Source organism: Amycolatopsis sp. WAC 01416, assembly GCF_003947485.1.
Lineage (GTDB): Bacteria > Actinomycetota > Actinomycetes > Mycobacteriales > Pseudonocardiaceae > Amycolatopsis.
Map to the genome: position 1 here is coordinate 739792 of NZ_QHHX01000003.1, position 57671 is coordinate 797462.

Annotated in this window: 38 protein-coding genes and 2 pseudogenes (2 of these 40 only partly in view); 21 read left to right on the forward strand and 19 right to left on the reverse strand. The window is 70.6% G+C overall.

Features of this window, described 5'->3' with window-relative positions; translation table 11 throughout:
* Nucleotides 1-43 carry the 5' end (the start) of a peptidoglycan DD-metalloendopeptidase family protein gene (locus tag DL990_RS13210; protein WP_233598663.1) on the reverse strand. It extends 830 nt beyond the left edge of the window, so the window shows 43 of its 873 coding nt (coding positions 1-43); it begins with the start codon at nt 41-43; its stop codon lies off the left edge, out of view.
* A 749-nt stretch (nt 44-792) separates the two neighbouring features.
* Between DL990_RS13210 and DL990_RS13215 the strand changes: the two genes are divergently transcribed.
* Nucleotides 793-1056: a hypothetical protein gene (locus tag DL990_RS13215; RefSeq protein WP_125798821.1), complete on the forward strand. Its 264-nt coding sequence runs from the start codon at nt 793-795 to the stop codon at nt 1054-1056.
* 139 nt (nt 1057-1195) lie between these two features.
* Here DL990_RS13215 and DL990_RS13220 read toward each other — a convergent pair whose 3' ends face one another.
* From DL990_RS13220 to DL990_RS13235, 4 genes are read right to left on the reverse strand one after another with little or no spacing between them, the layout of a single operon-like run.
* Nucleotides 1196-2389: an ABC transporter permease gene (locus DL990_RS13220; protein WP_125798822.1), complete on the reverse strand. Its 1194-nt coding sequence runs from the start codon at nt 2387-2389 to the stop codon at nt 1196-1198.
* On the reverse strand, nt 2389-3051 hold the full coding sequence (locus tag DL990_RS13225; protein WP_125798823.1) for an ABC transporter ATP-binding protein: 663 nt from the start codon (nt 3049-3051) through the stop codon (nt 2389-2391). The genes DL990_RS13220 and DL990_RS13225 overlap by 1 nt, the downstream gene beginning before the upstream one ends.
* On the reverse strand, nt 3048-4115 hold the full coding sequence (locus tag DL990_RS13230; protein ID WP_199746332.1) for a peptidoglycan-binding protein: 1068 nt from the start codon (nt 4113-4115) through the stop codon (nt 3048-3050). Before DL990_RS13230 ends, DL990_RS13225 begins: the two co-directional genes overlap by 4 nt.
* Nucleotides 4112-4621: a hypothetical protein gene (locus DL990_RS13235; RefSeq protein ID WP_125798824.1), complete on the reverse strand. Its 510-nt coding sequence runs from the start codon at nt 4619-4621 to the stop codon at nt 4112-4114. The genes DL990_RS13230 and DL990_RS13235 overlap by 4 nt, the downstream gene beginning before the upstream one ends.
* Nucleotides 4622-4709: 88 nt before the next feature.
* Between DL990_RS13235 and DL990_RS13240 the strand changes: the two genes are divergently transcribed.
* The gene (locus DL990_RS13240; RefSeq protein ID WP_125781265.1) at nt 4710-5366 is read left to right on the forward strand and encodes a response regulator transcription factor; all 657 of its coding nucleotides are present in this window, start codon (nt 4710-4712) and stop codon (nt 5364-5366) included.
* On the forward strand, nt 5363-6538 hold the full coding sequence (locus tag DL990_RS13245) for a HAMP domain-containing sensor histidine kinase (protein ID WP_125798825.1): 1176 nt from the start codon (nt 5363-5365) through the stop codon (nt 6536-6538). The genes DL990_RS13240 and DL990_RS13245 overlap by 4 nt, the downstream gene beginning before the upstream one ends.
* Nucleotides 6539-6606: 68 nt before the next feature.
* Here the strand turns inward: DL990_RS13245 and DL990_RS13250 are convergent, their stop codons facing one another.
* Nucleotides 6607-6978: a helix-turn-helix domain-containing protein gene (locus DL990_RS13250; protein WP_199746334.1), complete on the reverse strand. Its 372-nt coding sequence runs from the start codon at nt 6976-6978 to the stop codon at nt 6607-6609.
* 144 nt (nt 6979-7122) lie between these two features.
* Here DL990_RS13250 and DL990_RS13255 point away from each other — a divergent pair, with 144 nt between their 5' ends.
* A complete protein-coding gene (locus DL990_RS13255) occupies nt 7123-8037 on the forward strand; it encodes an alpha/beta fold hydrolase (RefSeq protein WP_125798826.1) in 915 nt (304 codons plus the stop codon).
* Nucleotides 8038-8206: 169 nt separating this feature from the next.
* Here DL990_RS13255 and mftD read toward each other — a convergent pair whose 3' ends face one another.
* Genes mftD through mftA form a run of 6 tightly spaced genes read right to left on the reverse strand, consistent with a single transcriptional unit; the run spans nt 8207 to nt 13084 of the window.
* Nucleotides 8207-9367 (reverse strand): pre-mycofactocin synthase MftD, encoded by a 1161-nt coding sequence (gene mftD, locus DL990_RS13260; protein ID WP_125781257.1) that lies wholly within the window; start codon nt 9365-9367, stop codon nt 8207-8209.
* Between the two features lie 2 nt (nt 9368-9369).
* Nucleotides 9370-10761 (reverse strand): mycofactocin biosynthesis glycosyltransferase MftF, encoded by a 1392-nt coding sequence (gene mftF, locus DL990_RS13265; RefSeq protein ID WP_125798827.1) that lies wholly within the window; start codon nt 10759-10761, stop codon nt 9370-9372.
* Complete coding sequence (locus DL990_RS13270; RefSeq protein WP_125798828.1) at nt 10758-11531, reverse strand: mycofactocin-coupled SDR family oxidoreductase; 774 nt, start codon at nt 11529-11531, stop codon at nt 10758-10760. The genes mftF and DL990_RS13270 overlap by 4 nt, the downstream gene beginning before the upstream one ends.
* A complete protein-coding gene (gene mftC / locus DL990_RS13275) occupies nt 11528-12721 on the reverse strand; it encodes a mycofactocin radical SAM maturase (protein ID WP_125781251.1) in 1194 nt (397 codons plus the stop codon). Before mftC ends, DL990_RS13270 begins: the two co-directional genes overlap by 4 nt.
* Nucleotides 12718-12990 (reverse strand): mycofactocin biosynthesis chaperone MftB, encoded by a 273-nt coding sequence (mftB, locus tag DL990_RS13280; RefSeq protein ID WP_370305560.1) that lies wholly within the window; start codon nt 12988-12990, stop codon nt 12718-12720. The genes mftC and mftB overlap by 4 nt, the downstream gene beginning before the upstream one ends.
* Nucleotides 12980-13084, reverse strand: coding sequence for a mycofactocin precursor MftA (mftA, locus tag DL990_RS13285; RefSeq protein WP_199746336.1), 105 nt, complete (start codon nt 13082-13084; stop codon nt 12980-12982). Before mftA ends, mftB begins: the two co-directional genes overlap by 11 nt.
* Before the next feature lie 244 nt (nt 13085-13328).
* On the opposite strand from mftA, the gene DL990_RS13290 reads away from it, so the two are divergent.
* From DL990_RS13290 to DL990_RS41240, 4 genes are read left to right on the forward strand one after another with little or no spacing between them, the layout of a single operon-like run.
* Nucleotides 13329-14915, forward strand: a complete 1587-nt coding sequence (locus DL990_RS13290) for an acyl-CoA carboxylase subunit beta (protein WP_125781246.1) — start codon at nt 13329-13331, stop codon at nt 14913-14915.
* Complete coding sequence (locus tag DL990_RS13295) at nt 14912-15091, forward strand: acyl-CoA carboxylase subunit epsilon (protein WP_125781244.1); 180 nt, start codon at nt 14912-14914, stop codon at nt 15089-15091. Before DL990_RS13290 ends, DL990_RS13295 begins: the two co-directional genes overlap by 4 nt.
* A 30-nt stretch (nt 15092-15121) precedes the next feature.
* A complete protein-coding gene (locus tag DL990_RS13300; protein ID WP_125781242.1) occupies nt 15122-15883 on the forward strand; it encodes a thioesterase II family protein in 762 nt (253 codons plus the stop codon).
* Nucleotides 15880-16032, forward strand: coding sequence for a hypothetical protein (locus DL990_RS41240; RefSeq protein ID WP_158632608.1), 153 nt, complete (start codon nt 15880-15882; stop codon nt 16030-16032). The genes DL990_RS13300 and DL990_RS41240 overlap by 4 nt, the downstream gene beginning before the upstream one ends.
* 211 nt (nt 16033-16243) lie before the next feature.
* On the opposite strand, the pseudogene DL990_RS42380 reads toward DL990_RS41240, so the two are convergent.
* Nucleotides 16244-16429 (reverse strand): annotated as a pseudogene (locus DL990_RS42380) (hypothetical protein); the annotation flags it as partial.
* Between the two features lie 28 nt (nt 16430-16457).
* Nucleotides 16458-16856: a hypothetical protein gene (locus DL990_RS13310; RefSeq protein ID WP_125798829.1), complete on the reverse strand. Its 399-nt coding sequence runs from the start codon at nt 16854-16856 to the stop codon at nt 16458-16460.
* Between the two features lie 430 nt (nt 16857-17286).
* On the opposite strand from DL990_RS13310, the gene DL990_RS42385 reads away from it, so the two are divergent.
* Nucleotides 17287-17463: a hypothetical protein gene (locus DL990_RS42385; protein ID WP_158632609.1), complete on the forward strand. Its 177-nt coding sequence runs from the start codon at nt 17287-17289 to the stop codon at nt 17461-17463.
* Nucleotides 17464-18611: 1148 nt separating this feature from the next.
* Nucleotides 18612-21332: a LuxR family transcriptional regulator gene (locus tag DL990_RS13315; RefSeq protein WP_125798830.1), complete on the forward strand. Its 2721-nt coding sequence runs from the start codon at nt 18612-18614 to the stop codon at nt 21330-21332.
* Nucleotides 21333-21350: 18 nt separating this feature from the next.
* Here the strand turns inward: DL990_RS13315 and DL990_RS13320 are convergent, their stop codons facing one another.
* Nucleotides 21351-21617: a PqqD family protein gene (locus DL990_RS13320; RefSeq protein WP_125781236.1), complete on the reverse strand. Its 267-nt coding sequence runs from the start codon at nt 21615-21617 to the stop codon at nt 21351-21353.
* 256 nt (nt 21618-21873) lie between these two features.
* Here DL990_RS13320 and DL990_RS13325 point away from each other — a divergent pair, with 256 nt between their 5' ends.
* The 7 genes and pseudogenes from DL990_RS13325 to DL990_RS13355 form a co-directional block, all read left to right on the forward strand.
* Nucleotides 21874-22713, forward strand: coding sequence for a mycofactocin-coupled SDR family oxidoreductase (locus tag DL990_RS13325; RefSeq protein ID WP_233620455.1), 840 nt, complete (start codon nt 21874-21876; stop codon nt 22711-22713).
* 121 nt (nt 22714-22834) lie between these two features.
* Nucleotides 22835-24349, forward strand: a complete 1515-nt coding sequence (locus tag DL990_RS13330) for an AMP-binding protein (RefSeq protein WP_199746338.1) — start codon at nt 22835-22837, stop codon at nt 24347-24349.
* Nucleotides 24346-25602 carry a type III PLP-dependent enzyme gene (locus tag DL990_RS13335; RefSeq protein WP_125781232.1) on the forward strand — a complete coding sequence of 419 codons (1257 nt, stop codon included), beginning with the start codon at nt 24346-24348 and terminating at the stop codon, nt 25600-25602. Before DL990_RS13330 ends, DL990_RS13335 begins: the two co-directional genes overlap by 4 nt.
* A 26-nt stretch (nt 25603-25628) precedes the next feature.
* Nucleotides 25629-26132, forward strand: coding sequence for a cobalamin B12-binding domain-containing protein (locus tag DL990_RS13340; RefSeq protein ID WP_233598661.1), 504 nt, complete (start codon nt 25629-25631; stop codon nt 26130-26132).
* Nucleotides 26129-27448 (forward strand): methylaspartate mutase, encoded by a 1320-nt coding sequence (locus DL990_RS13345; protein WP_125798832.1) that lies wholly within the window; start codon nt 26129-26131, stop codon nt 27446-27448. Before DL990_RS13340 ends, DL990_RS13345 begins: the two co-directional genes overlap by 4 nt.
* 799 nt (nt 27449-28247) lie before the next feature.
* Entirely contained in the window at nt 28248-43946 is a 15699-nt protein-coding gene (locus DL990_RS13350; RefSeq protein ID WP_125798833.1) for a type I polyketide synthase, read from the forward strand.
* Between the two features lie 49 nt (nt 43947-43995).
* A pseudogene (locus DL990_RS13355) lies at nt 43996-45414 on the forward strand (type I polyketide synthase); the annotation flags it as partial.
* Nucleotides 45415-45791: 377 nt separating this feature from the next.
* Here DL990_RS13355 and DL990_RS13360 read toward each other — a convergent pair.
* Nucleotides 45792-46217, reverse strand: coding sequence for a VOC family protein (locus DL990_RS13360; protein ID WP_199746340.1), 426 nt, complete (start codon nt 46215-46217; stop codon nt 45792-45794).
* A gap of 348 nt (nt 46218-46565) precedes the next feature.
* Complete coding sequence (locus tag DL990_RS13365) at nt 46566-47165, reverse strand: TetR/AcrR family transcriptional regulator (RefSeq protein ID WP_125798834.1); 600 nt, start codon at nt 47163-47165, stop codon at nt 46566-46568.
* Between the two features lie 393 nt (nt 47166-47558).
* On the opposite strand from DL990_RS13365, the gene DL990_RS13370 reads away from it, so the two are divergent.
* Entirely contained in the window at nt 47559-48878 is a 1320-nt protein-coding gene (locus DL990_RS13370) for a PLP-dependent aminotransferase family protein (RefSeq protein WP_125798835.1), read from the forward strand.
* A gap of 132 nt (nt 48879-49010) precedes the next feature.
* Here DL990_RS13370 and DL990_RS13375 read toward each other — a convergent pair whose 3' ends face one another.
* Entirely contained in the window at nt 49011-50627 is a 1617-nt protein-coding gene (locus tag DL990_RS13375) for an MFS transporter (protein ID WP_125798836.1), read from the reverse strand.
* A 77-nt stretch (nt 50628-50704) separates the two neighbouring features.
* On the opposite strand from DL990_RS13375, the gene DL990_RS13380 reads away from it, so the two are divergent.
* Nucleotides 50705-51532 carry an SDR family NAD(P)-dependent oxidoreductase gene (locus tag DL990_RS13380; protein WP_125783279.1) on the forward strand — a complete coding sequence of 276 codons (828 nt, stop codon included), beginning with the start codon at nt 50705-50707 and terminating at the stop codon, nt 51530-51532.
* 72 nt (nt 51533-51604) lie between these two features.
* On the opposite strand, the gene DL990_RS13385 is transcribed toward DL990_RS13380, so the two are convergent.
* Complete coding sequence (locus DL990_RS13385; RefSeq protein ID WP_125783281.1) at nt 51605-51910, reverse strand: hypothetical protein; 306 nt, start codon at nt 51908-51910, stop codon at nt 51605-51607.
* Nucleotides 51911-52151: 241 nt separating this feature from the next.
* On the opposite strand from DL990_RS13385, the gene DL990_RS13390 reads away from it, so the two are divergent.
* A complete protein-coding gene (locus DL990_RS13390; RefSeq protein ID WP_233620456.1) occupies nt 52152-53339 on the forward strand; it encodes a DUF993 family protein in 1188 nt (395 codons plus the stop codon).
* Between the two features lie 30 nt (nt 53340-53369).
* Nucleotides 53370-57671, forward strand: partial view of a type I polyketide synthase gene (locus DL990_RS13395; RefSeq protein WP_125798838.1) — the beginning only. The gene runs 5898 nt beyond the window's last position; only the first 4302 of its 10200 coding nucleotides appear in the window; its start codon is at nt 53370-53372; its stop codon lies beyond the right edge, outside the window.

The window sequence follows — 57671 nt, forward strand, 5'->3', positions numbered from 1 at the left end:
ACGCCAATGCCACGCCGAGCAGTACGACCATCAATCTTCTCAACGACGTTCCCTTTCTCCTTGAATGCGGCGAATCAGCCAATGCGCGACGGTACGGACGTGCTGGAGTCCAGGGAAGCGATAAAGGGCAAACTGCCGCTCGTTCGACGGCCGGGGCGGCAAGGGAAGTGGTGCCGGTCATCCGCGACCAAGGGCGCGTCGGCGGTAGGGCACGGTGCTCGGCGTGGTTTGCCTCGTCGAGGCGGTTTTGTGCGCGGAACAGTCGGACCGCGGGCTCGCATGCGGTCGTCTTCGGCCGTGTCGCCGCTCGCGGCCCGTGCGTCGGACAGCCTGGTAAGCACGTCGATGTCCAGGTGGGCCGCGGAAGGCCACGATTGGGACGTTGCATCCCGGGAGCGTTCGACGACGACCCGAGTGTGTCAAGGCCCCGGCAGCCGTCACGGCGGCAGTAAAGGTCGTCGCTTCAGGAACTATCTGCGCTTCTGAGTAACTGCAGCAGTGCGTGAGGCCGCAGGATCCGGAGTGGCCGGTGCTGACGGACGGGCCGAAGAATCCTGTTGAACGGAGACCTCACGGGCCATTGCGATAACTGCGAAGGGCGATGGCGAACCGTTCCTGAAGGTCGGGTCCTGCTTTGCGTCCAGGCAGTACTCCGAACTCGTATTTCCGTGCTCGACCCTCTAAGAGATGTACCACCTCGAATGCTCCTGGCGATGACGAAGTGGTCGAAGGCTTCTACGAGCGAACAGAGGACTGGTTCGCTGGGCACGGCGCCTGTCGCAGGGTAGGCAGGTGCTCTATATCCACAGTGAGTTCTTCGGCGGTACGGCATTGCAGGCTGCCGTGGGATGGGCAGACGGAGAGGTGTTCTTCGGCCCGTCCTTCACCTGCACTAATGGCATGGAAGATCCGCCATACCGACTGGTGCCGCCAGCGGAGATGGCCATCAATGCCGGCTTGCGGACGCTCGGAGTTACCGCTGCGCCGGGCCAGGACGAGTACGTGACCGTCGGTCTGGAAGCGCATCGCTGGAGCGACGATTCGATCAGCGGGTAATCGGCGTGCACGCGTTTGGGACTGCGCGCATAGCGGCATGAGCGTGCGTTTGGGCTGGGGAGCTTCCGACGAGTACGGCAGATCAACCGATGCGCCGGTGGCTGGGTCCCGTAACCCCGGCCACCGGCGCCGGAATGGCTCATGGCGTCGCGAGCGCCTCGGTCGGTGGCAGGCGGGCGGCGCGGATGGCGGGGTAGAGGCCGGCGATCGCACCGATCACCAGTGTCGCGGCGACGCCGCCGAGCGTCGCCCACGCCGGCACCACGGTCGGCCAGTTCTGGGTTGCCGCGTAGCCGCCTGTGGCCGCGACGCCGAGCAGCACCCCGCCGACACCGCCGAGCGCGGACAGCAGCAGTGACTCGGCCACGAACTGGAGCCGCACCTGGCCGCGGGTGGCGCCGAGTGAGCGGCGCAGGCCGATCTCGGCACGCCGCTCCAGCACGGAGATCACCATCGTGTTGGCCACTCCGACTCCGCCGACCAGCAGCGCCACCGCACCGAGTCCCAGCAGCAAACCCGTGAACGCGCGGTCGGCCGCCTGGCGGGCGGCCAGCGCGTCGGACGGGCGGGACACCCGAACCTCGTTGGGTGCCTGGGGGTTCGCGGTCGCGGCGAGCACGCCGCGCGTCGCTTCGACGGACACGTCGGACACTCGCGTGTAGACGGTCGTCGGGTGACCATCGAAGTCCAAATAGGACTCCGCGGCAGGCCAGCCGACCAGTGCGGCGGTGTCCAGCTTGGGCGCGAGCAGTGCCGTGTCGAGAATGCCGACCACGGTGAACCACTGGCCGCCGAGATAGACCTGGACACCCTCGCGTGCCGAGATGACGCCGAGCAGCGACGCGGCCTCCGAGCCGAGCACCACGGCCGGGTATCGAGCAGTGGCCGCGTTCAGCCACGTGCCGTCGGCCACCGTCACGCCCACCGCCTCCGGCAGGTCGAGGTGTGCGGCCTGAACCGACAGGCCCCTGGTCTCGACCTCCGGGATCCGGTCCGTGCGGTACACCTTCGTGGCCGGCACCTCGCCGAGCGCCGCCACCTCCTGTACCGGCTCGATGCGGCGGATCATGTCGACGGACTCGGTCGGCAGCGTGGAGGTGCCGCCCGCCATCGTGTTGCCGGGCGCGACGGTGAGCAGGTTCGTGCCGAGCGCGGCGAGTTGCCGGTCCAGCTCGGCGCGGCTCGACGACGACACCCCCACCACCGCGATCATCGCGGCGATCCCGATCGCGATGCCCAGCGCGGAAAGGAAAACCCGCAGTGGGCGGGTCCGCAGGCCGGCGCCTCCGACACGGAGCACGTCACGCGGGCGAAGGCGCGCTGGCGACAGCATCACACCACCGCCCCGTCACGCAGCCGGATCTGGCTGGGCAGGCTGCCGGCGATCTCCCGGTCGTGCGTGATCACCAGGACCGTGGTGCCGCTCTCGTGCAGTTCCCACAGCAGGTCCATCACGCCCGCACCGGAAGCGGAGTCCAGGTTCCCGGTCGGCTCGTCGGCCAGCAGCAGCGCCGGCTCCCCGACGACCGCTCGAGCGATCGCCACTCGCTGCCGCTCCCCACCGGACAACTCGTGCGGCCGGTGGTCGAGCCGTTCGGCGAGGCCGACGCGGATCAGCGCCGTCTCGGCCCGCCGGGCCCGTTCGCGGGCAGGCACGCCCGCGTACAGCAGGCCGTCCGCCACGTTGTCCACAGCGGACTGTCCGGGTGTGAGGTGGAACTGCTGGAACACGAATCCGATCCGGGTGGCCCGCAACGCGGACAGCTGCCGGTCGGTCAATGCCGCGATGTCGTGGCCGTCGATCCGTACCGTGCCGGCCGACGGCCGGTCGAGTGTGCCGATCAGGTGCAGCATGGTCGACTTGCCCGACCCGGACGGCCCGACGATCGCGACCAGCTCGCCGTACCCCACGGACAGCGACACCTCGCGCAGCGCGGCGACCCCGCCGGCGTAGGACTTGCCGACCCCGTCCAGTTCCACGACCGCCCCGCTCATGACGGCATCCCCACCGTCATGCCCTCGTCCAGCCCTTCGCCGGAGATCTCGACGCGGCCGGCGGAGAACAGGCCGGTCTCCACCGCGACGATCTTGGTGGTCGTCCCGTTCACGACCTCGACGCCGTACCCGCCCTCGGACCGCGCGAGCAGTGCGGCCACCGGCACGGTCAGCACGTTCTCTCGCCGCGAGGCGCTGAACGCGACCTTTACCGACGCCTCGTCGAGGCCGGTGAGCGCGTTCTGGTCGGCGACCGCGACGGTGACCTCGATGATGGTCGTCGCCTGGCTGCCGGGGGTCCCGCTGGCGGGGACGAGGACGGTCGCGGTGCCGGTGATCGAGCCCGGCGTGGTCCTGTCGTCCGGCAGGGTGACGGTCACCGGGGCGGCCTTCACCGCGAGCCGCTGGTCGGCCACGCCCAGTTCGACCGTGATCAGCCGCGCCGACCCGGTGCAGGAGAGCAGGGGCGCGTCCGGCGCGACGTCGGCGCCGACGGTCGCCTTCTGGCCGTCCACCCGCACCGGGCCGGCCGCGTAGTGGATCCGGCCCTGCTCGATCGTGCCGGTCTCCGGCAGGCCGAGGTCCTTCTGCCACTTCTTCACCGCGGTGGCTGTCTGCGCGGTGTACTTCCTGTCCGCCGTGAACCCGCGGTAGCCGAGCGCGGCGAGGTTGTTCTCGAACTGCTCCACGTCGGTGCCCTCGGTGTCCGGCACGAGCGGACGATAGACCGGCAGCGTGCCGTACAGCAGCACGACCGGCGTGTCGTCGACCCAGTAGATCGCCTGGCCACGCTCCACCGTGTGCCCGACGGCCGGCAGCGCGGTCAACGTCCCGGCGAGCTTGCCGGTCACGTCGATCGGGGCGCCGTGGCCGAGCTTGCCGTTTTCGGTCCGCGTGTCGACGAGCGTCTGCCTGGTCACCTTCGCCGTCGCCGCGGGCAGGTCGTTGCCGGTCTCGGTGGGCTTCTCACCACCCCAGAAGCCGGTCGCGGCGGTGACCGCGGCCCCGGTGGCGAGCACGGCGACGAGCACGATCACCACCCGGCCGACCCCGCGCCGGCTCATTTGCCGCCCCCCGGGATCACGAGACCACCACCGCCGCCGCCGCCCGGCAGGTGCTCGCCGCACTTCTCGTGCGCCGTCTTGAGGTCGGGGTCGTTCGGGTCGGGCGCCTTACCGCTCTCGAACCGGCTGCGCCCCTCCGCGTCCGGGTCGGGGTAGTCCGGCATGCCGTTCTCCCGCATGCATTTGGCGTACGCCTGGAACTTCTTCACATCCTCCGCGTTCATCTTCTCCGGCTCACCGCCGTTGGGCAGGTACCTCTTGCACTTCTCCTGCGTCGGCTTCACCGCGTTCGGGTCGGTGCCCGGCGGGAAGCGCAGCTCCATCTCGCCGTTCTCGTCGAACGTCGGGTCCTCGAAGTCCGGCACGCCGTTCTCCCGCATGCACTGGGCGAACTTCAGCCCCGCCTGCTTGTCCTCCGCCGTGGCCGCGCCGGAATCGGGGGCTGACGAGCAGCCGCCGAGTCCGACGAGCAGCAACGACACGAGCACACACATGAGTCGTTTCATGCGCCGAAGTACAGCGAGCGTGATGTCACTCGGCCGTCTCCGGAAACGTTGACACGGAAGTGACACGACCGTGCGTCACCATGGACCCATGCGGATCTTGGTGGTCGAGGACGAGCCACTCCTCGCGGACGCGGTGGCCGAAGGGCTGCGGGCGGAAACACACGCGGTGGACGTGGTGCACGACGGCGCCGCCGCGCTGGAGCGAACCGGCGTCAACGACTACGACGTGGTGGTGCTCGACCGGGACCTGCCGGTCATCCATGGCGACGAGGTGTGCCGGGTGCTCGTCGCCAGCGGCGGCGATACCCGGGTACTGATGCTGACCGCCGCAGCCGACGTCGACGACCGGGTCGCCGGTCTCGCCCTCGGCGCCGACGACTACCTCCCCAAGCCGTTCGCGTTCCGTGAACTGGCCGCGCGGGTGACCGCGCTGGGCCGGCGCTCCCGGCCTGCCGCGCCGCCGGTGCTCGCCCGAGCGGGCATCCGGCTCGACCCGCACCGCCGCGAGGTGTATCGCGACGGCCGCTATGTCCCGCTGTCCCGCAAGGAGTTCGCGGTCCTCACCGAACTGCTGCGCGCCGACGGCGGCGCGGTGTCCACCGAGCAGCTCCTGGAGAAGGCATGGGACGAGCACGCCGACCCCTTCACCCACACCGTGCGGATGGCGATCCTCAAGCTGCGCCGCAAGCTCGGCGACCCACCGGTCGTCGTGACCGAGCCGGGAGCGGGGTACCGCATTCCGTGAAACGCCTGACCATCCGGACCCGCCTGACGCTCGTGTACGGCGGCTTGTTCCTGCTCGCCGGCATCCTGTTGCTCGGCGCGACGTACGTGCTGATGTCCAGGCAGCTGTCCAACCGCGAATCGGCCGCCGTGCTCGATGCCCAGACCTTCACGCCAGAGGTCGACATCCTCAAGGAGGTCGCCGAGGAAACCCGGACCGACGCGCTCATGGCTCTGCTCGTCCAGGGCGGCCTCGCACTCGGCCTGGTCGCGGCAGCGGCGATCGCGATCGGCTGGCTGATCGCCGGCCGGATGCTGCAGCCGATCGACCAGATGACCCGGGCCGCGCGGCGCATCGCCGATTCTCCCGGCAGCGACCGCGGCCTGCACGAACGCATCGCCCTCGACGGGCCGCCGGACGAGGTGAAGCGGCTCGCCGACACGTTCGACCTGATGCTCGAACGGCTCGACCACTCCTTCGACGGGCAGCGCCGGTTCATCGCCAACGCCTCCCACGAGCTACGCACCCCACTGACGCTCAACCGCACCCTGCTCGAGATCGCGGTGCGGCGTCGCGATGTCTCGGTGGAAGTCCGACAGCTCGGCGAGACACTGCTGGAGATCAACAGTCGGCACGAGCGGCTGATCGACGGCCTGCTAACGCTGGCAAAATCGGACCGCGAGCTGGGCGAACTGTCCTATGTGGACCTCGCGGACGTCGTGACGCACGTGGCCGCACAGCACCCGACCGTGGCCACGTCCGCCGGCGAAGCCCCGACCATGGGCAACGCGGTCCTGCTGGAACGGCTCGTGCAGAACCTGGTGGAGAACGGCGTGCGCTACAACGTGCCGGACGGCTGGGTCCAGGTAACCAGCGGCACCCGTCCGGACGGGCTCGTCGAGCTGGTGGTCGCCAATACAGGGCCGGTGGTGCCGCCTTATGAGCTGCCCGGCCTGTTCGAGCCGTTCCGCCGGCTCACGACGGATCGGCTGGCGACCCGGATGGGTGCCGGGCTCGGGCTGTCGATCGTCCGTGCGTTGGCGCACGCCCACGGCGGCCACGTGCACGCAGAGCCCCGCGACGGCGGCGGCCTGGTCGTGACAGTGTCGCTGCCGGTGGCCGGACCCCCGCGGAAGCAGGCCAGCGGAGTCGTAACCGGCCAAGACCTCCGCGACCACCGCTCTTCGACATGACCGCGTGCGTGGTCGCCGCCCGTATCGACCGCCTCGCGGCGTGTGCGTGTGTTTCGCGGACGACAACCTCACCGTCTGTCGGCGGGGCCGGCTTGGGCGTCGCTGATCGCGTTGGTGCGGTCGATCTGGGGCATGTGGTCCTCGGCCCATGATCGGAGCGCCGCCAGTGGGACCTCGAGCGACGAGCCCAGATCGGTGAGCCGGTAATGCACGCGTGGTGGCACGGTGGGCTCCACCCGGCGGGCGACGAGGCCGTCGCGGGTCAAGCTCTGCAGGGTCACCGACAGCATCTTCTGTGAGACACCGGGCATCCGCCGCCGCAACTCGGCGAAACGCACCTCGTGTGGAGCCGCCTCCGCGAGGATCTTGACCGCCATCGACGTCCATTTCGTGCCGATGCGGTCCAGCAGACGGCGGGTCGGGCACTCGGCGTCGAACAAGTCACCGCGCCCACTTTCTGCCGAGCGCGCCGGCTGGGAGGTCACCTGGAACTCACCACCTGTGGGGAAGGTGCCGTCTTGGCGGCACAACCGAAGTTACCTATCGTTTTCTAGTAACCAATGGTAACCGCATCGGAGGCAACCGTGCCCGGCACACCACCCGCAACCACTTCTCCACGACACAAAGCCGACATCGTGCTACGGCGGATCACCACCAACGGCATCCAAGCCAACGTGGCTGTCACCGGCACCGGGCCGGCAGTCCTGCTGCTGCACGGCTTCCCACACACCTGGCGGCTCTGGACCGAGATCATCGGCCCGCTTGCCGAGCACCACCGGGTCATCGCCCCAGATCTGCGTGGGCTCGGGGCCAGCACCCGCGCGGCGGATGGCTATGACGCGGGCACGCTGACCGCCGACGCCGAAGGAATCATCGATGCCCTCGGCGAACCCACCGCGGCCGTGGTCGCCATTGACGCCGGCACCCCGGTTGCCTTCCTTCTCGCCATGCGACGGCCGGACCTGGTGCGACGACTCGTCTTGATGGAGTCCTTGCTGGGTCCATTGCCCGGCGCCGAGGACTTCCTCGCCGACGGCCCACCGTGGTGGTTCGGGTTCCACTCTGTTCCTGGTCTAGGCGAAACAGTCCTGATCGGACACGAGGAGGAGTACCTCGACTTGTTCCTCGCCGCAGGCACCCACGGTCGCGGTGTACCGCCGGAGATCCGCAACGCCTTCGCCAGCGCCTACACCGGACACGACGCCCTGCGCTGTGCCTTCTCCTACTACCGCGCCCAGCCGACCAGCGCGCGTCAAATCAGCGAAGCCGTGGCAGGTAGCCGGCTCACCATGCCCACGATGGCGATCGGCGCCCACCCGGTCGGCCGCGCACTGGAACAGCAGTTACGCCCCGTCACCGACGACCTCGTCGGGCACCTCGTCCAGGATTGCGGCCACATCATTCCGCTGGACCGGCCCCAGGAACTGCTCCGCCTCCTGGCACCTTTTCTTGCCGCCGACCAGCCCACCGGATCACGCGGTCACACACTTCCGCAGTAGCCGAGTCATCCCCACATCGGCATGAGCGGTCCTGCTCGTCTGTCGACCGATTCGCGGCATGGGCGGACGACGCATCTGCCTCGGCATCGGGAGTCACGAACTCGCGGGCGCCGGAGTCCGGCAGAGCTGGCCACCGGACTACCGAGCACCGGAATGGCTCTGCGAAGCCTCAGATGCGGAAGTGGGGGGCGACGAGGACGTCGTCCGGGGTCAGGTCGTGGATGGTGGAGTGGCCGATGGCCAGGAGGGTGGAGTCGATGCCGTTGCGGAGGATGTCCAGGACGTTCTCCACGCCCGCCTGGCCGTTGGCGGCCAGGCCCCACAGGTAGGCGCGGCCGATCATGACGGCGCGGGCGCCCAGCGCGATGGCCTTGACGACGTCGGAGCCGCGGCGGATGCCGCCGTCCAGTAGCACCTCGACCTGCTCGCCCACGGCGTCCGCGACGGCGGGGAGGGCGCGGATGGCGGCGGGGGTGCCGTCGAGGTTGTTGCCGCCGTGGTTGGACACCGAGATCGCCGTGACGCCCGCGTCGACGGCGCGGCGGGCCTCGTCCGGGCGGTAGACGCCCTTGAGCATGAACGGGCCGTCCCACTGCTCGCGCAGCCAGCGGACGTCTTCCCAAGTGGGGGGCGGGGTCTGCAGCCACTGGCCGTACGCGCCGAAGAAGGTCGGCGGGGTCTCGCCGCGGGTGACCATGTTCGGGACGGTGAGATCCGGGACGCTGCCGGACCGCAGGTACGACAGCAGCCAGCGCGGACGGGCGATGGCCTCCGGGGCGAAGCGCAGCGCCTCGCGGAGGGTGATGCGCTCGGGGATGTGCGGGCTGCCCCAGTCGCGGGCATGGGAGAACGACCAGTCCAGGGTGGCGATGACGCCCGCCGCACCCGCGTCCCTCGCCCGGTCGAGGCGCTGGGCCATCTCATCGCGGGTGCCGCACCAGTACACCTGGATGAAGGTCATCGGGTTGGCGGCGACGACGTCCTCGACGGGCTTGCTCGCGAACGAGCTCAGCCCCATCGCCACACTCCGGGTGGCGGCCGCACGCGCGACCGCGACCTCGCCGTCGGGGCAGACAGCCTGGACACCGGTGGGGGAGATGAGCACGGGCAGGTCCACCGGCTGGCCCATCACCGTGGTGCCCAACTCACGCTTGGCGGCCAGGCCGGCTGTCCGCGGAGCGAAGCCGACGTCGTCGAACGCGGACTGGTTGGCGCGCAGGGTGACGCCCTTCTCCGAGCCCGCGATCAAGGCGCTGTAGACAGACCGCGGCAGGCGTTTGCGGGCGCGGCGCTGGGCTTCGGCGACTGTCTCGAACCAGGAGTTTGCCATGATCACTCTTTCCGGTGGCGTCCGATGGCGGGGCGTAGGGGGAGCGTCGTGCGGTGGGTCACGCATCCGGCCAGGACACCGCTGCCGTACGCGAGGTCGTCGGCGAGATGGCCGGCGACATAGCGCGCGGGGTCGATGGCGGGGCGTCGTCGTGCCCACTCGGTGAACGCGGGACCGAGCGCAAGGGTCGCGACGGCCGTGCGTCGGCGCCAGCCATGGCGGAGGGCTTGAGCGGCCAGAAGGGGGAGGGCGAACTGGGTGCTGTACCGGCCGATTCCGAGCCAGGTTTTGACAGCAGCGTCCGTCATCGCCCGCGGCACGGTGTCGACCGGCTGGCCGCCTCGGCGCAGCGCCCGGGCGGTGCTCAGTACTGAGCAGGCGTACGCGGCCGCAGCGAGGCGCGGGCGACCGGCGAGCGCGGCGGCAACGGTCAGCGTCGGCCATCCGTGGAGGACCAGGGGTGGTAGGGAGCCGGGGTGGCGCAGGGTGAGTGGCGCCGCCGAAGTGCCGTAGCGATACCGCCTGGTCAGGAGGCCTACCCAGGTTTCGGGTTCGAGGTGGCGGACGCGCACCGTGGGGTCGTACCGGACGCGCCAGCCCGCCTTCTGCATGCGCCACACGAAGTCGACGTCCTCACCCGCGACGGACAGGGCGGGGTCGAATCCGTCGGCGACGGCCTCGCGCCGGACGATCATGGCTGTGGTCGGTACCCAAGCGACCCGGGTGTTGGGGGCGACCGACGCGGGGGTGTCGCCGAGGTCGAGACAGCAGGTCGCTCGGGTGTACCGGCCTGCCCAGGTGGTGCCGGCGGCCGGGACCACGCGCGGCGCGACCGCGCCGACGAGCGGGTCGGCGAAATGCGCTGCCAGCGTGTCGATCCAGCCATTCGGCGGTACGCAATCACTGTCCACAAAGGCCACCAGCTCGGTATCCGTCGCGGCGAGTCCAGTGTTGCGGGCGGCGGGCGGCCCGCCGTTCTCTTGTCGCACCACCAGTCGCACGCCGAATCGTTCGGCCAGCTCGGCCACGGCGGGTCCGTTGCGGGACGCGTCATCGACGAGGACGACCGGGTATCGGTCCCCGGTGACCTCGGCCAGGCACCGGGCGAGTTTGTCGAGGCGGTCGTGCACTGGGATCACGACGGTCACATCCGGGGCAGCGGTGAGGGGCGGAGGTTCGGGGTGGGCGACGCCCGCGTCGGTGAGTTTGCGCGCGAGCACGCCGGCCGCTTGGGAGCGGACAGGGCCGGTGCGAAGCGCGGCCCAGACGGTCAGGCCCGCCGGAGTGAGGCGGAAGACGCGCGCGGGTGACCCACCGGCCCACCGGTGCGCGTCGATGCGGCGGGCGGAGTGGTCGAGGGCGATCCGGAAACCAGCGGGAAGTGGTGTCGTCACAGGGAAAGTCCTCCGTCCACCGGCACCACCGCGCCGGTCACCCCGCCGCGGTCCCCCTCGGCGAGGAAGGCGATCACCGAGGCGACCTCGGCGGGGTCGAGCAGGCGGCCGATCGGCGCTCCGGAGGCGAACTCCTGTGGTCCGGCCAGGTCGTACAGGCGGGCGCTTTCGGCCAGCATCGCGGTGTCGGTCGAGCCCGGGCTGACGGCGTTCGCGGTGATGCCGGTGCCGCCCAGCTCTACCGCCAACGCACGGATCAGGCCGGTGACCCCGGCCTTGGCGGCGCAGTAGGCGGCCAGCGATGGCAATCCTCGGGTCGCGGCGGCGGAGGCTACGGCGACGATACGGCCGGTTCGCGGCGTCGGGCGGCGGAGGAGGGCCGGGATCGCGGCGCGTGCCAGGTTCGCGACGCCGCCCAGGTTGACATCCAGGACCGTCTGCTCCGCTTCGACCGGCACTTCCCACTGTGGTACGCCACCCGCGATCACGCCTGCGGCGGCGATGGCGACGTCAAGGCCGCCCCACCGGCTTTCCGCCGAGGCGACCGCGCCTTCCAGGCTGCCGAGGTCGCGGACGTCGGCGATGTGCCATGCGACGCGGTCGGCGGTGAGGGAGACCAACTCGGTCTCGGTGCCCATGGGGTACGGAAGGGTCGGGTCGTCCTTGGCTCGGTCGACCGCCAGCACCGCCCAGCCTCGGTCGGCCAGCGCGCGCACGGTGGCCGCGCCGATTCCCCTGGCTGCCCCGGTCACCAGCGCCACCCTGGTCATGGCGCGAACCCTGCCAGTGGGCTCTCGTCGCAGGCGCGGTCCGGCCCGCGCGTCTCGATCGCCACGGCCTGGTCTCGCCCACGCATGCCGATCGTCACTGGCACCGGGCCGCGGCGGGAGTGGTCGGGAGACGAGCGCGGCCTACTGTCCACAGTCGACAGGGCCGCCTCGGCATGGCCCTTGACGCACTCGGGGTCCGGGCCGTCCAGGGGGAGTCCGGTGAAGAACTTGGCCGCCATGCAGCCGCCCCGGCACGAGTCGTACGCCGAACACGACGTGCACGCCCCGCCGGTCTGTGGCCCGCGGAGGTCGGCGAACAGCTCGGAGGCCCGCCACACCTCGGCGAAGCCGCCCGGGGAGCGGACGTTGCCCGCACGGAAGGTGTCGTGAATGGCGAACGGGCAGGCGTACACGTCGCCCACCGGGTCGATGAGGCACACCACTCGGCCCGCGCCGCACATGTTCAGGCCGGGCAGCGCCTTGCCGAAGGCGGCCAGGTGGAAGAACGAGTCGCCGGTCAGCACGTTCTCCCCGTTGGCGAGCAGCCAGTCATAGATCCTCCGCTGCTGCTCGGCGGTCGGGTGAAGGTCATCCCACACGTCCGCGCCGCGGCCGGACGGGCGCAGACGGGTCAGGCGCAGCTGTGCGCCGAAGCGGTCGGCCAGTGCCTTGAACTCGTCCAGCTGGCCCACGTTCTGCCGGGTCGCCACGACCGAGATCTTGAACCCGGCGAACCCGGCCGCGGCCAGGTTCTCCATCGCCAGAAGAGCCGTCCGGTACGAGCCCGGTCCGCGCACCGCGTCGTTGACCGACTCGCTGGCGCCGTCCAGGGAGATCTGCACGTCGACGTACTCACTGGCCGCGAGGCGCTCAGCGGCGGCGGAGTCGATCCGGATGCCGTTGGTGGAGAACTTGACCCCGACCTGATTGCCGGTCGCGTAGTCGACCAGTTCCCAGAAGTCCGGGCGCACGGTCGGTTCCCCGCCGCCGACGTTGACATAGAACACGCCCATCCGGCGCAGCTCGTCGATGACAGCCTTGCACTCCACTGTGGACAGTTCGCGTGGGTCGCGCCTGCCCGAGCTGGACAGGCAGTGCACGCACGCGAGGTTGCAGGCGTACGTCAGCTCCCAGGTCAGGCAGATCGGCGCGGACAGGCCATGCTGGAATTGGTCGACCAGACTTGTCACGGCGTCCTTTCCCGGATCATGTCGGACGAGGCGAGTGCCGCCAGGGCGGTTCGGTAGGCGGGCAGCTCGGCCGGGGGCACCTCGGCCAGCGCGTCCCGGGCGCTCGGGCGCTCATCAAGGCGGCGCACCACTTCTAGCAGCGTGCGGTTCTTGAGGAACGACAGCCGCCGGGTACCGAAGTGGTACAGCAGCGCGCCGAAAGGCTCCTGCCGGACCGATACCTGTGGCGCCAGGCCCCAGGCCGCGTCCAAGTCGAAGTCAGTAGACACCGCACATCGCATCGATCGACACCTCTTCGACAAGAAGATCCTCGATCAGTGCCTCTTCGATGACCGCCGTGCCTGCCAGATCGCCTTGCTCCACGGGTCGTCTCCTCCCTCGTGCACCGGATGTCGATGCCGGTCACGCTATCGGCGCGCGCGGCGATAGCACCCGCATCGTGGGCGACGTAGGGGGTCCCGAGGGGCGGTTTAGGGGGCGTCACGGCCCAAGCGGCGTGGTTGCATGAGTCACCGTCGGCCTGTCCGTGACCCGTCGCGGCCGACAAGCGCCTCGCATCCGGCGCTTCGCTTCCCGGCTCGGGCGGGCCGAGTGGATTGGGTGAACAATGACAGAGACCACGACGTCGGACGCCCCGGTGCGCACCGACCTGCGGTGCCGGATCGACGAGCTCGAAGCCACCCGTGCCGCGCTGCGCGCTGGACCGTCAGAGCAGGCAACCGAGGCCCAGCACGCCAAGGGCAAGTCCACCGTGCGCGAGCGGCTGGATCTGCTGTTCGATCCGGGCACCTTCCGCGAGATCGAGGCGTTCCGCAGGCACCGGGCCACCGGGTTCGGCCTGGAGGACCGCCGCCCGCACACCGACGGCGTCGTGACCGGCTGGGGTTTGGTGCACGGCCGCACCGTGTTCGTCTACGCCCACGACTTCCGCATCTTCGGCGGCTCCCTCGGCGAGGCACACGCCGAGAAGATCCACAAGGTGATGGACATGGCCGAGGCAGCCGGCGCCCCGCTGGTCAGCCTCAGTGATGGGGCGGGCGCGCGCATCCAAGAGGGCGTGACCGCGCTCGCGGGCTACGGCGGCATCTTCCGCCGCAACGTGCGCGCCTCCGGGGTGATCCCGCAGATCAGCGTGATGCTCGGCCCGTGCGCGGGCGGCGCGACGTACTCGCCCGCGCTGACCGACTTCGTGTTCATGGTGCGCGGGACCGCGCAGATGTACATCACCGGGCCCGACGTGGTGCAGTCGGTAACCGGCGAGCAGATCACCCACGAGGCGCTCGGCGGCGCGGACGTGCACGTGTCAGTGTCGGGCGCGGCCGGCTTCGTATACGACACCGAGCAGGAGTGCCTTGATGAGGTGCGGTACCTGCTCTCCCTGCTGCCGTCGAACAACCGGGAGCTGCCGCCGGTCGCGCCCACGGACGACCCGGCGGACCGGCCGTCGTCGGCGCTGCTGGACATCGTGCCCGCCGACGGCAACCGCGCCTACGACATGCGTGAGGTGATCGCCGAGATCACTGACGACGGCGACATGTTCGAGGTGCACGCCAACTGGGCCACCAACATCGTGTGTGGCCTCGCCCGCCTCGACGGGCACGTGGTGGGCATCGTCGCCAACCAGCCGTCGTCGCTGGCGGGCGTGCTGGACATCCACGCGTCGGAGAAGGCCGCCCGGTTCGTGCAGATGTGCGACGCCTTCAGCATCCCGCTGGTCACCCTGGTCGACGTGCCCGGCTTCCTGCCCGGCCGGGAGCAGGAGCACGGCGGGATCATCCGGCACGGCGCGAAGCTGCTCTACGCCTACTGCAACGCCACTGTGCCGCGCGTGCAGGTGATCCTGCGCAAGGCTTACGGCGGCGCGTACATCGTCATGGACTCGCGCTCGATCGGCTGCGACCTCTCCATCGCGTGGCCCACCAACGAGATCGCGGTGATGGGCGCCGAGGGCGCGGCCAACGTGGTGTTCCGGCGGGAGATCGCCGCGGCCCCGGACCCCGGAACCGCCAGGCTCCAGCGGATCAAGGAGTACCAGCAGGAGCTGATGCACCCCTTCTACGCCGCGGAGCGCGGGCTCGTCGACGACGTCATCGACCCGGCGCGGACCCGCGCCGTCCTCATTGACGCCCTGGCGATGCTGCGCGCCAAGCACGCCACGACGCCCGCCCGCAAGCACGGGAACCCGCCCACGTGACCGGCCAGGAGCCGCTGTTCTCGGTTGTGTGCGGGAATCCGACCGCCGAGGAACTCGCCGCGGTGACCGTCGTTCTGCTCGCCATGACTTCCGTCGAGTCGTCCGGCGACGGTGATCGCGCCCGGCCGTCCTGGTCGGGCACCGGCTACCGCCCGCCCGGCGCGTGGGCGCACTGACCCCGTCCATCGACCGAAAGGCCATGACCAATGCGCGCCAGCGACACCACCGCGAGCCCGTGGATCCGGCGGTTCGCACCCGCCCCCGACGCAGCCGTCCGGCTGGTGTGCTTGCCGCACGCTGGTGGCTCCGCGCCGTTCTACCTGCCGGTGGCCAGGGCGCTCGCGCCCGAGGTCGATGTGCTGGCCGTGCAGTACCCGGGCAGACAGGACCGACGCGGTGAGACCTGCGTCGACGACCTCGGCGTGCTGGCCGACCTCGTCGCCGAGCAGTTGCGGCCGTGGCTGGACCGGCCGTTCGCGCTGTTCGGCCACAGCCTGGGAGCCACCCTCGGGTTCGAGGTGGCACGCAGGCTCGCCGCCGACGACATGGTCCCGCTGGCCCTGTTCGCCTCTGCCCGCCGAGCGCCGTCCTGCCACCGCGACGAGCGGGTGCACCTGGCCGACGACGACGACGTGATCGCCGAGATGCGGCTGCTGAGCGGTACCAGCCCCGAGGTGCTGGCCGACGAGGAGATCCTGCGCATGGCCCTGCCCGCCATCCGCGCGGACTACCGGGCGATCGAGACCTACCGGTATCCGGCCGGGCCCGGCCTCACCTGCCCGGTAGTCGTGCTGACCGGCGACGATGACCCGCAGGTGACCATCGCCGAAGCCGAGGCGTGGCGTGGCCACACCACCGGGCCGTTCACGATGCGAGTCTTCCCCGGGGGGCACTTCTATCTGACCGGGCACGTCGCCGCCGTGCTCGACCAGGTCTCCGAGAGCCTGCGCGCGGCGACGCCATCATGAACTCGACGACGGACCAGGAGGGCGGCCGGGCGCGGATCCGACTGGAGTTCGGTGTGCGGGTCACCATCGGCACCGGCGGCGACACCCTGGTGGCGGCGGACATGCTCGTCCCATCTGGCGCATGGACGCCGCGACCGTCGCGAGCATGATCGAGCTGCCCTACCGGCAGCTCGATCATGGGAGCGCTTCCCGGCCTGTAAATACCCTGGGACTCCGAGAAAGTGTACGTCAGTATGATACTAAAGTATGTATGAATCGCCGGCCCGCGAGGTGGTCGGCGACGCCACGCAGCACGGCTACTCGCGGGTGTGATCGTCTGTTCTGGCGCCGTGCTGGCAACCCTCTTGTTTGTGGTTGGCGTCAGGGGTTTCCAGGCAGTCGTGCCGAGTGGAGGCCGGTTCCACTGACAGGGGGTAGGCAGCTTTCGCTGTAGCTGCCAAGGATCGCTCGTGTCAAACAGGGGCTGAATATCCCGATGGAGGAGTGCCGACGCTCGGTGTTGTGCCACTCGATCCATTTGTCAACCGCAGCGATGAGTTCCGCTTTGGTGACATAGGAATGCCGGTAGTGGTGTTCATGCTCGAACGACGACCAGAATGATTCCGCAGGACTGTCGTCTCAGCAGATTCCCGTGTCGCCCATTGATCGTTTCAAGTCGTGCGCGGCGCAGGATTTCATGGTCAGCGTTGCGGCGAACTCGCCGCCGTGGTCGGAATGCAACATATCCCAGCATGCGGCGTGAGTGCTCATCCCTGATCGCACACAAGTACCTTTCGCCTTCGCCGCAGGTGAGGTGGGTGATGCCGGTCAGCCAGACCGCGTCGAGCCGCCCTTGGTCGAAGTGTCGCCGCGCCAGGTCTGGCGGGAACGATGCCGTCGGATCGCTTACGGTGGTGCGGACAGTGAACGTGCGGGGGCCGATGCCCTCGATTCCGATCCCGGCCGTGATCGCGGCGACGGTTTTCTCGTTCACCGTCTCGCCGTGTTCCCGCAGTTCACTGATCGGCGCGCCGCTGCTGCCGCGACGTCAGTTCCGTTGTCATTGCACGCTTTTTCCACGTGTAGTAGCCGGAGGTGGACACCTCCAGTAGCCGGGCCATGCGGGTGATGCCGAACAGTTCGGCTGTGGCGGTGATTCCGGCAGGGGTGGCGTCGGGGGGCAGGTGCGGCGTACTTCATCATCAGTTCGAATCGTTCCGGTTGTTCTGCATCGCAGCAAAGTACGCCGACCTTTTTCAGGAGCGAGATACCCCTGTCCTGATCGGCGACCCGCTCCCGCAACGCCTGTAGTTCGGCCCGCTCCGATGCCGACGACGGCTCGTCTCAGACCACTGTGGCCGCGTCCACTCGGCGGCGTTCTTCGTCGACCCAGCCACTCGGCATTCCAGGGTCGATCCCCGCTCATGGGTGACTTCGGTAATCGTGCGGCCGGTATCGATCACACGATGCGCAGCCTCGACCTTGTACTCGCCGGTGTCCTTGCCGCAGCGGATACCGTCTTCGACGCGGGCCTGGGCGCGGTGGCGGGCTTCGAGAAACGCGATCTGCCGGTGGGAGTGTCGGTGACCGGCAACGGGTAGCGCCGGCCGTGGTGTTGTTCGAACAGCGACATCTATGTCCCGGGATGTGGTTCTCGCGGCGCACGATCACCCGCGTCTCTGTGGCCCAGCAGACCCGTCAAGTCGGCGACCGCGGCCTGTCATCACTGTTCGGGCATCGTGTTAATCGTGGCACGGGCGTCCAGATCCAGCCCGATCGAGCAGCGCGCCTGAAACCCGGACCTGTGCATTGTCCGCGGTCTTCAGGGTGGCGTCCAGGCGATCACGACCGTCGCACCGAGATCGCCACCGGTGATCCGTGCAGGCTTTGAGTCTGGCAGGGGTGACCACCTGGCCACGATCATGTGTCCGGGTGAATCCCTCGCGTCGCACGCGGTTGACAGACCTGTGGTCAAGCCGACCTTGGTGGGCAGCAGCCGTAGTGCCGCCGCACCGACATGCGAGACGATCCCCGTCTTGCTGACCTCCACAGCTAGCCCACGCGTCCACTCTGGCGTGGTATTCACTCGAAAGTGCTCCCTGGACGGCATAGGCCAAAGGAGCCCGAAATCCTCATCTTTCCAGCTCAGGAGTACTTTTATATCGTCAGACAAAAACACACTCCCTTAGCTGTGAGTGCCGAACTAACCCCATCGTGTTAATCGACGTCTGCGGGTGTCGCCCCTGATCAGACGTCCGTCACAGTCCGCTCTCCTGGGGATCGGGAGCCGATCGAGCGGCGCACGGCACGCGCCGGCAGCCAAATCCGATATCTGGCGTGACTGAAGTAGATCGAAATCGTGTCGCGATATTCGAGTGCGTTTCCGAACCATTTTACAAGCCCTCCTTTGATTTGTTCCGGCACTGCTGACCTTGCGGAAAGATAAAGGTAGTTTTTTAAAGGAGTCACGCGGCTTCGTCCGATTCGTCCCACCTGGTTAACAGCTGGTGTCTACTGGACGTTTGCGCGTCGCTACCCACGTTGGCCTGGTACGACGGTTTGGGCTACGCGGAGTGTGCGGGGCGGGCTGAAGGCGGATGTGAATTTGCCTGGACAGTGGTAGACCTTTGAATCGTCCTTGGGTACATTCGTCCTTACGGGGGCTGGTCCGTTTCCGACCGATGCGGACAAATATGGGGGCCACCGAACGACCTACAGGCGGCGACACCTGATTGAGAGCGTGCTGGGGATGGGTCTGATCGAACGTGAGGCGGAATGGGATACGCTGGTCGGGGGCTTAGCTGCCGCCGATCGCGGAGAGGGACGGGTCGTCCTGGTTAGTGGACCGGGCGGCGCGGGTAGAAGCGAGCTGTTGGCGGCATTCGGGGCGCACGCGGGGGACCAGGCTCTCGTGTTGACCGCGACCTGCGGCCGCAGTGAGCGCCACTTCGGCCTGGGAGTAATCAGACAGCTGTTCGGATCGGGCGCACTGCCCGCAGGGTGGCGAGGCCGGATCGATGAGCTGCTCGGCCGTGCCGAGTCCGACCTCATGGCGCCCGCTCGCGACCTGGCGGAGGTCGTGCTCGAACTGGCTGCGGCACAACCACTGGTGCTTATCGTGGACGACCTGCACGAGGCGGACAGCCCGAGCCTGGACGTGCTGCTGTACCTGCAGCGGCGGATCGCGACCGCGCCGGTGCTGATCGTGCTCTCCGAGGTGCGGTGCCGCCGGGTCGCGCACCCGCGCTTCCATGCCGAGCTGACCAAGGCCCCGTGGTTACGCCAGGTTCGGCTGTCGACACTGTCGGAGTCCGGCGTCGTGGACCTGCTGCGAGACCGGGTGCCGGATCGCGAGGCGGCCGAGTTGGCTCCGCGCTGCCACCGGCTCACCGGCGGCAGCCCGGTGCTGCTGCACGCGCTTATCGACGACCTGATCGAATCCGGGGCCGCCCCGGTGGATGAGGACGAGCCGGTCCAGGTCGGTACTGCGGTCATCGCGGTTGTGCTGAGCTGTCTGCACCGCTGGGCGCCCGAGCACCTCGCCGTCGCGCGCGGGCTCGCGCTGCTCGGCGACAACACGCCTGCGTCGGTTGTCGCGCGGCTGCTGGACATCGAGCCCGTCGTGGTCGACCAGGTACTCGACGAACTGTCGGCGACCGGACTGCTCGACGACGGCCGCTTCCGGCACCCTGCCGTTCCCGCGGCCATCCGCGACGACCTCGCTCTCGAGGGGCGGGCAGGACTGCACCTCGCGGCCGCCCAGCTCCTGCACGAGGAGGGCGCGCCCAGCAGAGAGATCGCCGCCCAGCTGCTCGCCGCCGGGGACACCGGCGGCGCGACGTGGGCCGCCGCTGTGCTGCGCGCCGCCGCGCTCGAGGCCCTTGGCGGGCATGCGCTGGTCGACGCGACCGCGTGCCTGGAGCTGGCGCTGCGGTCGCCGTCGGGGGACCGCGATCGGGCGGCCACGGTCGCGCTGCTGGTCCGGGTGCGCTGGCTGACCAACCCCTCGGCCATCAACCGCCTGCTTGATCCGCTGCACGACGCGCTGGACGCGGGACACCTTGGCGACCGGGACGCCATCGTCCTGTCGAACTACCTGCTGTGGCGCGGCGACGATCGCGGCGTGCGCCGGTCGGCAATCGTCGACCGGCTGGCGGAGCACGCCAGCGACCCTCGGTCGGAGGCCGAGCTGTACTTCACCCGGCAGTGGCTGAGCTTCTCCCACCCGGTGCGCTTCCCGGAGCCCCTTCAGGACAGTGCGCGGAGTGCGCCAACCGCGATGCGGCGGACCAGGCGCGGGCTGCGGCTGACCGACATCATGGTCCACGGCGCGTCCAACGAGGTGTTGGACAAGGCCGAGCAGGTGCTGCTGTGCTGCTCGGTTACCGACACGATGCTGGAGTCCGTGCTTGCCGCGCTCCTGACCCTGGTGCACGGCGACCGCACCAACCGGGCTCTGCACTGGTGCTCCGTGCTCGATGCCGAGGCGCGCACCCTGCTGGCCAAACCCTGGATCGCGGCGCTGGCCGACATCCGCGCGCACATCGCGCTGCGCCGTGGCGACCTAGCGGCCGCCGAGCGCTTCGCCCGCGACGCCCTGCAGACGATGTCGCCGGACAGCTGGGGTGTGGCGATCGGCTCGCCGATGTCCACGCTGATGCTCGCCACCACCGGGATGGGCAAGCTCGACGAAGCCGACCGCCTGGTGAAGCAGCCAGTGGCGGAGTCCATGATGGACGCTCCGTTTTGGGGGCAGTACCTGCGCGGCCGCGGTTACTACTACCTGGCCAGCAATCGGCTGCACGCCGCGCTTGCCGACTTCCAGGCCTGCGGTGACCTGTGTGCGGGCTGGGGCCTTGACCTGCCTGAGTTCCTGCCGTGGCGTAGCGACGCCGCCCAGGCGCATCTGGCGATGAACCAGCCGAACAAGGCCCGCGAGCTGCTCAGTGCTCAGCTCGACCGTCCCGGCGGCAAGTCGCTCCGGGTGGCCGGGGTGTCGCTTCGGGTGCTGGCGGGCACGTGCAATCTGCCCCGGCGGCCGGCTGTGCTTGGCGAGGCGATCGCGAAGCTGCAGGAGACCGGCGCCCAGTTGGAGCTTGCCTTGGCGCTGGCCGAACTCGGTCGCGCGCAGCACGCCCTCGGCGACTCGACCAGGGCCCGGCTGACGGCTCGGCGCGCGAAGCAGGTGGCCAAGAGCTGCTTCGCGGAGTGGCTGTGCGAGAAGGTGTTACCCGCAGACGAGCCCACGCTGGTGGAGGAGCCCGACACCTTCGCCACGCTGAGCGAGGCGGAGCGCAGGGTGGCGACGCTGGCCGCGGGCGGCTACACCAACCGCGATATCAGCCAGAAGCTGTTCGTCACGGTGAGCACGGTCGAGCAGCATCTGACGCGCGTCTATCGCAAGCTCAACGTCAACCGGCGCGCGGACCTACCCGCGGACCTGCCGCTGGTGGCGATCGACTCGGCGTGAAGCAGGCGGGCTCGGCCCCTACAGCTCTTCGAGCAGGCCCGCCGAACGCATCTCGTCGATCCACAGGTGGAAGTCGGCTCGCATGGCGGCCGGGTCGACTTCCCAGATGCCGGCCAGCATGTCCGCGGCGGCGGTCTGGTCGCCGTTGTGCTGGCTCAGTGCGATCCACATGGCCGCTTGGCGGGGCGGACAGTGCACGACGACCCCGGTCCGCCGGGAGCGCAGTCGCAGTCTGCCATCCGGCAGCACCTTGGCAGTCACCCCTGCGACCGCGTGCACGCTCACGAACTCCTCCTCGTCGCGACTTGATGCGACCGTCGGGTCTTGCAGCCCGCTTAAGGCTCTTGGTTTTACGCCTGCCAGTAACACAGGGCAAGTATACGATTGTATATGACGTAAGTCTAGTACGTTGGTATAGATTCCGATGCTGCGGTTCGCGCCGCAGGTGTAGGGGTCGTCCAGGGCTCACTCGCGGCCCATTCGCACGGTAGTTATATCTGATCTGACCCCCACAACCCCTTTGGAGCCGAACATGGGTCGCATGACCGGCAAAGTCGTCGTCGTCACCGGGGCGGCACGCGGGCAGGGCCGTAGCCACGCGGCGCGGTTGGCCGAGGAAGGCGCCGACGTCATCGCGCTGGACGTGTGCGCCGACATCGAGTCCGCCGGCTATCCGATGGCCACTATGGACGACCTGGCTGAGACCGAACGCTTGGTACGCAACGCGGGCCGCAACGCGGTCACCGCGCAGGTCGACGTGCGCGACCGCGCCGCGCTTGCGGCCGCTATCGCCGATGCGGTCACCGAACTGGGCGGGCTGCACGCCGTCGTCGCCAACGCCGGCATTCTGCCGATGGGCGCGCACCGGCCGATGACGGCGTTCGCCGATACCGTCGACATCAACCTGGGTGGTGTTTTCAATACGGTGCACGCCGCGTTGCCGCACCTCGGCGATGGCGCGAGCGTCGTGGTGGTCGGCTCGGGAGCGGGCCTGATGCCGCGCACGCCCGAGGACTCCGGCGCGGGTCCGGGCTTTGTCGCGTACAAGTTCGCCAAGCGCGCGCTGGTCGACTACGTGAGCACGTTGGCCGTGGAACTGGCCTCGCGCGGCATGCGGATCAATGCGGTGCACCCGACCAATGTCGCCACCGACATGCTGCTCAACGACTCCATGTTCGGCGCGTTCCGCCCGGACCTGGAGACCCCGACGGCCGACGACATCGTCCCGGTGCTGACGGGCATGCACGCCCAGCCGGTCGCCTGGGTCTCGCCCGAGGACGTCTCGCACGCCGTGCTGTTCCTGGCTGGCGACGAATCCCGGCACGTCACAGGCATGCAGCTGCGGGTCGACGCGGGTATGGCGGTCAAGGCGGGGCGCTGATCCCGCCTCGAAAGCCGCATTCCGGGTAGGGGAACGTAGGGGTGGGCTGAACAAGCGTCTGAGACTAGCGTTCATAACTGGCGATGAACCTTCACATTTCGTCCTGATCAGGGAGTTTCTCGTGCGTATCCAGCCGAACCCGACCTGCCCGGGCGAACTCGTCCACCACCTGCTCGACGCGGCGGTGTCCGAGTCGCCGGACGTTCCCGCCATCACCGATGCGACCGGCACCTGGAGTTACCGGGAACTCGACGCGCACAGCCACGCCATCGCGGTGTGGCTGCGCGCGCGGGGTGTCCGCCCCGGTGACCGGGTGGTCGCGCGGTTGGCGACCACCCGGCACCTGGTGGCCCTGTTCTTCGGCGTCCTGCGGTGCGGCGCGGTGTTCGTCCCGCTCAACCCGGCGATGAAGTTGTTTCACTTGACCACGGTGCTCGCCAACGCCGAGCCCGCGGTCGTGCTCGTCCCCGCCGACGCAGTGGCGGGGCTGCCCGATCCGGCCCGCGCGTGCGCGGCGGAGGAGATGTGGGCGGAGGTCGAAAGCCTGGTCGGCAGGCGAGTGCCGGATGCGGATATCGCTCCGGCCGCGGTGGCCGCGTTGGTGTACACCTCCGGCAGCACGGCCACGCCGAAGGCGGTCATCCTCCCGCACGCGCAGGTTGTGTTCGCCAGCCGCACGCTGGCGGTCGAACTCGGCTACCGCGACAGCGACGTCGTGTTCTGCCGGTTCCCGCTGTCCTGGGACTACGGGCTCAACAAGGTCCTGATGACGTGCGCCGTGCGATGCGAGATCGTCCTCGCGGGCGAGGAGTCCGATCTGGCGCTGCTCAGGCGCATGCGCGAGACCCGGGCCACCGTGGTGCCGATCGTCCCGTCACTCGGCACGATGATCGCCACGCTCGCGCGCCGGGAGACCGACCTGCCGCCGGTCCGGCTGATCACCAACACCGGGGCGGCGTTGCCCGCGGCGACGATCGACGCCCTGCGGGAGTGCTTTCCCGGGGTGCGCGTCGTGCGCCAGTTCGGGCAGACCGAGTGTAAGCGGATCTCGGTGATGCCGGTGGACGAGGACCAGGACCAGGACCGCTCGCTGTCGGTGGGCAGGCCGCTGTCCGGCACCCGGGTGCTGATCCTCGGCGCGGACGGCGGGGAGCTGCCGGTCGGCGAGATCGGCGAGATCGTCGTCACCGGCCCGCACGTGACGGGCGGGTACTGGCGTGATCCGGAGGCGACCGCTCGGGTGTTCCGACCCGATCCCGGCGGCGCGGGTACCCGGCTGCACACCGGCGACTACGGCTACCTCGATGCCGACGGCTACCTGTACTTCGCGGGAAGGCGGGACGACATGTTCAAGCGCAAGGGAATCCGGATGAGCACGCTGGAGATCGAGGGCGCCGCGATGGACATCGCGGGTGTGAGCGCGGCCGCCGCGCTGCCGCCCGCAGGCGACCGCGACCTCGCCGTCGTGGTCGCGGGCGACCTCGAGCCGCACGTGGTGCTCAAGGAGCTGGCCCAGCGGCTGGAGCCGCAGAAGGTGCCCGCGCGCTGTCACGTCGTCGACGAGGTCCCGCTCACCCAGCACGGCAAGAACTCGCGCCAGGCCTTGGAGGAAATGTTCTACGGAGGCTCCCGGTGATCGACCACACCGCGCTCGCCGAGCGGTTCGGCACGCCCTTGTACGTCTACGACCTCGACGACGTGCGCGCCGCCCGCCGACAGCTGTTCGACGCGCTCCCCAGCGAGGTGGAGGTCTACTACGCGCTCAAGGCGAACCCGCACCCCGGGCTGGTCAAGGCGTTGTGCTCGGAAGAGGGCGGCGCGGGAGCAGGAAAGGTCTGTCGCGCGGAGATCAGTTCGACCGGCGAGCTGGCCAACGCGCTGGCCGCCGGCGTCCCTGCGGCGGACATCCTCTACACCGGCCCCGGCAAGACCGTAGAGGAACTGCGCACGGCGCTGACCCAGGGCGTGCGAACCTTCTCCACAGACTCGGTGACCGACGTGCGGCGGGTCGGCGAGGTGGCCACCGACCTCGGCGTCGTCGCCGAGTGCCTGCTGCGGATCAACAGTGCCACCGCGAGCGCGACGACGGGCATCCGGATGACCGGAACGCCGTCGCAGTTCGGCTTCGACAGCGAGGTGCTGGGCGAGGTGCTACCCGCGCTGCGCGCCGTCAAGGGCGTCGAGATCGCCGGGATGCACTTCTTCCCGCTGAGCAACGCCCAGGACGAGGAGAACCTCGTCGGGGAGTTCCGGCACACCATCGAGCTGGCCGCGCATCTGCGCGACCAGCACGGCATCCCGCTGCGGCTGCTGGACATCGGTGGCGGCTTCACTGTCCCTTATGGACAACCAGGTCCGCGCGGCGGGTATCCGAAGCTGCGCGGCGAACTGGCCGCCGCCCTGGACACCCACTTCCCGCGCTGGCGCGATGGCGATCCGACGATCGCCTGCGAGTCCGGCCGCTACCTGGCCGGCGGCAGCGGAGTGCTGGTGACGCGGGTGGCCAACGTCAAGATGAGCAGAGGCCGCGGGTACGTGATCCTCGACGCGGGGATCAACACCTTCGGCGGCATGTCCGGGCTCGGCAGGCTGCTGCCGGTCAGCGTCGCGGTCACCGACGGCGCCGACGGCAGGGCGTCCCTGGTCGGTCCACTGTGCACACCGGGCGACGTGCTCGGCCGCGATGTCGCCGTGCCCGACCTCGGCCCGGACGACCTGGTCGTCATCCCCAACACCGGCGCCTACGGCCCGACCGCGAGCCTGCTGATGTTCCTCGGCAGGCCCGCCCCGGCCGAGGTGCTGATCCGCGGCGGCGACGTTGTGTCGGTGTCCCGGATCGAACACGAGCGGGTGTACGTGTTCGGCGACGGCCCCAGCGCCCGCCAGTAGCTGACACCCCATGGAGGATTTTCAGCGTGCGTGACAGCGATTTTCAGTCCACTGTGGTCCGCGGCTCGGCCGTCGCGGCGGCGAGCCTGGGCACCGTGGTGGTGAGTAGCACGGCATCGGATTCGCACACCTGGAATCTGGTGTACCTCGAGCTGCTCATCCGCGAGCTCGGTTACGATGTGGTCAACCTCGGCCCGTGCGTGCCCGATGAGCTATTGGCCGAGCACTGCCGGGAGATTCAGCCCGTGCTGGTCGTGATCAGCAGTGTCAACGGCCACGGCCATCAGGACGGCCTGCGGGTGATCAAGCAGCTGCGTGGGTGTGCCCGGCTGCGTGCCACGCCCGTGGTGATCGGCGGCAAGCTGGGCATCGCGGCCGGTCTGGACGACGCCCAGGTCCGCGAGCTGATGGCCGCCGGGTTCGACATGGTGTTCCAGGAAGGCGCGGACGCGGGCGAGTTCCGCCGGTTCGTCGGTGCGATCCCGCGCCCCGCCGCCTGGCTGCCGGACGGAGTCGGGGCCTGGGTATGAGCGTCCGCCCGCCGAGCGCCGCATCGGTCGACTTCGGTGAGCACGTGCTCCGGGTGGCGGCGGCGGGAGGGCTCGTCGTCCAGCCGAGGATGGGGGTCAGCGACCCGGCGCGGATGCGCGCGGGTCTGCTGGCCACTCGGGGCGCCGCCGCGCACACGGTCGGCACCGTCACCCTCGACAGCTACACCCGGGTCGGCGCGACCGAGAGCGTGGCGATGGCGCTGCGCAAGGGCGAGTCACTCAACGGCTATCCCATCCTCGGGCACGACCGGACGACGACGTCGGCGATGCTGAATGGCGTGCTGGGCCTGGACTTCCCGGTCCAGGTGCGGCACGGGTCCGCGGCCCCGCTGGATATCTTCGCCGCGATGGCCGCCGTCGGCCTGGCCGCCACCGAGGGGGGCCCGGTCTCGTACTGCCTGCCGTACGGCCGCGTCCCGCTGGCCGAGGCGGTGGCCAACTGGGCGCGCTGCTGCCAGTTTCTCGCGGCGATAGGGCAAACCGGGCTCCGTCCGCACCTGGAGACCTTCGGCGGCTGCATGCTCGGCCAGCTTTGCCCGCCCAGCCAGCTCGTCGCGATGAGCGTGCTGGAGGCGCTGTTCTTCCAACAGCACGGCGTGCGATCGGTGTCGGTCAGCTACGCCCAGCAGACCGACATGGACCAGGACTCCGAAGCCGTTCTGGCGCTGCGCCGGTTGTGCCGCGACCTGCTGCCGTATCCGGGCTGGCATGTCGTGGTCTACACCTATATGGGCGTCTACCCCACGACCGAGGATGGCGCCTTCCGGCTGCTTGGGCTGGCCGTCGAGCTGGCCCGCCGCACCGGAGCCGAACGGCTGATCGTCAAGACCGCCGTCGAGTCGGCCAGAATCCCGTCGTTCGCCGAGAACGTCGAGGCGCTGGAGTACGCCGCGCTGATCGCAGAGCGCGCCCCAGGGCCGGTGGACGCGGTGGAAAGCCTTGATTCCCAGACCTACCAGGAAGCGCGTGCTCTCGTGCACGCGGTGCTCGACCTCGACGACGACATCGGTCGCGCTTTGCTCGCCGCGTTCCGTATCGGGTTCCTCGACATCCCGTACTGTCTGCACCCCGACAACGCGGGCCGCACGCAAGCCGTCATCGACGACCGGGGATGGCTGCGCTGGGCCGAGACCGGCGCGCTGCCGATCGGGCATCTGGTCGAGCGCGGGGGCAGGCGCTCGATGTCGTCGTCGGGACTGCTGTCCAACCTCAACCACGTGCGCGACCGGTTCGACACGGCGGGCTGGGATCCCGCCGCGCTGCACCGCGACCGCACGCCGGAGCTGCCCTGCTGATGTCCCGCGCCGGAAATTCGCGCCGTGAATCCGTATCCGGCCGTTGCGCCCCTGGTCCGGGTTAATGAGCGTTCTAGTGAGGGGTAAGGCAAAGGTGGCGTGATGCCAAGGCGTGTCGCGAAAGCCACTTTCGCGACGCCTGATGTCCCGAAAGTGGCTTTCGCGACGCGGCCGCTGGGTGGTCGTGAGTGTTTCGGGTCGTTAGAACGCAATGCCACTCAGCTTGAGTTGATCATGAGCGGGGATCTTCAGCGGCCGCCGGTCTGCTTGATCAAGCCGGACAAGTCACCGGCAGCGGACCCGGCGTGCGACTGTCCACACCGGACGCTAATCCGGATCAAGGAGCCCGATTTGGGTACTTTGCGTAGCTGCGCGTGGGGGTCGTGAGTGGTAATGAGGGTTAGAACGACATTTCCCACTCACGACCCCTTGGCAGAACCCCCCATTTCGTTATCAATCGGACATTCAGTCAGTGAAATGTGTCCACAATGGACGCTCAGGGACGTAACGGCTCCCGTCGGCCAGGGCAACCGAGCGCTTGACCTGCGGCAACCGTCGCCATACATGACACTCACGACCACCCAGCGGTCCCCTGTCCCTTGTGTCCCGCGCCGGGAATTCGCGCCGTAAGTATGTGGGTAAACACGGTGCCCGGCCGGTTCGCCGTACTCGCGCACCCCAGTCCCGCGACCCGGCCTAAGGGCGTCTAGGGGTGGGGCCGGTGTGCGGCCGGCCATACCGTGCGGGGGAGTGGTCCGTGCTGTCCGTTGTACCGCCGAAACCTTCGTGGAGTGCGTTGATGAGCGAGTCCGGAAGCCCAGAAGCCGCCCGGCGGGCCGAGCTGGTCCACCGGCTCGCGGATCTGCCGGTGTCCGAGCAGATCCGAATCCTGCTGGACATCGTCACCGAGCAGGCAACCGCCGCGCTGCACAAGGTGCGCCCGGACGCCGACGCCGCGGTCGGACCGGACGCGGCGTTCCGCGATATCGGCCTTGACTCGCTGATCCTGGTCGACCTGCACCGCCGGCTCGGCGCGGCCACCGGGCTCGCGCTGCCGCCCACGGTCGGGTTCGACTACCCCACCGCGGCCCAGCTGGCCGGGCACCTGCGCGCTGAGCTGCTTGGCGACGACGGGGACACGGATTGGCCCGACATGGCCTCGCCGCGGTCCGGGGCCGACGAGGACGACCCGATCGCCATCGTCGGGATCGCCTGCCGCTTCCCCGGCGGCATCCGTTCCGCCGAGGACCTCTGGCGGCTGGTCGCGGATGGCGGCGAGGTGCTGTCGGATTTCCCCGACGACCGCGGCTGGGACATCGATACGATGTTCGACCGCGACCCGGACGTCGCAGGCAAGTCCTATGTGGACAAAGGCGGTTTCCTGGCCGACTCCACCGAGTTCGACGCGGACTTCTTCGGTATCAGCCCGCGTGAGGCGCTGGCGATGGACCCGCAGCAGCGGCTCATGCTGGAAACTTCGTGGGAGGCGCTTGAGCGCGCGGGTGTCAACCCGGCCGGGCTGCGCGGCAGCCGTACCGGCGTGTTCATCGGCGCCGAGGTGCACGAGTACGGCCTACGGGTGCACGAGGCCCCGGATGGGCTCGACGGCTACCTGATGACAGGCAACGCGCCGAGCGTCGTTTCCGGCCGCGTCGCCTACGTGCTGGGACTGGAAGGCCCCGCGGTCACCGTCGACACGGCCTGCTCGGGCTCGATCGTCTCCCTGCACCTGGCTTCCCAGTCGCTGCGTCGCGACGAGTGCGATCTCGCGCTGGTGGGCGGCGTCGCCGTGATGGGCAGCCCCGGCATGTTCACCGCGTTCAGCAGGCAGCGCGGGCTGGCCCCGGATGGGCGGGTCAAGGCGTTCGCCGAGGCCGCCGATGGAACCGGCTTCTCCGAGGGCATCGGCCTGCTTGTCGTCGAGCGCCTCTCTGACGCACGCCGTAACGGGCACACGGTCCTCGCGCTCGTGCGCGGATCGTCGATCAACCAGGACGGCGCGAGCAACGGGCTCACCGCGCCCAGCGGGCGGGCTCAGCGCAAACTGATCCGCGCGGCGCTGGCTGACGCCGGTTACCGGCCAGCCGATGTCGACGCGATGGACGCGCACGGCACCGGCACCCGGCTCGGCGACCCGATCGAGGCCGCCGCCATCCTGGCCACCTACGGCCGGGACCGGGAGCGCCCGCTGTGGCTGGGCTCGGTCAAGTCCAACCTTGGCCACACCCAGGCGGCAGGCGGCGTGGCGAGCGTGATCAAGATGATCATGGCGATGCGGCAGGAAACCCTGCCGAAGACCCTGCACGTCGACGCACCGAGCACGGCCGTGGACTGGTCGGCAGGCAACGTGCGGCTGCTCACCGAGGAGATCCCGTGGGAGCGCGCGGAACGTCCGCGCCGCGCCGCGGTCTCCGCGTTCGGCATCAGCGGGACCAACGCGCACGTCATCCTCGAGGAGCCGCCTGCGGTCGACGAGGCCGCCGTCGAGCCGGACACCACGCCGCGGGCGCTGGTCCCGCTGGTGCTCTCGGCCAAGAACCCCGCTGCCCTGCGCGAACTGGCCGGGTCGCTACTGCCGGTGCTGGAGGACGGCGCGCGGCCGGTGGACGTCGGGTACTCGCTGGCAGACACCCGTGCCCGGCTCGGCAGCCGCGCCGTCGTGGTCGGTCAGGATGCCGAGACGCTCGGCCGCGGGCTGCGCTTGCTCGCCGACGGCGGAAACGGGCCGGACACCGTAGCCGGGGACTCTGACGGCGGCCGGTTCGCCGTGCTGTTCACCGGGCAGGGCAGCCAGCGCCTTGGCATGGGGCTGGCCCTGTGCGCGGAGTTCCCGGTGTTCGCCGACGCCTTCTCCGACGCCATCGCACAGGTGGACATCCAGTTGGACCGGTCGCTGTGGGACGTGCTGGAGGCGGAGCCCGGCTCGCCTGACGCGCTCCTGCTCGACCAGACCGGATACGCCCAGCCCGCGCTGTTCGCCCTTGAGGTCGCGCTGTACCGGCTGCTCGAATCCTGGGGGATGCGCCCGGACTACCTGGCAGGCCACTCCATCGGCGAACTGGCCGCCGCGCACGTCGCGGGCGTGCTGACCCTGGCGGACGCCGCCACGCTGGTCGCCGCGCGCGGCAGGCTCATGCAGGCGCTGCCATCGGGCGGGGTGATGATCTCCGTGCGCGCCACCGAGGACGAGGTGCGCGCGCTGCTCGGCGACGCGGCCGACGTCGGCATCGCGGCGGTCAACGGGCGAGACGCCGTCGTGATCTCCGGGGCGGCGGAGTCCGCGCTGCGGATCGAGGAGACGCTGCGCGCGCAGGGCCGCAAGACCAAGCGGCTGCGGGTGAGCCACGCGTTCCACTCGCCGCTGATGGAGCCGATTCTCGATGAGTTCCTGCGGGTCGCGCGGGTGCTGACCTACTCGGCGCCGACCATTCCGATCGTGTCCACTGTGTCCGGTCGCATCGCCACGGCAGACGAGCTGTGCTCCCCGGAGTACTGGGTCGAGCACGTGCGTGCGAACGTCCGATTCGCCGACGCCGCCGCGGCTCTTGGCGAGCTGGGCGTCGGCACCTTCCTGGAATTGGGCCCGGACGCCGTGCTCACCGCGATGGGCAAGGAGTGCCTGCCGGACGGCGAGTTCCTGGCCGCGCTGCGCCGGGACCGCGACGAGACCCGCGAGGTCGTCACCGCCGTGGCCGCCGCGCACGTGCGGGGCGTCGCCGTCGACTGGTCCGCGTACTTCGCCCGCTCCGGTGCGCGCCGGGTAGACCTGCCCACGTATCCGTTTCAGCGGCGCCGCTTCTGGCTTGAGCGTGCTCGCGTTCTCGACGACGTCAGCGGAGTCGGGCAGGTTGCCGCCGGCCACCCCCTGCTGGGCGCGGTCGTGCCGCTCGGTGGCGACGGCGGTGTCGTGCTGACCGGGCGACTCTCCACGCGGTCGCACCCGTGGCTCGCCGACCATGTGATCTCGGGGGTGCCCCTGCTGGCGGGCACCGCGTTCGTCGAGCTGGCCCTGCGCGCGGGCGAGGAAATCGACTGCCCCGCGCTGGAGGAGCTGACGCTGCAGACTCCGCTGGCGCTGCCCCCGTCCGGCGGCGTCGCGGTCCAGATCGTCGTCGGGCCGCCGGACAGCACGGGGCGGCGCGCGGTCGACGTGCACTCGCGCGTGGATGACGCGGCCTGGGTGTGCCACGCCACCGGTACGCTCGGGCCTTTCGCGGGCACGTCGGCGGACACCGCGTGGGCGAGCCAGTGGCCGCCCGCGGGGGCCGAGCCGCTCGACGTGTCCGGCCTGTATACCGAGATCGTCGACCATGGCTACGAGTACGGACCGGCGTTCCGGGGCCTGCGGGCGGTCTGGCGTCGCGACGGTGAGGTGTTCGCCGAGGTCAGGCTGCCGGACGAGGTCGCGGACGCGGGCGCGTACGGCTTGCACCCTGCCCTGCTGGACTCCGTGCTGCACGCCACCGACTTCGCCGGTCCCGAGCGGATGCCCGGACGGACGCGGCTGCCGTTCGCCTGGACGGGTGTCGCCCTGCACGCCACCGGCGCGTCGGCGCTGCGCGTGCGGATCACCGCGACCGGCTCCGACGCGGTGGCCATCGGCCTGGCCGACGCCGCGGGTGCGCCGGTCGCCGAGATCGGGGGGTTCGTGCTCCGCGAGGTCGCCGCGGGCGGGCTCGCCACCGCCCGGACCGACCTGCCCTACCGGATCGAGTGGGTCCCGGTTTCCGCCATGGCGCCGGTCGGGACGTGGGCGGACTGGGACAGCGTCGACGAGACCGTGCCCGATCTCGTGATCGCTCGGGTGTCGGGCGCGTCCGGAGACCTGCCCGCCGCGGTGCGGCAGACGACCTCCCACGCGCTGTCGTTGCTGCGCGACTGGCTCGCCGACGACCGGTTCGCTCGCTCCACCCTCGTCATCGCGACGTCCGGCGCGGCGGGCCCGGACATCACCGACCTGGCCGCCGCTCCCGTCTGGGGCCTGGTGCGCTCGGCACAGGCCGAGCACCCCGGGCGGTTCGTGCTCGTCGACACCGACCGGGCACCGCTCGATGAGGTCGCGTCCGCCGCGGCCTCGGGCGAGCCCGAGCTGATCCTGCGCGACGGCGAGGCCCGCGTGCCCCGGCTCGTCGCGGTCAGCGGGGACGCGGGATCGCCGCCGTGGCCGGTCGATGGCACCGTGCTGATCACCGGCGGCACCGGCGGTCTCGGCGCGTTGCTGGCCCGGCACCTGGTGACCGGGCACGGCGTGCGCGACCTGTTGCTGACCAGCAGGCGTGGCCGGTCGGCGCCCGGCGTGGACGTGCTGGTCGACGAGCTGGCCGCGGCGGGCGCGCGGGTCCGCGTCGCCGCCTGCGACACCGCCGACCGGCCGGCGCTCGCCGAACTTCTCTCCACAGTGGACGATCTCACCGCGGTCGTACACACCGCGGGCGTGCTCGACGACGGACTGGTCGCCACCCTCGATGCAGACCGGCTGGCCTCGGTCCTCGCGCCCAAGGTCGACGGCGCTTGGCACCTGCACGAGCTGACCGCCGACCGCGAGCTCGTCGCGTTCGTGCTGTACTCGTCCACCGCCGGCTTCCTCGACGGCGCGGGCCAGGGCAACTATGCCGCCGCCAACGTCTTCCTCGACGCCCTCGCCACCCACCGGCGCGCCCACGGCCTGCCGGCCACGGCCCTGGCCTGGGGCCTGTGGCCGGACGCGGGTATGGCGGCCGGCCTCGACCCGGCCGCGATCGGCCGCATCCGCCGCCTCGGCCTCGACGTGCTGAGCCCGGCGGAGAACCTGCGCCTGCTGGACGCCGCTGTCGCCCGCCCCGAACCGGCCCTCGTCCCGGTCCGCATCGACCGTACCGCCCTGCGCTTGCGGGCCGACCTGCCGCACGTGCTGCGCGGCTTGGTGCGCGCCCCGGCGCGTCGGGCCGCGGCCGGACCGGCGTCGACCGAGTCCACAATGGACAGTCGGCTCGCCGCCCTGTCGGCCGCCGACCGGGCAGAGGCCGTGCTCGACCTGGTGCGGTCCGAGGTCGCGGGCGTGCTCGGCCACGACGGCCCGGCGGCGATCACGCCGTCGCGGGCGTTCAGTGACATCGGCTTCGACTCGCTGTCGGCCGTCGAGTTGCGCAACCGGCTGAACTCGGCCACCGGGTTGCGGTTGAGCTCGACGTTGGTGTTCGACTACCCGACGCCGACACACCTGAGCGCGCATATCGCGGAGAAGCTGCGCGGCTCCGCCCCCACCCCCACCCCGGCCCCCGCCCCCGCCCCGGCCGCGCCGGTGACCGTCACGGCGGCCGAGGACGAGCCGATCGCGATCGTCGGCATGGCGTGCCGCTATCCCGGCGGGGTCACCACACCCGAGGAGCTCTGGGCGCTCCTGGCCGAGGGCCGGGACGTGATCAGCCCGTTCCCGGGCGACCGGGGCTGGCCCGGTGACCTCTACGACGCCGAGCCGGGCAAGCCGGGCAAGAGCTACTCCGGCTCCGGCGGATTCCTGTACGACGCCGCCGACTTCGACCCGGCGTTCTTCGGCATCAGCCCGCGCGAGGCGCAGGCGATGGATCCGCAGCAGCGGCTGATGCTGGAGACCTCGTGGGAGGTCTTCGAGCGGGCGGGTATCGATCCGCACTCGCTGCGCGGCAGCCGGACCGGCGTGTTCGCGGGTGTCATGTACCACGACTGGGGCACCCGGCTCGCCGACGTCCCCGACGACGTGGCGGCGTACCTGGGCAACGGGAGCCTGGCCAGCGTCGTCTCTGGCCGCGTTGCCTACGCGCTCGGCCTCGAGGGACCCGCGGTCACCGTGGACACCGCGTGCTCGTCGTCGCTGGTCGCCACGCACTGGGCGGTGCAGGCGCTGCGGCGCGGCGAATGCGGGCTCGCGGTGGTGGGCGGTGTGACCGTGATGTCCACACCGGACACCTTCATCGACATGAGCAGGCAGCGCGGCCTGGCCGCCGACGGGCGGTGCAAGTCCTTCGCCTCCGCCGCGGACGGGACCGGCTGGAGCGAGGGCGCCGGCGTGCTGCTGCTGGAGCGGCTGTCCGACGCGCGCCGCAACGGCCGCCCGATCCTCGGTGTCATCCGGGGCAGCGCGGTCAACTCCGATGGCGCGTCCAACGGCCTGACCGCGCCCAACGGGCCGTCCCAGCAGCGGGTGATCACCCAGGCGCTGGCCGATGCCCGGCTTCGACCATCCGATGTGGACGCCGTGGAGGGGCACGGGACCGGCACGACGCTCGGCGATCCGATCGAGGCGCAGGCGCTGCTGGCCACCTATGGGCAGGAACGGCCCGCGCAGGGCACGCCGCTGCTGCTGGGCTCCATCAAGTCGAACATGGGCCACACCCAGGCCGCCGCGGGTGTCGCCGGGATGATCAAGATGCTGCTGGCCATGCGGCACGGCGTCCTGCCCGCGACCCTGCACATCGACGAGCCATCGCCGCAGGTCGAGTGGGATTCCGGCGCGGTCGAGCTGCTGACCGGCACGACGCCGTGGCCCGAGCACGGCCGTCCGCGCCGCGCGGGCGTGTCGTCGTTCGGCATCAGCGGCACCAACGCGCACGTGGTGCTCGAACAGGCCCCGGACGCAGAACCCGCGGTGGCGGGCGTGCTGGCCCCGGTCGAGCCGTGGGTGCTGTCCGCGCATACCCCCGAGGCCCTGGTCGCCCAGGCCGACCGGCTGCGGGAGAGCGTCGAAACCATGGACGAAGCCGCGCTGGCCGCGGTCGGCCGGACTCTGGCGACCGCGCGCGCCCACCTGGAGCACCGCGCCGTCGTGGTCGGCGCCGATCGCGAAGACCTGTTGCGTGGGCTGGCCGCACCTGCGGTGGTCGACAAGGTCCGCGAGGGCAAGGTGGCGTTCTTGTTCACCGGCCAGGGCGCGCAGCGCCTGGGAATGGGTCGCGAGCTGCACTCCACCTTTCCGGCCTTCGCCGCCGCGTTCGACGCCGTCGCGTCCGAAGCGGACAAGTGGCTGGAGCGGCCGCTGCGCGACGTCGTGTGGGGGAAGAACGAGGCCGCACTGAACCGGACCGGTGTCGCCCAGGTGGCGCTGTTCGCCGTGGAGGTCGCCCTGTTCCGGCTGCTGGAGAGCTGGGGCGTCCGGCCGGACTTCCTGGCGGGCCACTCGATCGGCGAGCTCGCCGCCGCGCACGCGGCCGGGGTGCTGACCCTGCCCGACGCCGTACGCCTGGTCGCCGCGCGCGGACGGCTGATGGAGACACTGCCCGACGGTGGGGCCATGGTCGCGGTCCGCGCGAGCGAAGCCGAGGTCGCGGACCTGCTGCCGGACGGGGTCGACATCGCGGCGGTCAACGCGCCGTCGTCGGTCGTGCTGTCCGGGCCGCTGGCCGCGGTGACGGCGGTGGCCGACCGGCTCGCCGCCGACGGGCACAAGACCAGCAGGCTTTCGGTGTCGCATGCTTTCCACTCCGCGCTCATGGAGCCGATGCTCGCCGAGTTCGCCGCCGTCGCCCGCGAGGTGTCCTACGCCGCGCCGACGACCCCGGTCGTGTCGAACGTGTCCGGCGCGCTCACCGATGAGCTGGCCTCGCCCGAATACTGGGTCCGGCATGTGCGCGAAACCGTGCGCTTCGCCGACGGCGTCGGGTTCCTGCTGTCCCAGGGCGTGCGGACCTTCGTCGAGCTGGGTCCGGACGCGATCCTCACCGCCATGGGCGCCGAGTGCGCCGAAGACGCCGGATTCGTCGCGCTGCTGCGGCGCGACCGCCCCGAGGCACGCGAGGTGGTCGCCGGGATCGGCCGGGTGCACGCCCGCGGTGGCCGGGTCGACTGGCCCGCGTATTTCGGGGCGCGCGGCGACCGGGTGGACCTGCCCACTTACGCCTTCCAGCGCAAGCGCTACTGGCTCGACGCGACCACATCGGCAGGCGATGTCGCCGCCGCCGGTCTCGCCCCGGTCGCGCACCCGCTGCTCGCCGCGTCCGTCCCCGTGCCGGACACCGGCGGGTCGGTGCTGACCGGTCGGCTGTCGGCGGACGGCGGCCACTGGGTTGCCGACCACCGCGTGCACGGCACGATCCTGATGCCCGGCACGGGGTTCGTGGAGCTGGCGCTGCGCGCGGGCGAGGAGGTGGACTGCGCCGCGGTCGAGGAGTTGACGCTGCGGCAGCCGATGATCCTGCCCGAACGCGACGGACGCGCGGTGCAGGTCGTCGTCGGCGCGGCCGAGGACGCCGGCAGGCGCACGGTCGCGATCTACTCCAGCGCTCAGGGCGGTCCGTGGGTGCTGCACGCGGAAGGCACGCTGCTGCCTGGACCCGTGGCGCCGGGCGGGGACCTGACCCAGTGGCCGCCCGCCGACGCGACCCCCTTGCCGGTCGACGGCGTGTACGAGCGCCTGGTCGGCCGCGGCTACGGCTACGGACCGACCTTCCAGGGCCTCACCGCGGCCTGGCGCCGGGGCGAGGACGTGTTCGCCGAGGTCACCCTCCCGGAGGCCGCCCGCGCGGAGGCCGCCCGGTTCGGGCTGCACCCGGCCCTGCTCGACGCCGCCATGCACGCGGACCTGCTCGATGCGAACGGCAACGCCGATGGCGACACCCTGCTGCCGTTCTCCTGGAACGGGGTGTCCCTGCACGCGGCGGGCGCGACCGCGCTGCGCGTGCACCTGCGCCGCGTCCGAGGCGACGAGGTATCGGCGATATTCGTCGCCGACCAGACGGGCCGCCCGGTCGCCACCGTGCGCTCCCTGGTCTCCCGGCCCGTCTCGGCAGGGCAGCTCGTGGCTCGACCCGACGCCCGCGACGTCCCGCTGCGCGTCCAGTGGCGTCCGGCCGCGCTGCCGGACATCGCGTCCGCCGTGCCTGAACTCGCGGAGATCGGCCCTGACATCCCGGCCGTCGTCCGCTTCACCGTGCCCGCGCCGACCTCCGCGGACGTCCCGGAGGCGGTGCGCGAGGTCGCCGACACCGTGCTCGCCGCGGTGCGCGGCTGGCTGGCCGACGAGCGATTCGCGGCGTCCCGGCTCGCCGTCGTGACCAGGGACGCGGTCGGCACGCAGCCGCCCGGCCTGGCCCACGCCCCGGTATGGGGCCTGATCCGGGCCGCCGAGGCGGAGAACCCCGGCCGGTTCCTGCTGATCGACACCGACGCCGATTCAACGGCCTTGATCCCCGCGGCCGCGGCGACCGGCGAGCCGGAGATCGCGCTGCGCTCCACCACGGCCCACGTGCCGAGGCTGGTGCCGGCGACCGGCGGCGGCGGTGCCGCACCCTGGACAGGCGCTGTGCTGATCACCGGCGGCACCAGCGGACTCGGCGCGCTCGTCGCCCGGCACCTGGTGGTCAAGCACGCGGTCCGCAAGCTCGTGTTGACCAGCAGGCGCGGATCCGACGCCCCCGGCGCGACGAAGCTGATGGCCGAACTTCTCGAACTCGGCGTGGATGTCACCATCAGGGCCTGCGACGTCAGCGACCGCGATGCCGTCGCCGCGCTGATCGCCGCGCACCCCGACCTGCGCGCCGTTGTGCACGCGGCGGGCGTCGCGGACAACGCCCTCGTCGCCGAGGTGACGGCCGAGCGGATGGACACCGTCCTCGCGCCCAAGGCGGACGCGGCCTGGCACCTGCACCAGCTGACCCGCGACCTCGACCTGGCCGCGTTCGTGCTGTTCTCGTCGGCGGGCGGCATGGTGCTGGCTGCCGGGCAGGCCAACTACGCCGCCGCCAACCTCTTCCTGGACGCGCTGGCCGAGCGCCGCCGCGCCGAGGGACTGCCCGCGACCGCGCTGGCCTTCGGCATGTGGGACGTCGACACCGGCCTCGGCGCGATCACCGATGCCGACCGAGACCGCATGCGCCGCCTCGGCACCCCGGCGATGTCCGCAGAGCTCGGGCTGGCCCTGTTCGACGCCGCCGTCGCCGGTGATGACCCGGTGGCCGTGCCACTGCCGGTCGACCCGGTCGCCCTGCGGGCGCGGGCCGATGAGATCCCCGCCCTGCTGCGGGCGTTCGTCCCCAGGCCGGTGCGCCGCGCCGCGACCGAGGACGCCGCCCCCGGCGGGCTAGCCGCGCGCGTCGCCGGGCTCACCCCCGCCGAGCGGGACCGGATGCTGCTCGACCTCGTCCGCACGCACGTGGCGGTCGTCCTCGGCCACGGTGGGCCGGACGCGGTCGAGCCGGACAAGGCGTTCTCCGCGCTCGGCTTCGACTCACTCGCCGCGGTCGAACTGCGCAACGCCCTGAACGGCGCGACCGGATTGCGGCTGCCCGCCACCCTCGTGTTCGACCACCCGACCTCGCGCGCGGTCGCAGAACTGGTGGCGGGGAGCATCCAGCCGGTCAAGCCCGCAGCGGTGACCGCCAAAGCCGTGACCGCCGCGGACGACGACCCGGTCGTCATCGTCGGCATCAGCTGCCGGTTCCCCGGCGGGGTCGGCTCGCCCGAGGACCTCTGGCGGCTCGTGGCCGATGGCGTCGACGCCACCGGGGACTTCCCCGCGGGCCGCGGCTGGGACCCGGCCGCGATCTACCACCCGGAACCCGGCACCCCAGGCAAGACCTATGCTCGGCGCGGCGGATTCCTCCACGACGCCGCCGAGTTCGACCCGGAGTTCTTCGGGATCATGCCGCGCGAGGCGCTGGCCATGGACCCGCAGCAGCGGCTGCTGCTGCAGGGTGCGTGGGAGGTCTTCGAGCGCGCGGGCATCGACCCGCTCTCGGTGCGCGGCAGCCGGACCGGCGTCTATGTCGGCTTGATGTACCACGAGTACGGTGCGCAGGCAGGCCGTGTGCCCGACGACCTGGCCGCCTACCTCGGCAACGGCAGCGCGGGCAGCATCGCCTCCGGCCGCGTCGCTTACGCGCTCGGACTGGAGGGCCCGGCCGTCACCGTCGACACCGCGTGCTCGTCGTCGCTGGTCGCATTGCATATGGCCTGCCAGGCGGTGCGGTCCGGCGAGGTCGGCATGGCGATCGCGGGCGGCGTCACGGTAATGCCCACCCCGGACATCTTCGTCGACTTCAGCCAGCAGCGCGGGCTCGCCGCCGACGGCCGGTGCAAGGCATTCGCCTCCGCCGCCGACGGCACCGGCTGGTCGGAGGGCATCGGGCTGCTGCTGGTCGAGCGGCTGTCCGTTGCCCGCGAGCACGGCCACACCGTGCTGGCCACCGTACGGTCCTCGGCGATCAACCAGGACGGCGCGTCCAACGGGCTCACCGCGCCGAACGGGCCGTCGCAGCAGCGCGTCATCGCACAGGCGCTGGCCGCCGCCGGACTCTCTCCGTCCGATGTGGACGCAGTCGAGGGCCATGGGACCGGCACCCGCCTCGGCGACCCGATCGAGGCGCAGGCACTGCTTGCCACGTACGGGCAGGACCGCGCGGAACCGCTGTGGTTGGGCTCCATCAAGTCGAACCTCGGCCACGCGCAGGCCGCCGCGGGTGTCAGCGGCGTCATCAAGATGGTGATGGCACTGCGCCACGGCGTGCTGCCCAAGACGCTGCACGTGGACGAGCCGTCCGCGGCCGTCGACTGGGACAGCGGCGCGGTCCGGCTGCTCACCGAGTCGCGGGACTGGCCGAGCGTCGAGCGCCCGCGCCGCGCGGCAGTGTCGTCCTTCGGACTCAGCGGCACCAACGCGCACATCATCCTGGAGCAGGCGCCGGAGCCGGCGACGGTCTCCGAGGCAGGCGAGTCACTGCCGGTCGTGCCGCTGACCGTGTCCGCGCGCACCGCCGATGCCCTGCCCGAGCAGGCGGCCCGGCTCGCCGCGCACCTGCGTGGATCGGATCTGATCGACACCGCGTACTCGATGGCCACGTCGCGTGCCGCGCTGGAGCACCGGGCGGTGATCGTCGCCGCCGACCGTGCGTCCGCACTGTCTGCTTTGGACGCTCTTGCCGCCGGTGAGCCCGCTTCCGGCGTCAGCACCGGAACCGGCCGGTCCACCGGGCTGAGCGCGGTTCTGTTCACCGGACAGGGCTCGCAGCGGATCGGAATGGGTCGTGAGCTGCATGCGGTGTTCCCGGTGTTCGCTGACGCGTTCGACGCGGCCGCCGACGAGCTGGACCGGCACCTGCCGCGTCCGCTGCGCGAGGTCGTGTGGGGCGAGGACCAGGATCTGCTCAACCGCACGGAGTTCGCGCAGCCCGCGCTCTTCGCCGTGGAGGTCGCCCTGTTCGGCTTGATGGAGTCCTGGGGCGTGCTCCCGGACTTCCTCGTCGGGCACTCGATCGGCGAACTGGCCGCCGCGCACGTCGCGGGCGTGTGGTCGCTGCCGGACGCGGCCAGGATCGTGGCCGCGCGCGGCGGTCTCATGCAGGCACTGCCGCCGGGCGGCGCGATGCTGGCTGTCGCGGGCACCGAGGACGAGGTCCTCGGGCTGTGCACCGAGCGTGTCGGGCTGGCGGCCGTGAACGGTCCGACCGCGGTCGTGCTGTCCGGGGCCGAGGGCGCGATCCTCGAGATCGAGGCGCAGTTCCGGGCCGAGGGCCGCAAGGTCAAGCGGCTCGCGGTGTCGCACGCGTTCCACTCGCCGCTCATGGAGCCGATGCTGGCCGAGTTCGAGGCGGTGGTCGCCGGTGCTGCCGCCGAGCGGCCCCGGATTCCGATCGTGTCGACGGTGACCGGTGCGCTGCTCACCGAGTGGGGCGACCCGGCGTACTGGGCGCGCCAGGTGCGCGAGCCGGTCCGCTTCGCCCTCGCACTGTCCACTCTGGACACCTCTGGCGTCACCACCGGTCTTGAACTCGGACCCGACGCCGTCCTCGCCCCGATGGGCGTGGAGACGCTGTCGGCGACGTTCGTCGCGGCACAGCGTGCCGACGTGCCCGAGACCGCGGCCCTGATGGCCGCGCTGGGCAGGCTGCACGTGTCCGGCGCCGAGATCGACTGGTCCTCGGTGTTCGCCGGTCGCGGTGCACGGCGGATCGACCTGCCGACATATGCCTTCGAGCGGCGGCCGTTCTGGCTGCGGCCCGCGCCCGCCGACACCACGGGCACCGGTCACCCGCTGCTGACCGCCACCGTCGAACTGCCCGAGTCCGGGGCGGTGGTGCTCACCGGCCGCGTCTCCACCGGCGCCCACCCGTGGGTCGCCGACCACACGGTTCTCGGCAGCGTGCTGCTACCCGGCGCCGCCCTGGTGGACCTGGCTTCCCGGGCTGGGGACGAGGTCGGCCTCGGCACGCTCGACGAACTCGTGCTCGAAGCGCCCATGGTGCTGCCCGCGGAGGGTGCGCTCGCGCTGCGGATCGTGGTCGACGCCGCGGCGGCGGCCGGCGCGCGGGCGGTCCGGCTGTACTCGCGCCCGGAGAACGCGGCGGGGGAGTGGACCCGGCACGGGACCGGGCTCCTGACCGCCGTCGCGATCGAAGGGGATGAGCTGACCGCGTGGCCGCCCGCGGGCGCTGACCCGCTGCCCCTGGACGACCCGTACGGCAGACTGCTTGGTCGCGGCTACGCCTACGGCCCGGCTTTCCAGTGCCTGCGCGCGGCCTGGCGGTCCGGCGACGACCTCTACGCCGAGGTCGAGCTGCCCGAGACCACCGACCCCGATGGCTACGGCTTGCACCCGGCGCTGCTCGACGCCGCCAGCCACGTCGACCTGCTCGCGGGCGATGGCGGCGACACCATCCTGCCGTTCTCCTGGCACGGCGTCACCCTGCACGCGACCGGCGCGACCCGGCTGCGGGTGCGGCTGCGCAGGCTGCGCGGCAGCGAGTCGACCGCCCTGCACGTCGCGGACGCGGCGGGCAAGCCGGTCGCCACCGTCACGAGCCTGGTGTCCCGCCCGGTGACCGCCGGGCAGCTCGCTACTCGCGCCGACTCGCTGTACGAGGTGGCGTGGCGACCGGTCGAGCTCCCGGCCGACGCGACCGGCCACGAGGTACACCAGGTGGTCGCGTCCGACGGCGAAATCCCGTCGGCGGCCCGCGCGGTCGTCGCCGACACCCTTGACTCGGTTCGCGACTGGCTGGCGACCGACTCGGCCGAGACCCTGGTCGTACTGACCCACAACGCGGTCGTGGTAACCGACGAACGGGTCGACCTGGCGCAGGCCCCGGTGTGGGGCCTGGTCCGCGCCGCTCAAGCCGAACGGCCCGGACGGATCGTGCTCGTCGACACCGATGGGACCCCGGAGTCCGACGCGCTGATCGGCCGAGCCGTGGCCTGCGGCGAGCCGGAGATCGCGCTGCGCACGGGCGTCGCCTCCGTGCCAAGGCTGGCCGCCGCCGAAGCGTCCGTACAGGACGTCAGCTGGGATCCGGACGGCACCGTGCTCGTCACCGGCGGCACCGGCGGTCTTGGCGCGCTTGTCGCCCGGCACCTGGTCGCCGAGCACGGCGTGCGCCGACTCGTCCTGACCAGCAGGCGCGGACCGGACGCGCCCGGCGCGGCCGACCTGCGCGCCGAACTGACCGAGGCGGGCGCGAATGTCGTCGTCGTGGCCTGCGACGTGACCGACCCGGCGGCGCTGGACCACCTGGTCGCCTGTCATCCCCCGCGCGCCATCGTGCACGCCGCGGGCGTTGTCGATGACGGCGTGCTCGACTCGTTGACACCAGAGCGGCTCGACACCGTGTTGCGGCCGAAGGTGGACGCGGCCTGGCGGTTGCACGAGCTGACCGACGGTATGGCGCTGACCGCGTTTGTGCTGTTCTCGTCCACCACCGGCATTCTCGACAACGCGGGCCAGGCCGGCTACGCCGCGGCGAATGTCTTCCTCGACGCGCTCGCCCGCCACCGCCGGGCGGCCGGGCTGCCCGCGCATTCGCTGGCCTGGCACCTTTGGGCGGGCGCGGGCATGGGTTCGAGGCTGGACGGGTCGGTCGTCGACCGGCAGCGGCGGCGCGGCACGCCCGAGATCGAGCCCGGCGATGGCCTGCGGCTCTTCGACGCCGCCATGGCGCTGGACGCGCCCGTGCTGGTGCCGATGCGCCTGAACCTCCCCGCCGTCGCGGCGTCGGATGCGCCGGTCCTGCTGTCCGATCTCGTCGCGGGCGTGCCGGCCCGGATCGAGCGGGCGGCCGCGACCGTCGCGGTGGCGCGCGACGAGGTCGGCTTGCTGGACCGCCTGGCCCCGCTGTCGGCGGACCAGCGGGCACGGGAGGTGCTGGACGTGGTGTGCGCCCACGTCGCGGGCGTCCGGCACCAGTCCGGCCCGATCGACCACGACCGTGGCTTCACGGAGCTGGGTTTGGACTCGCTGGCAGCCATCGAACTGCGCAACCGGCTCGCCGAGACCACCGGTCTTCGCCTGCCCGCCACGCTCATGTTCGACTACCCGACCGCCGCCGCTCTGGCTCGGTACCTGCTCGACGAACTAGCCGACGAACTGCCGGAAGCGGCCGAGGACGACCCCATGGGCGAGACCGAGATCCGCGCTGTGCTGCGGGAGATTCCGCTGGAGCGGCTGCGGGCGGCGGGCCTGCTCGACGCCCTGCTCGGCCTCGCCGGCCCCGCGTCGCCGCAGCCTGCCGAAGGCAGCATCGACGACCTGGTCCGCGCGGCGCTCGCGGCGACGGAGTGACCGTGGACGAGATCATCGCGGCGCTGAGCGAGTGCCTTGACGACGAGGAGTGGTCCGCCGTGCCCGCCCTCGCACCACCGATTCGATGACTGGTCTGGGAGGCAAGCACATGGACGCGTCTGTCGACCAGATCGTCGAGGCGCTGCGCAAGTCCGTCGCGGACAACGAACGGCTGCGCGAGCAGATGACCCGGCTGACCGAGCCCATCGCAGTGGTCGGGATGGCCTGCCGTTTCCCCGGCGGTGTCGAGTCGCCAGAGGACCTGTGGCAGCTCGTCGCTGACGGCCGTGACGCGGTGACCGAGTTCCCCACCGACCGCGGTTGGGATATCGGGACGCTCTATGACCCGGAGCCGGGCAAGCCGGGCAAGATCATCACTCGGGAAGGAGCGTTCCTGCACGACGCCGCCGACTTCGACAACGAGCTGTTCGGCATCTCGCCGCGCGAAGCGCGGGAGATGGATCCGCAGCAGCGGGTGTCGTTGGAGACAGCCTGGCAGACGTTCGAGAGTGCCCGGATCGATCCGTTGGGGCTGCAGGGGAGTCGGGTCGGGGTCTTCACCGGTGTGATGTACCACGACTACACCGGCGCCGATGGCGGCGGCAGCTTGGTCAGCGGGCGGGTCGCGTTCACGTTCGGGCTGGAAGGGCCCGCGGTGTCGGTGGATACCGCTTGTTCCTCGTCACTGGTGGCACTGCACCTGGCGGTGCAGGCGCTGCGGTCGGGTGAGTGTCCGCTGGCGCTGGCGGGCGGAGTGACCGTCATGGCCACGCCGGAGACGTTCCAGTACTTCAGCAAACAGCGTGGCCTGGCTCCAGACGGGCGGTGCAAGTCCTTCGCGGCTGCCGCGGATGGGACCGGCTGGGGAGAGGGGTGCGGGATTCTCCTGCTGGAACGGCTTTCCGACGCTGTCCGTAATGGCAGGCGGGTGCTGGCACTGGTGCGCTCGTCGGCCACGAACCAGGATGGCGCGTCCAGCGGTATGACGGCACCGAACGGCCCTTCCCAGCAGCGTGTCATCCGCCAAGCATTGTCCGATGCCGGCCTGACCGGCGCCGACGTCGACGCCGTCGAAGCCCACGGCACCGGTACCCGCCTTGGCGATCCGATCGAGGCGCAAGCGTTGTTGGCCACGTACGGGCGGGATCGGCGGGCCGATCCGCTCATGGTGGGATCCATCAAGTCGAACCTGGGTCACACGCAGGCAGCCGCTGGTGTCGCCGGGGTCATCAAGATGATCATGGCGATGCGGCACGGAAAGTTGCCGAAGACGCTGCACGTTGATCAGCCGACGCCCCAGGTGGACTGGGAATCCGGTGCCGTCTCACTGCTCACCGAGCCTTGTCCGTGGCCGAGGAAGGAGCGGCCGCGACGAGCCGCGGTGTCGTCGTTCGGGATCAGTGGGACGAACGCCCATGTGATCATCGAAGAACCGGCATCGGCCAGTAACGCCTCGGACTCGCCACCGAAGTAGTTCTCATCCCGATGATGGTCTGGCCCGGCCGGTCAGCGTGGGGTCGTTGTGGAAGGTATGCGGACGGGGCCTGATGTTCGCCGGCCTTCGCGCCGGTCGACGCGAACCCGATCGGCACGGACGAGTCGGTCTGAGGCCCGGTATCGAGATTGCTCTTGATCCGTTTCCTCAGACCGCTCGCCGAACACCGGGCTCTCCAAGGTTTCTGTCGTCAGGGCTCTTCAGTGTCCGACCGAGGTCGATCAACCCGATGCCGCCCAAACGCCCGACTGCTTCAGCAGGCCATCCACTTTGACGCGCAGCGCCGTCGCGAGGGCATCCGGCGTTTGCCGTCACAAATCGGCTTTTGGGCGCTCCCTGGGAATAGGCACTCAGTCCGGAGAGGCCTGTAGCTCCACCAGGGTCCCCGCCGGATCCCGCAGGTACGCGATCCGGACGTCAGAGCCCCACTCCGGGCGGGCGGCCGCCGCGCTCACGATCGTGGCGCCTGCGGCGGTGAAGACGTTCTGGGCGGTGTCCACGTCGGCCAGCCGGAGGACGATGATGGATTGGTCGCCGGTGGATGCCGTGGTCTCCGCGAGCATACCGGTCATTGCGGCGCGGTCGAGGACGGCGATAGCGGGCTGCTTGTCCAGATCGGTGTCCCAGCGGGCGTAGGGGCCCTCCGCCGAGCCCTCGGCAAGCTTGGCGCCGATCACCTGGGGCAGCACAGTGTCGTAGAAGCGGAACACGGCGGCGAAGTCGTCGACGAGCAGTCGCGGGTGCAGTGTGTTCACTAGCTTGAATGGCCGGGTCATTGCGCTCCTTGTCGGCGCGGGCGATGCGGTGCGGCTTCGACGCTAGACCGGTCCGAGAGACGCCACTTCCCCTAGCGGCCCCTAGTGTCCGATAAGTATCGCCTGGTGTGCTGACCTGTGGAAAGGGAGCGGGGGACCTTTGGTGTCGCGGGAGGGGGTGTGTGGCTATAGGGACGTTGAGTGTCCCTATAGCCACACACCCCTCACTCGCTGTCAGGGCCATCGCTGACTATGTGGATTTTGGTGCGTTGGATGACCCGAACTCCACACGGTCACCGCGCAAGAGAGCATGCAGGACACGGCCTAGGGTCCTGGGTCGTTAGCAATACGTACGTATGTGCGGCAAGATCAGCGGTGCAGTGCCGCCGTCGTGATCCCGCCGACGATCGTGCGCGCCGCGATGGCCAGGTCCTTGCCCGTCGGCGCGTTCTCCGGGTCGATGAGCCACTGGGCCATCACGCCGGTCAGCAGGGCCTGGTAGAACGAGCCGACGGCGCGGACGGTGACGTCGTCGGTTTCCGGGCGCCGGTCGAGGAACGTGTCGGCCATGCCGAGGCGGGCTTCGTCGAGACCGCTTGCGAGGACGGCGCGGACCTCGGGAACGTGCTGGATCTGGGCGAAGGTCTCGAAATTGGCGGCCCACATTTGCCGGTGCGTGGCGAACAGCTCCACGATCCTGGTCCACACGGCCTCGAAGTGCTCCAGGGACGCCGCGCCGCCGTCGATGTTCACGCCGGCGGCCATCGCCTGGTCAAGGGCCTCGCCCCACTCGCTGTTCGACTGGATCAGCGCCTCGTTGAGCAGCGCCTCTTTGGAGCCGAAGTGGTAGCCGATGGAGGCCAGGTTGGCTCCGGACGCCGCCACGATGTCGCGGGCGGTGGTACGGGCGTACCCCTTCTCGATGAGGCAGCGCTTGGCGCCTGCCAGGAGATCCTCGCGATGTCCCATCGGCTCAACCTACCTCATGTCCTATACGCACGTCAGACGGGCATGGCACCCGTTACCGTGTCGATGTCGAGGTGGCAGACCGGCTTGGACGGCCGCGGGTGTTCAGCAAATGATTTCATCCGAGGAGCTGTGCGCGCAGCACTCTGGCGGGTCCGGTTTCGATTGTAGGGGTACGGCCGGCCGATTAGGGGTGAGCAAGCGCGCGCTCTGGGGTGCTTCCGCCGGTATGCGCGTTGACCGGGACGGAAGGCCGTCATTAGGCTGGCCGCAGTTTTTGGAAACGGGCCGGTCCGTTTCGTTCATGACGGTGTGCGGTCGGATTTACCGCGTCCGTTCGGCCATTGTTTTCACGACGTGGCCAGGTGTGCCCGACATCCCTGACGGAAGGCAGTTATGACGACCGATCAGAAAGCCGTGGAACTGGCGCTCCACGAATTGCACGGTTCGCTGGACACCCCGTTCACCGAGTCGATGAACCTGCTCAACGAAGTCTCCTACCGGTACCTGAACTCCATCTCGCTGGCCGCGGGCCGTCCGCACGAGGGCTTCTTCGACCCCGCCGTGCTGCCCCGCTACATCGAGACGTTCCGCGAGCACCTGCGCGCCGTGTTCAAGGGCAACGAGTATTGGGTCAACCGCACCCTGCTGCAGTACGGCCGGACCAAGGGCGTCATCCACGACCTCATCGCCAAGCACCTCGAGATCGACGAAAAGATCACTGTCGATCCCGAGACCATAGTGGTGACAGTCGGCTGCCAGGAGGCCCTCTACCTCACCGTCCGCGCGCTGCGCCGCACCGAGAAGGACGCGCTGCTCGCCGTCTTCCCTTGCTACTTCGGCGTCTCCGGGGCCGCGGAGCTGGCGGACATGCCGGTCCTGGCGGTCAAGGACTCCGCCGACGGCGTCGATGTCGACGACCTGGTCGCGGTCGTGACCAAGGCCAAGGCCGACGGCCTGCGGCCGCGCGCGCTGTATCTGGTGCCCGACTTCGCCAACCCGACCGGCACCACCATCCCGGCGCCGGTCCGGGAGAAGCTGCTCGCCCTGGCCGACGAGCACGACTTCCTCATCATCGAGGACAACCCGTACGGTCTGCTCACCGACGACCCGGAACAGCCGCGCACCCTCAAGGCGATGGACACCAACCGCCGCGTCGTCTACTGCAGCTCGTTCGCCAAGTCCGGTATCCCGGCCGCCCGCGTCGGCTACGTGATCGCCGACCAGGTCGTCACCGGCGGCAAGCAGGGCGCGGAGACGCTGTCGGACCAGCTGGCCCGGATCAAGAGCATGCTCACGGTCAACACCTCGCCGATCGCGCAGGCCGTCATCGGCGGCAAGCTGATCGAGAACGACTTCAGCCTGCGCGCGGCCAACGTCCGCGAGACTCGCATCTACCTGGGCAACCTGGAGGTCGCGCTGAAGACGCTGACCGAGCTGTTCCCGGACGGCTCGACCCCGGAGGTCACCTGGAACGTGCCAAGGGGCGGGTTCTTCGTGATCTTGACCGTGCCGTTCGCCGTCACCGACGAGATGCTGGCCCGCTGCGGCCGCGACCACGACGTGCTGTGGACGCCGATGCACCATTTCTACGGCGACGGCGTCCCGCGCAATCAGATCCGTATCTCGATCAGTGCGGTGAACGAGGATGAGATTCGCACCGGCCTGGCGAGCCTGGCGCGTTTTCTGAAAGAGGAGCACGACAGCCAGTCCTGAAAGAAGCCGAAAACACGAACGGCCTGGCCGGAGATCCGGCCAGGCCGTTCGTGTTTTCCGGAAGTGCCTCCGGGTCGGTCACAAAAAAGGGGAACACGGCTGTCGACTGACCGTGTTCCCCTTTTTCCGGGCTCAATGGGTGGGCGCGGAAGTTCCGCCGGCGACGTTCTGCGCGGCCGCCGCGGCCGGCCCGGTCTCGGCGGGAGGCTCGACCTCGTCGTCGGCGTCCGCATCGTTCGGGACGTCGGTGATGTGGTGCAGCCGGACCAGCGCGAAGATCGCCGCGGCGATCAGCACGCCCGCCGCGGTGAACAGCGCTGGGCTCAGCGAGGCCACGAACGCCTCCTGCGCCGCCCGCACCAACTCGCCGCGCTCCGGCTCAGGGAGCGTGACGGCGGAGTTCAGCGCGCCACCCAGCGTCTGCTGAGCCGCGTCGACGGTCCCTTGCGGGAGTCCGGAAGGGATAGACGCGGCCAACGTGCGGCCGAACACTGCGGCGCCGATGGTGCCCAACACGGCGATGCCGAGCGCGGCCCCGAGTTCCTGCGCGGTCTGCAGCAGCGCCGAGATCCGACCGGACTGCGCCGCCGGCGCGGTGCCCACGATCCAGTCTGTGACCACGGTGCTGGCCATCACCACACCGCAGCCCATACAGACCGCGGCCGCGACGATCAGTGGCAGGTCCTTCTCCAGCGTCAGCCGCGTCATCATGAAACACCCGCTCGCCGCGATCGCGAAACCGATCGCGATGACGTAGGCGGGTCGCATCCGACCGACCATGTACGCCACCAGTGGCCCGGTGATGGTGATGCCGATCGGACTGGCCATCGTCCACAGTGCGGCTTCCAGCGGGCTCATCCGCAGCACCTCCATGAGGTACTGCGTCATGTAGATGCCGAAACCGACCATCGTGAAGTACACGACCAGGTTCATGCTGATCGCTGGGCCGAAGCCGCGGGTGCGGAACAGATTCAGGTCGATCATCGGATTGGCGTGGGTGACCTGGCGTCGCAGGAACATCGCCCCCAGCACGAGACCGACCGCGATAGCCGCGATGGAACCGAGTGAGGCTCCGTGCACGGCCAGTTCCTTGCAGCCCCAGACGATCGGCAGCACGGCGGTCAGCGAGAGCAGGGCCGAGACGAAGTTCAGCCGCGCCCCCTCCGCCCGGTACTCCGGCACGAACGCAGGCGCGAGCAGCAGCAACAGAATCACGAACGGCAGGTTGACCAGGAAGATCGAGCCCCACCAGAACCAGTTGAGCAGCAGACCGGAGAACACCGGCCCCAGCGCGGAGCCGGCGCCCATGCCGATCGTCCACACCGCGATGGCGGTGCGGCGCTGCTTGGCGTCGTTGAACATGCTGCGGATCAGGCCGAGGGTCGACGGCATCAGCGTCGCACCGCCGACGCCCTGCAGCGCACGAGCGATGATCAGGGTCTCCGGACTTCCGGAGAATGCGGCCAGCACGGACGCGGCGCCGAAGAGGATGGTGCCGATGATCAGCAGGCGGCGCCTGCCGATCCGATCGCCGATACCTCCCATGGTGATGAGCAGCGCGGCGAGGATGAAGCCGTAGATGTCGATCATCCACAGTTGCTGGGTGCTGGTCGGATGAAGGTCGGCATTGATGGACGGAAGGGCGAAGTACAGAACCGTGATGTCCATGGAGACGAGGAGTACGGGCAGGATCAGGACCGCAAGCCCGATCCACGCCTTGCACCCCGCCTTGGCTGCAGTAGGAGGCATGACAAAACTATACATATGTCAGGTACGCGCGTATAGTACTTCCGTACAGATCCATCTTGGGAGTTGGGGAGAGCTTGATGAGCCTGTCGGGGAAGACCATCGTGGTGACCGGTGCCAGTTCCGGGCTCGGCGAGACCGCGGCGCGCGAGTTCGCGCGCCGTGGCGCCGTCGTCGTCCCGATCGGCCGGTCACCGCGCAAGGCCCAGGCCGTGGCCGTCGACCTGGGCGTCGAGCCGCTGACGGCGGACTTCGCCCATCTCGCCGAGGTCCGCGGCCTCGCCGCGACGCTGCTCGACCGATGTCCAAAGATCGACGTCCTGGTGAACAACGCGGCGGGGATCTGGCCCCGGCGGATCATGACCGAAGACGGAAACGAGAAGTCGTTCCAGGTCAACGCGCTGGCACCGTACCTGCTGACCCGGCTGCTGCTCGACCGGGTGCTCGCCAGTGGTGGGAGGGTCATCAACACCTCATCCCAGACGGTCGAGGACCGCAAGCAGATCGACCTCGACGACCTCGACGTGTCGGGCGAGTACGAGCCGTACGAGGCATACTCGCTGAGCAAGCTGGCGCTCGCGCTGCTGACCCGGGAGTTCGCCCGGCGTTACCCGGAGCTGCCGATCGCTGACTTCCACCCGGGGGTGTACGTCGCCGGACTGGCCCGGGAGCTGCCGATGCAGCGCGTCCTCGCCATGCCTCCGATGCGGCACGTGGTGGAGTTCTTCGTCAGCACGGCGGAGGAGGGGGCGAAGACGATGATCCACCTCGCCGAGACCCAGTCGCCGCTGCGCGGCGACTACTACGCCGACTCCCGGCGCACCGACGCGGGCCGCAGCGCCGAGGATGCCGACGTGGCCGGCCGGCTGTGGGATATCGCGGCCCGCCGGGTCGGCCTGCCCGGATGAGGAGTCTGGTGGGTCAGCACGGATGCCGTCCCTTCTGCTGATCCCGCCCACCATGAGTTCACCAGGCGCGTCCTATGGCAGATATACGCGCTTGACCGCCAGTTCGACCGGTGGCTGGTCGCACGGGAGGTCGTGGAGCTTACGCAGGATGTCCACCAGGTCCGAGGTGATCTCGGCGCCGGTGGCGCGTGCCCGGGCGCCGATGGCGTCGGCCGTGTGGCCTCGGGCGGCGAGGGTCGCGATCCGCTGCTCGAACGGGGTCAGCCGCAGTTCGACCGGGTCGGCGGCCCTGGTGAAGCACCACGGCCTCCCGGTGGGGAGCTGGTCGGCGGGGTCGAGCGCTTGGTGCGGGGCGGGGCGCCGGTCGGCTAAGGCCATCGATCGAACCTCGCTATTCACTCGTTCGTATGAATTGTACGTATGAATACTTTACCGGACGAGGCCTGTTTCGTAAAAGCACGCAGCTTCGGCTCGGGTTGCCGGCCGCCAGTAGGGGCCGTCCCGACGGCTTAGGGGCCGGTAGCCGTGGTGGCTCGGTCGCCGCGGCCCTTCAATGGCGAAGCCCCCTTCGCGCCGTTGTCCGCCGAGTCCGGCGAACCCGAGCCCTGGAGCTGATGTCGTGATCGAACTTCCGGAGCCGGACGGCACACTGGCGCCGTACGAGCCGTCCACCGTCCCGCGCGGGTTCACCCCGAGCAACGCGCCGTTCACCAGCCGCGTGGTGTTCTCCACCGCACATGTCGTGGCCGATCCGATGGCAGCGAACACCACGCTGCTGCTCGGTTTCGAGCCATTCCGCCCGCCCGCGATCGACTGGGACGCCACGATCGCGTTCCGCGGTCACCTGTGGGCGCAAGGGTTCGCCGTCGCCGAGGCGTTGGACACACAGAACCGCGCGATGGGGCTGGACTGGAGCGCGTCGGCCGAGCTGATCCGCCGCAGCGCCCAGGAGGCCCACGCGGTGGGGGGCCGGATCGCGGGTGGGGTATGGACCGATCAGCTGGACCCCATGCGCCCACACAGCATCGCCGACATCACCGCCGCCTACGAGGAGCAGATCGAGTTCGTCGAGGGCGTTGGCGCGCAGACGATCATCATGGCGAGTCCGCAGCTGGCCCAGACCGCGGCGAGTCCCGACGACTACGCCGCCGTTTACCGGCATCTCTTGGCCCAGGCCACGACGCCGGTGATCCTGCACTGGGTCCTGCCCGAGTCCGACCCCCGCCTTGCCGGCTACTGGGGCCACACCGACTGGGACGCCGCGCTCGACGCCTTCGCCGCCGTTGTGAAGTCCAATGTGGACAAGGTGGACGGGGTCAAAGTCTGGCCGGTCTCGCGTGAGCGGGAGATCCAGCTGCGCCGGGTGATGCCCGAGGGCGTACACGTCTACAACGGCGACATCACCGACTTCCCCGAGCTGATCGAGGGCGACGAGCAGGGCCACTCCGACGCGCTGGCATCGGTGTTCGGGCCGCTGGCCCCGGTGATCGCCGGGGGATTCCGCGCGCTGGACGCCGGGGACACCGAGACCTACCGCGCCGAGCTGAAGTCGACGCTGCCGCTGGCCCAGCACCTGTTCGAAGGCGACGCGCTGTCGATGCGCTTCTTCAAGACCGGTTTCGTCTTCCTTGCCTGGCTTTCCGGGCACCAGGAACACTTCCGGATGATCTGGGGCGAGCAGTCCGCCCGATCGGTGCCGCACCTGGCGAAGGCGTACCGCCTGGCCGACGGCCTGGGCCTGTTCCCCGACGCGGACCTCGCCGAGCACCGGATGCGCCTAGTCCTGGAAACCGCCGGAATCCGCTGACGCCCCACTTCCCGCGATTGGGTGATGACCATGGCGACAGACGCGAAGCTGCTCGACTACCTGAAAAAGGTCAGCGCGGAACTGCACCAGGCTCGCGCGCGGATGCGCGCGGCCGAGGGCGCCGAAAGGGAGCCGATCGCGATCGTCGGGATGAGCTGCCGCTACCCCGGCGGCGTCCGCTCGCCGGAGGACCTGTGGCGGCTGGTGGCCGAGGGCGGCGACGCCATCGGCTCCTTCCCGGACGACCGCGGCTGGGACCTCGACGCGCTGTTCTCGGACGACCCGTCGCGATCGAGCTATGTGCGCGAAGGCGGGTTCCTCGCCGACGCGGGCAGCTTCGACGCCGGCTTCTTCGGCATTTCCCCGCGCGAAGCCGTGGCCATGGACCCGCAGCAGCGGATGCTGCTGGAGTTGGCGTGGGAGGCATGCGAGCGAGCCGCTGTCCCGCCGGACGCGCTGCGCGGCGAGCGCGTCGGCGTGTTCGTCGGCACGGGCGCGCAGGACTACGAGTACCTGCACGAGCGTGACCCGGAGGGCACGGCGGCCTACGGCGCGACCGCGACCGCCGCCGCCGTCCTTTCTGGACGGATCTCCTACACCCTCGGCCTCGAGGGCCCGTCGGTCACCGTCGACACCGCCTGCTCATCGTCGCTTGTCTCCTTGCACCTGGCGGCGCAGGCGCTGCGCCAGCGGGAGTGCACCCTGGCGCTGGCCGGCGGTGCGACGGTGATCAGCACACCCGGGGTCTTCGTCGCTTTCTCCAAGCAGAGCGCGCTGGCCCGGGACGGGCGTTGCAAAGCGTTCTCCGACACCGCCGACGGCACCGGCTGGGGCGAAGGCGCCGGTCTGCTGGTGCTGGAGCGGCTCTCCGAGGCCGAGCGCAACGGTCACCAGGTGCTGGCCGTACTGCGCGGCTCGGCGGTCAACTCCGACGGCGCGTCCAACGGGCTCACCGCGCCGAACGGGCCGTCCCAGCAGCGGGTGATTCGCCATGCGCTGGCCAACGCGGGTCTTGAGGCCGGCGACGTCGACTTGGTCGAAGCACACGGCACCGGCACCACTCTGGGCGACCCGATCGAGGCACAGGCACTGCTCGCCACCTACGGTCAGGGGCGCGCCGCCGACCAGCCGCTGTGGCTGGGTTCGCTCAAGTCCAACATCGGCCACACCCAAGCCGCGGCGGGCGTTGGCGCGGTCATCAAGACGGTGATGGCCCTGCGCGCCGGGGTCATGCCGCCCACCCTGCATGTCACCGAGCCATCGTCGCATGTGGACTGGACGGCAGGCGCGGTGCGGCTGCTGACCGAGTCCCGTCTGTGGGAGGCCGATCGGCCGCGCCGCGCGGGCGTGTCCTCCTTCGGCGTCAGCGGCACCAATGCGCACGTGATAATCGAACAGGCACAGCTCGCGGTGGACGTGCCCGCCGACCCGGACCCGGACCCGGTCGCGACTCCGGTAGTGCCGTGGCCGCTGTCCGGCCGCGACGCCGACGGCCTGCGGGCGCAGGCAAGTGCGCTGACGACCGTCGACGCCGACCCCACCGACGTCGCCCACGCGCTGGCCACCACCCGGGCGGGCCTTGACCACCGCGCCGTCGTGCTCGGCGCCACCACCGCCGACCTGCGCGCCGGGCTCGACGCCTTGGCCGCGGACGCGGTCGCCCCGAGCGTCGTGCGCGGCTCGGTGCATCGCCCGAACGCGAACCGCGTCGCGTTCGTCTTTCCCGGCCAGGGCTCGCAGTGGGCGGGCATGGCGGTGGACCTGCTGGACACCGCGCCCACCTTCGCCCGCCGCATGGCCGAGTGCGCGGACGCGCTGCGCGAGTTCGTCGACTGGGACCTGATCGACGTCATCCGCGGGCTCGACGGGGCCCCCGGCTACGACCGGGTGGACGTCGTGCAACCCGCCCTCTGGGCGGTCATGGTCTCGTTGTCCGCGCTGTGGGAGCACTTCGGCGTCGCGCCGGAGGCTGTCGTCGGCCACTCGCAGGGCGAGATCGCCGCGGCCTGTGTCGCCGGCGCACTCACCCTGTCCGACGGCGCACGCGTCGTCGCGCTGCGCAGCCAGGTGATCGCCGAGGAACTGGCCGGGCTCGGCGGGATGATGTCCGTCGCACTGTCTGCTTCGGACACTCGCGAGCGGTTGGCGGCCTACGCCGACCGGCTGTCGATGGCCGCGGTCAACGGTCCCGGTTCCGCCGTGGTCTGCGGGCACGTCGACGCCCTGCACGAGCTGCGCGACCGGTTGGAGGCCGACGGCGTGCGGGCCCGGGTGATCCCGGTGGACTACGCGTCACACTCGATGTTCGTCGAGGGCATCCGCGAGCGCCTGCTCGATGTGCTGGCCCCGGTGCGGCCGCGCACCGCGGCCGTGGCGTTTTACTCGACGGTGGCGGGAGCGCCGATCGACACCGCCTCGCTGGACGCCGACTACTGGTACCGCAACCTCCGTCAGACCGTGCTGTTCGAGGACGCCACCCGCGCGTTGGTCGCCGACGGGTACGGCGTATTCGTCGAGTCGAGCCCGCACCCGGGGCTCCGGGTCGGTCTTGAGGAAACCTTCGCCGACCTCGGCGCCCAGGGCGCGGCGATCGGATCGCTGCGCCGTGGCGAAGGCGGGTTGGATCGCTTCGCCGCGGCGTTGGCCGAGGCTTGGGTGCGGGGTGCCCGCGTCGACTGGACTCGACTCGTCGCCCTCCGCCCCGGCAGGCGGGTGGATCTGCCGACGTACCCGTTCCGCCGCGACCGCCACTGGCTGGAGCCGGTTCCCGGCGCCGTCGCCGACGTGGCCGGGGCGGGACTGGCGGCGGCAGGCCACCCGCTTCTCGGCGCCGTCCTGTCGGCGCCGGGCGGGGGAATCGCCATGACCGGGCGGCTCTCCCTCGCCACGCACCCCTGGCTCGCCGACCACCAAGTGGGCGACAACGTGTTCTTCCCGGGCACGGGCTTCGTCGAACTCGCGCTGCGCGCGGGTGACCAGGCCGGGTGTGACCTGGTCGAGGAACTGACGCTGTCCGCGCCGCTCGAGCTGCCCCGGCGCGGGGCCGTGCGCGTACAGGTCGTCGTGGCCGAGCCGGAGGGCAGCGCGCGGCGGGTCGCCGTGTACTCCCGCGCCGAGGACGCCCCCGACGACCTGCCCTGGACCCAGCACGCCGACGGCGTGCTCACGACCGGCGCGACGGCCCCCGCCACGGACGACACGGTGTGGCCGCCGCCGGGCGCGACCGCGTTGCCGGTCGACGGCATCTACGACGACCTCGCCGCCGCGGGCTTGGCCTACGGCCCGGTGTTCCAGGGGCTGACCGCGGCCTGGCGCGACGGCGGCGACGTGCTCGCCGAGGTCGTGCTGCCTCCGGCCGCCGCCGACCAGGCCGCCCGGTTCGGCCTGCATCCGGCGCTGCTGGACGCCGCCCTGCACACCGTCGCGCTGACCGACGTCGTCGGCAATGCCGCTGCCCTGCCGTTCGCCTGGTCCCGCGTGGCCCTGCACGCGGTCGGGGCGAGCAGCTTGCGGGTACGGCTGACGCCACTGCGTGAGGGCGTCGCGCGGGTGGCGGTGTCCGACGCGACCGGCGCGCCGGTCGCCACCATCGAGACACTGGCACTGCGGCCCGCGGCCGACGCCGCGGGAGCCCGCCCCGCCCACCACGACGCCTTGTTCCATCTCGGCTGGGTCCCGGTCCCTCCGGTGTCCTCGGACGCGGTCGCCCTCGAGGTCTTCCGTTCCGCGCCGGGCACCGATGCCGAGTCGGTCCACGCCGCGGCCCACCGGGCGCTGGCCCTGCTGCAGAAGCCGATCGCGGACGACGAGTCCACCGTGGTCATCGTGACCGATGGCGCGGTCGCGGTGCGCGGCGAGGACATCACCGACCTGGCGGGCGCGGCCGTGTGGGGCCTGGTTCGCTCAGCCCAGTCGGAGAACCCCGGTCGGTTCGTCCTCATCGACATCGAGCCGGGCACGGACGTGGACGCTGTGCTGCCTGCCGTCCTCGCCTCCGGTGAGCCGCAGGTGGCGGTGCGGGACGGGGAGATCCGCGCGGCCCGGCTCGCCCGCCTGCCCGGTGTGGCGGGGCAGCTGAACGCCGACCGCACCGTGCTGATCACGGGCGCGACCGGGCTGCTCGGCGGCCTGCTCGCCCGGCACCTCGTCAGCGAGCACGGCGTCCGAAAGCTGGTCCTGCTCGGCAGGCGCGGCGCGGACGCGGCAGGCATACCCGGGCTGACCACGGACCTTGCCGCGTCGGGCGCGGAGGTGTCGGTCGTGGCCTGCGATGTCGCCGACCGGTCCGCGGTGGCCGAGGTCCTGGCAGGCATCGACGACCTGGGCGCCGTA

What these genes read in the sequence shown, in the direction of transcription:
- DL990_RS13220 (WP_125798822.1), bottom strand. Translation starts at nt 2,389, where the DNA reads ATGCTGTCGCCAGCGCGCCTTCGCCCGCGTGACGTGCTCCGTGTCGGA.
- DL990_RS13225 (WP_125798823.1), bottom strand. Translation starts at nt 3,051, where the DNA reads ATGAGCGGGGCGGTCGTGGAACTGGACGGGGTCGGCAAGTCCTACGCC.
- DL990_RS13230 (WP_199746332.1), bottom strand. Translation starts at nt 4,115, where the DNA reads ATGAGCCGGCGCGGGGTCGGCCGGGTGGTGATCGTGCTCGTCGCCGTG.
- DL990_RS13235 (WP_125798824.1), bottom strand. Translation starts at nt 4,621, where the DNA reads ATGAAACGACTCATGTGTGTGCTCGTGTCGTTGCTGCTCGTCGGACTC.
- DL990_RS13240 (WP_125781265.1), top strand. Translation starts at nt 4,710, where the DNA reads ATGCGGATCTTGGTGGTCGAGGACGAGCCACTCCTCGCGGACGCGGTG.
- mftD (WP_125781257.1), bottom strand. Translation starts at nt 9,367, where the DNA reads ATGGCAAACTCCTGGTTCGAGACAGTCGCCGAAGCCCAGCGCCGCGCC.
- DL990_RS13270 (WP_125798828.1), bottom strand. Translation starts at nt 11,531, where the DNA reads ATGACCAGGGTGGCGCTGGTGACCGGGGCAGCCAGGGGAATCGGCGCG.
- DL990_RS13290 (WP_125781246.1), top strand. Translation starts at nt 13,329, where the DNA reads ATGACAGAGACCACGACGTCGGACGCCCCGGTGCGCACCGACCTGCGG.
- DL990_RS13300 (WP_125781242.1), top strand. Translation starts at nt 15,122, where the DNA reads ATGCGCGCCAGCGACACCACCGCGAGCCCGTGGATCCGGCGGTTCGCA.
- DL990_RS41240 (WP_158632608.1), top strand. Translation starts at nt 15,880, where the DNA reads ATGAACTCGACGACGGACCAGGAGGGCGGCCGGGCGCGGATCCGACTG.
- DL990_RS42385 (WP_158632609.1), top strand. Translation starts at nt 17,287, where the DNA reads ATGGGTGACTTCGGTAATCGTGCGGCCGGTATCGATCACACGATGCGC.
- DL990_RS13315 (WP_125798830.1), top strand. Translation starts at nt 18,612, where the DNA reads ATGGGTCTGATCGAACGTGAGGCGGAATGGGATACGCTGGTCGGGGGC.
- DL990_RS13325 (WP_233620455.1), top strand. Translation starts at nt 21,874, where the DNA reads ATGACCGGCAAAGTCGTCGTCGTCACCGGGGCGGCACGCGGGCAGGGC.
- DL990_RS13345 (WP_125798832.1), top strand. Translation starts at nt 26,129, where the DNA reads ATGAGCGTCCGCCCGCCGAGCGCCGCATCGGTCGACTTCGGTGAGCAC.
- DL990_RS13350 (WP_125798833.1), top strand. Translation starts at nt 28,248, where the DNA reads ATGAGCGAGTCCGGAAGCCCAGAAGCCGCCCGGCGGGCCGAGCTGGTC.
- DL990_RS13360 (WP_199746340.1), bottom strand. Translation starts at nt 46,217, where the DNA reads ATGACCCGGCCATTCAAGCTAGTGAACACACTGCACCCGCGACTGCTC.
- DL990_RS13365 (WP_125798834.1), bottom strand. Translation starts at nt 47,165, where the DNA reads ATGGGACATCGCGAGGATCTCCTGGCAGGCGCCAAGCGCTGCCTCATC.
- DL990_RS13370 (WP_125798835.1), top strand. Translation starts at nt 47,559, where the DNA reads ATGACGACCGATCAGAAAGCCGTGGAACTGGCGCTCCACGAATTGCAC.
- DL990_RS13375 (WP_125798836.1), bottom strand. Translation starts at nt 50,627, where the DNA reads ATGCCTCCTACTGCAGCCAAGGCGGGGTGCAAGGCGTGGATCGGGCTT.
- DL990_RS13380 (WP_125783279.1), top strand. Translation starts at nt 50,705, where the DNA reads ATGAGCCTGTCGGGGAAGACCATCGTGGTGACCGGTGCCAGTTCCGGG.
- DL990_RS13385 (WP_125783281.1), bottom strand. Translation starts at nt 51,910, where the DNA reads ATGGCCTTAGCCGACCGGCGCCCCGCCCCGCACCAAGCGCTCGACCCC.